We start from the raw sequence: 57,671 nt of genomic DNA, 5'->3' as shown, positions 1-57,671 counted from the left end.
GACGGCGCTGTCCGTTAATTCCAGCACCTCTGAGCTCGTTGCCGCTGCCCGCGAGTTCTCGGTTCCGGCGGTTGCCGTGGCCGATGTCGCTCACGGCGATGACGCCGTGCTGCAGGAGTTGCCCGAGGGAACGAAGCTCGGCGTTGGCGCGCAGGCGGTTTGCGAGCTCGCGCGTCGCGACGATGTCGACTGCGTGCTCGTTGCTATTGTGGGCGCCGCCGGTCTCGAGGCGAGCCATGCGGCCTTGACCTCTAATAAGCGCCTTGCCCTTGCCAACAAGGAGTCCCTCGTCGTCGGCGGCGACTTGCTTATGCCGTTGGCGCAACCGGGCCAGCTTATTCCAGTCGACTCTGAGCACTCCGCCATCTACCAGTGCTATCTGGGGGAGAACCCACGCGAGGCTCATTGTATTTGGCTCACCTGCTCGGGCGGTCCGTTCTTTGGCCGCACCCGCGACGAGCTCGACCGCGTGACGCGTGCCGATGCCCTCGCACATCCCACGTGGGCCATGGGTGCCAAGATCACCATCGACTCCGCCACCCTCATGAACAAGGGCCTGGAGCGCATTGAGGCCATGCATCTGTTTAACTGCGACCTCGATTTCATTAACGTGGTCGTGCAGCGTCAGTCCAAGATTCACTCTATGGTCGAGTTCGCCGACGGCTCCGTGATGGCGCATCTCGGTGCTTCCGACATGCGTATTCCCATCCAGTTCGCGTTCTCGTATCCCGAGCGTTGGGATACCCCGGCGCCTCGTATCGATTTCCGCGAGCTGGGGCAGCTCACGTTTGATGCTGCCGACATGGATACCTTCCGCGCTCTGGCACTGGCCGAACGTGCCGGCAAGACGGGTGGCACCATGCCGTGCGTGCTCAACGCCGCCAACGAGGTCGCCGTCGATGCCTTCCTGAACGATGGCTGCAGCTTTACCGATATCGATCGCATTGTGGAATCCTGCATGGATTCCCACGATATGCAGGCGGTCGATTCGTTTGAGCAGCTTCGCGACATCGATGCATGGGCGCGTGAAAAGGCTGCGCAGGTGCTCGCCGCAACCCGTTCCTAACCCATAAGGATTGCTTTTTCGTTTTATGGATACTGTTCTGAGCGTTTTCTCATCGGTCTTTTGGGGCCTGCTGATGCTTTCCGTCCTTGTGTTTTTGCACGAGGGCGGCCACTTTTTGGCGGCGCGTGCCTGCGGCGTCCGCGTGACCGAGTTCTTTTTGGGCCTGCCGTGTCGCTTTGACATCCATTACACGTCACGTCGCATTGGAACCAAGTTTGGCGTGACCCCGCTGCTGCTGGGTGGCTACGCTGCCATCTGCGGTATGGATCCGACCGACGTCTCGTGCGCCGATCGCGTGCTCGCGGCTATCTATCGTCATGGTCGCGTGACCGTGGCCGACCTTGCCGCCGAGCTCGAGCTATCCGAGGAGGTTGTGCTCGAGGCATGCGCCTTGCTCTTGGGTTGGGGCTCTATCGCGCCTTGGTATGAGGAAGGGGAGAAGCCCTCGCCGAGCTACTATCCCGCCAAGTATCAGACGCTGCCACGAGATGCGGCGGGTTACACCACCTTTGACGGCCGCCGTTTCGATCGAGAGCATGCGACTACCGAGGGCGATGTGTGGGAGCTGCCGTGCGGCGAAGCCGAGTTCCTTGCGCAAGAGCGTTCGCATACCTATCTGGGCCAGGGTTTTCTCAAGCGCGCCTTTATGCTGCTCGCGGGCATTCTCGTCAATATCCTGACGGGCTTTTTGCTGCTTATGAGCATCTACTCTATTGCGGGTGTCACCGTGCCGATGGATACCAACGTGATCGGTCAGGTTGACGAGGGGTCTATTGCCGCCAAGGCGGGTATCGAGGGCGGCGACGCGATCCTTTCGGTTGACGGAGTATCGTGCTCTACCTGGATGGACGTTTACGATGCCATCGGCAAGGCCGCCGGTAAGGACGATATCGCCATTGAGTATGAGCGCGACGGCAAGCAGCATTCGACCTCGGTTGCGCTCAAAGAGGACGAGCGCCTAGGTGTGTATGCCTCTACGCAGGTGGTCCGTTTAGACCCCATCACGTCGGCGCGTCTGTCATTCTCCTATGTTGTGCAGACCGCGGAGGGCGTGATGCGCCTGCTCCAGCCGCAGCATACGATGGAGATTCTCGATCAGTCTTCTTCGATCGTGGGTATTAGCGTTATGTCCTCACAGGCTGCTGCTGCCGGTCCTGCCACGTTCCTTTCGTTTGCCGCCCTCATTTCGTTCTCGCTTGGCTTTATGAACCTGCTGCCCATCCCACCACTCGATGGCGGCAAGCTGGTCATCGAGATCATTCAAAAGATTGTGGGCCGCGAGCTTCCGCTCAAGGTCCAGACGATTGTGAGCTATGTGGGCATCGCGCTCTTTGCGCTGCTGTTTGTCTATATGCTTCGTTCCGACATCCTTCGATTTATTCTGTAGGGGAGTGTTTGGATTGTCTTTATCCCATCCTTTGCCTCGCGATTTGACGCGCCCCGTGCATGTGGGCGGTGTGCAGATCGGTGGCGGTGCGCCGGTGGTGGTCCAATCCATGACCTGCACCGATACCGCTGATGCCCAGGCAACGCTTGCGCAAGTGTGCGCGTTGGCGCAGGCTGGCTGCGATATCGTGCGTGTGAGCGTGCCCACCGAGGCCGCGCTTGAGGGTTTCCGCACCATCTGTGCCGAGTCTCCGGTGCCAATCGTTGCCGATATCCACTTTAACCACAAGCTGGCCATTGGCGCTGTGGAGGCCGGTGCCGCCAAGCTCCGCATCAATCCCGGTAATATCGGCGATTGGGCCAAGGTCGATGCTGTCATCGATGCCGCGGGTGCTGCGGGCTGCGCAATTCGCATCGGTGTCAACGCTGGTTCGCTTGAGCAGGATATCGCCGAGCGCGACGACCTCACGCAGCCCGAAAAGCTCGTGATGTCGAGCGAGCGCTTCGTCAAGCACTTTGAGGACCGCGGCTTTACGAACATTGTGCTTTCGGCCAAGGCCCATAGCGTGCAAACGACGCTCGATACCTATCGAGCCCTGTCGCGTGAGATTCCCCACGTTCCGCTTCACCTGGGCGTGACGGAGGCGGGGACCAAGCTCCAGGGCACCATCAAGAGCTCTGTAGGCTTGGGTATCTTGCTTTCCGAAGGCATTGGCGACACCATGCGTGTGTCGCTCACAGCCGATCCGGTTGAGGAGCCGCCGGTTGCCTGGGGTATTCTGCAGTCGTTGGGCCTGCGTCGCCGTGGCCCCGAGATTGTCTCGTGCCCCACGTGCGCCCGCTGCCAGGTTAACCTTATTCCCATTGCCGAGGAAGTAACCGAGCGGCTTAAGAACTATACCGCGCCGCTTTCGATTGCCGTTATGGGATGTGCCGTTAATGGCCCCGGCGAGGCTTCTGATGCCGACCTGGGCGTTGCTTGCGGACGTGGTCAGGCCTTGCTCTTTTCGCATGGCCAGATCATTGGTAAAGTAGCTGAGGACCAAATTGTCGACGCGCTTATGGCAGAGGTCGACAAGCTTATTGAGGAGAAATAAATGACCCGAGCAATGTATATGTCTAAGCTCTATGCGCCGACGCTTAAAGAGGATCCGGCGGACGCTGAGCTCGCCAGTCACCGCCTGCTGCTCCGTGCCGGCATGATCCGCAAGGAGGCCGCCGGCCTGTATTCCTACCTGCCGCTTGCCTGGCGCTCGATCCGTAAGATCGAGAACATCGTGCGCGACGAGATGGACGCTGCCGGCGCCCAGGAGCTTATGATGCCTATCATGGTCGACGCCGAGTTGTGGCGCGAGTCCGGCCGCATCGACGCCTATGGCAAGGAGCTTGTGCGCTTTGACGACCGTCATGGTCGCGAGTTCGTCCTGGGCCCCACGCACGAGGAGACCGTCACGGCCCTGGTGCGCAACGAGCTACGCTCCTATAAGCAGCTGCCCGTCAACCTGTATCACATTCAGGACAAGTTCCGCGACGAGTTCCGTCCCCGCTTTGGCCTGATGCGCGGCCGCGAGTTCATCATGAAGGACGCCTACAGCTTCTCCGCCACGCAGGAGAGCCTGCAGGAGGAGTACGACAAGATGAAGCAGGCGTACGCCAATATCTGCGAGCGCTGCTACATCAAGGCTCTGCCCGTCGTCGCCGATTCTGGCGAGATCGGTGGCGATACCTCCGTCGAGTACATGGCTTTGGCTGACGCCGGCGAGGCTTCGCTCGTCTACTGCGACGATTGCGGCTTCGCTGCCGATGACGAGGCTGCAAGCACCAAGGTCGTCGTGACCGAGGGTCCTGGTGACGGTACGCTCACCAAGGTTGAGACTCCGGGCATGGGCACCATTGAGGCTGTTGCTAAGTTCTTTGGGTTCCCCGAGAACGGCACGCGCAAGTCGCTGGCATTGATCGACTCCGAGGGCAAGCCGGTCGTGGCCATTGTCCCGGGCGACCACGAGCTCAATGACTGCAAGGCCGAGCATGTCTTTGGTAAGGGCTATCGTATGATGACCGACGAGGAGCTTCAGGCGAACGGTCTGCACAAGGGCTTTATCGGACCGGTCAACCTGCCCGAGGGCATCCGTCTGGTGTGCGACGAGAGCCTTCGCGAGTCCAAGCAGTGGGCCTGCGGTGCCAACGAGGTCGATTATCACTTTACCGGTGCCTGCCCCGAGCGCGACTTTACCGTCGACGAGTGGGCCGACCTGGTCACCGTCGTTGCCGGCGATCCCTGCCCGCACTGCGGCAAGCCGCTCTCTGCTGCTCGCGGCATCGAGGTTTCCCAGGTCTTCCAGCTGGGCACCAAGTACTCCGAGGCCATGGGTGCCACCTTTATGGACGAGGACGGCAAGGAGAAGCCGCTTATCATGGGTTGCTACGGCGTGGGCGTGTCCCGTTCGCTCGCTGCCGTCGTGGAGCAGCACAACGACGAGCACGGTATCGTCTGGCCGGTCTCCGTTGCCCCGTACGAGGTTGCGGTGATTCCGCTCGACCCCAAGAAGGAGGAGTGCGCTACCGTCTGCGAGCAGATCGTTGATGGCCTGTGTGCCGAGGGTATCGAGGTCGTCGTCGACGATCGCGATGAGCGTCCGGGCTTTAAGTTTGCCGATAACGACCTCATGGGCTTCCCGTATCAGGTGGTTCTGGGCAAGCGCGGCCTTAAGAATGGCACCGTTGAGCTCAAGGACCGTGCTACGGGCGAGCGCGAGGACGTGGCGATCGACGAGGTCGTTGCCAAGGTTGCCGAGCTTGTTAAGGCAGCCCGCCGTTAATCGACGATTTCGCTTGTAGTTCGATATGTGGGACGGCCCCGCATTTCTCCAATCGGGGAGATGCGGGGCCGTCCTATTATCTTGTAGCATCCTCGATATCTAAAAGGAAAACCCCACAGCCCATGCGAGCTGCGGGGTTTTCCATTATGCCTCCGATGCGAAATAAATCGCTCAGATATTACTGATAATCGACGACGTCGATCCAGTTCTTCAGGAACTCATCGTTCACGTTGCGCTTACGAGCGAGCTCGGAAGCGGCGACGATGCTCGTCCACTGACGCACGACCTGCATGGGCATGTCGGCACGGTCGCAGTAGAGCTCCAGGTAGGCCTCGGCCTGGTCCTTGCTGTTGAGGGCAAAGAGCAGGTAGGTGGTGGCAACGTCGGCAGCAGGGGAGCCCTGGGTGGCGTGTGCCCAGTCGCACACATAGAGCTGGCCGTCGTCGCCGACGATGACGTTGGAGGGGTTGAAGTCGCCGTGGCAGACCTTGAACTCCTTGGTCATGCCGTCCAGACGCTCCTGAAGGTTGTAGCGCGTGGTGGCATTGAGCTGATCAAGGCTGTCGATCATGCGGGCGAACTTGTCGCGCTGACGGTTGAGCAGCGGGGAGGTGTAGCCGTGGATCTCGATCTGGAGGTCGACGAACATCTCGAGGTACTCACCAAAGCGCTGGGGCTCGGCAGTCATCTTCTCGGCAAGGGTGGTGCCCGGAACCTTCTCGGTCACGAGCGCCCAGCCGTTGGCGTTCTCGAGCTGGGAAACCTCGAGAGCCTTGGGGCTGCGGATGCCGCACTCATTGATGCGGGCAAGATTCAAAGCCTCGTTGAACACGTCGGAGACAGGCTTGGTCTCGTTAAAGACCTTGACGATCTTGTCGCCCAGGTCGTAAACGACCTTGTTGCCACGGCGGACGAGCTCGGTCTTGGAATCGGGTAGCAGCATGGTTGCATCCTTTCAACGATGCGATAGAAGCGACGGCGGGGGTGTGTGAAACACCCGTGCACCCCCGCCGCAAAAAACCGTGCTAAAAACTAGCAGACGGCGTAGTCCTGGGGCTCGCGGCCGTAGTAGGCGTCCAGGTAGAGCTCCTTGATCTCGCTCATGAGCGGGTAGCGCGGGTTAGCGCCGGTGCACTGGTCGTTGAATGCCTGCTCGGTCATCTCGTCGAGGGTGTCGAGGAAGTACTGCTCGTCAACACCGTAGTCGGCGATGGTCTTCTTGACACCGATGAAGTCCTTGAGCTCCTCGAGCTTCGTGATGAAGTTCTCGAAGACCTCCTTGTCGTCCTTGCCCTCGATGCCGCAGTACTTGGCCATCTCGGCGTAGTTGTGCAGCGCGTTGGGGTAAGGATACTGGGAGAAGGTACCCATCTTGACGGGAGCCTCGGCGGCGTTGTAGCGCATGACGCGGGTCAGGATGACGGCGTTGGCGATGCCGTGGGGCAGGTGATGGAAAGCGCCGAGCTTGTGAGCCATGGAGTGGTTGAGGCCCAGGAAGGCGTTGGCGAAGGCCATACCGGCCATGCAGGAGGCGTTGTGCATCTCCTCGCGGGCGTGCGGGTCCTTGGCGCCGTTCGTGAAGCTGGAGGGCAGGTTCTCAAAGACGAGCTTGGCAGCGCGCTCGGAGAGGCCCTTGGTGTAGTCGGAAGCCATGATGGAGACGTAGGACTCGATGGCGTGGGTCATGACGTCGATGCCGGAGGCAGCGGTCAGGCCGCGCGGGGCGGTCATGCAGTTGTCGGCGTCGACGATAGCCATGTTGGGGAGCAGCGCGTAGTCGGCGAGCGGCCACTTGATGCCGGTCTCCTTGTCGGTGATGATGGCGAACGGCGTGCACTCGGAGCCGGTACCCGAGGAGGTCGGGACGGCGACGAAGTAGGCCTTCTTGCCCATCTCGGGGAAGGTGAAGATACGCTTGCGGATGTCCATGAAGTCCATGGCCATGTCCTCAAACTTGCACTCGGGGTGCTCGTACATCATCCACATGATCTTGCCGGCGTCCATAGCGGAGCCACCGCCGACGGCGATGATGACGTCCGGCTCAAAGAGAGCCATCTGCTTGGCGCCGCGACGTGCGCACTGCAGCGACGGATCGGGCTCGACGTCGTAGAAGCAGTCGTGGGCGATGCCCATCTCGTCGAGCTTGGCCTCGATGGCGCGGGTGTTGCCATTCTTGAAGAGGAACTGGTCGGTAACGATGAAGGCGCGCTTCTTGCCCATGACGTTGCCCAGCTCGTCGAGGGCGACGGGCGTGGAACCCTTCTTGAAGTAGACCTTCTCGGGAGCGCGGAACCACAGCATGTTCTCACGGCGCTCGGCCACAGTCTTAACGTTGATCAAGTGCTTCACCCCAACGTTCTCGGAGACGGAGTTGCCGCCCCAGGAGCCGCAGCCCAGGGTCAGAGACGGCTTCATGCCAAAGTTGTACAGGTCACCGATGCCACCGTGCGAGGACGGGGTGTTGATGACGATACGGCAGGCCTTCATGACGTGCTCGAACAGGCTGATCTTCTCGGCCTGGGCGGGGTGCACGTACAGAGAGGCGGTGTGGCCCGGGCCACCGGCGAGCACCAGGTGCTCGGCCTTGTCGACGGCCTCCTGGAAGTCCTTGGCGTGATACATGGCCAGGACCGGGGAGAGCTTCTCGTGGGAGAACTCCTCCTTGGCGGGGTCGGTGGAGGTGACCTCGGCGATCAGGATCTTGGTCTTGGCGGGAACCTCGATGCCGGCGAGCTCGGCGATCTTGGCGGCAGCCATGCCGGGGATGCGGTGATCGAGGGCGCCGTTCTTGAACATGGCGGCACGCAGGGCCTCCATCTCGGCACCCTGCTTGACGAAGTAGCAGCCGCGCTTCTGGAACTCGGCCTTGACCTGGTCATAGATGGTGTCGATGACGGTCACGGACTGCTCGGAAGCGCAGATCATGCCGTTGTCGAAGGTCTTGGAGTGGATGATGGAGTTGACTGCGAGCAGTACGTCGGCGGTGTCGTCGATGACGACCGGGGTGTTACCGGCGCCAACGCCCAGGGCGGGCTTGCCCGAGGAGTAAGCGGCCTTGACCATGCCCGGGCCACCGGTGGCGAGGATGATGTCGACGTCGCGCATGACCATGTTGGTCAGCTCGATGGAGGGGACATCGACCCAGCCGATGATGCCCTCGGGGGCGCCGGCCTTGACGGCGGCGTCAAGCACGAGCTTGGCGGCGGCGATGGTGCACTTGGCGGCAGCCGGGTGCGGGGAGATGATGATGGCGTTGCGGGTCTTCAGGCTGATCAGCGTCTTGAAGATTGCGGTGGAGGTGGGGTTGGTCGTTGGGATGACGGCGCCCACGATGCCGATGGGCTCGGCGATCTTGGTGATGCCGTAAGCCTCGTCGCGCTCCAGGACACCACAGGTCTTGGTGTTCTTGTAAGCGTTGTAGATGTACTCTGCGGCGTAGTGGTTCTTGATGACCTTGTCCTCAAGAACGCCGCGGCCGGTCTCCTCGATGGCCATTTTCGCCAACGGGATACGAGCCTTGTTGGCGGCCATGGCGGCCTCATAGAAGATCTTGTCGACCTGCTCCTGCGTGTACGTAGCAAAAAGCGCCTGGGCCTCTCGCATCTGAGCGAGCTTAGCCTCAAGCGCCTCTACGTTGTCCACAATTGCGGGAGTAGTGTTTTCCGGTGACTTTTTCACCATTTGTGTCTCCTTGCGATCGGAGATTTACCCTACGTCTTGCATGATAGCAAGAAATTATTCGGCGAGCGGTCAGATTCCTGTAAAAGGCACACTAAAACGCTTCAATATACTGAAGCGTTTTAACTAAATTATCTGCCAGTGCATCGCCCTGCCCCCAATGAGCGCAAAAAGGCGCCCTCCGTGGGGGAGGGCGCCTTTGGTAAGTTCTATGTGAACGCGAGGTCTTTGACCCGGAGAGTCCGAGGTACTTGTTGGTAAGACCTTATTTAGGAGCGCGCAACCTTGCCGGACTTGAGGCAGGTGGAGCAAACGTTCATCTTGCGACGGTGACCATCGACGACGACGTAGACGCGCTGGATGTTGGGGCGGAACTTACGGTTGGTGACGCGGTGAGAGTGGCTGATGGAGCGACCGGCAACGGGGTGCTTACCGCAAACTTCGCAAACTTTGGACATAACTGACCCTCCTTGGGCGACAAACGAACATGTCGCGTTAACAAACAAGCCTGAACTATAGCACAGAAGTCGCTCCCTGTGCGCAATCTACACAGAGATATTCCTCTTTTGGCGATAGTGCCCACGCTACGGCCCTGGACGTAGATCCGATTTGCGTGCAGCAGAGGGGATTATGCCAGCTCGTGCGTGCGTTTTCAAGCTCGTCCCACAAATATATATAGGTTTATTGAGCGTTGGGCTCCGTTTACGGATTGCTCTGTATTTATGCTCGCAATTAAGCTCGAGGTTGGCTACACTATCCAGTGACCATTAAAGGGGTACGAGATACCCACATGGAATTACATAGCTGCCAAAGAGCAGCCTTTCCTGTGGGTGTCTGGTCCGCTTTAAGCGGTCGGGCATCTATTTTTTTGACTGTGTCAGCAGTCAAGACATGTGAGGAAGGAGATCGATGGGCACGACTTCCCCCAAGGCGGTCATTATGGACGAGACCGCCGTCAATCGAGCGATGACCCGCATCGCGCACGAGATTCTCGAGCGCAACGAGGGCTGTGAAGACCTCGCTTTGGTCGGCATCGTCACGCGCGGCGACCTTCTGGCAAAGAAGCTCGCCGAGGAGATCAAGGAGATCGAGGGCGTCGAAGTTCCGCTCGGCAGCCTCGACATCAGCTTCTACCGCGATGACTATGCGACCAATTTCGCTCCCGCGATCCACGCTACCAACATTCCCTTCAGCGTCGACGGCAAGCGCGTCGTGCTGGTGGACGACATCCTGTATACGGGGCGTACCATCCGCGCCGCTCTCGACGCCGTCATGGACCTGGGCCGCCCGAGCCGTATTGAGCTGGCGGTCCTCGTTGACCGCGGCCACCGCGAGCTCCCCATCTCGCCGGACTTTGTCGGCAAGAACGTTCCCTCGTCGCATGAGGAGAACGTGCACCTATATATGAAGGAAGTCGACGGCCACACCGCCGTCGAGATTAACGACGTCGCGCCGGGTTCCCACGTGGGCTCCGCGCCGCTGGGAGGTGAGTAGTACCGTGGCGTTCAACCATAAGCACCTGATCGACATTACCGAGTACTCCGAAGAGGACATCAAGCTCATCCTCGAGACCGCCAAGGCGTTCTCCGAGGTCAACGAGCGTGCCATCAAGAAGGTCCCCACGCTCAAGGGCAAGACCATCGTCAACATGTTCAACGAGCCCTCGACGCGCACCCGCAGCTCCTTCGAGCTCGCCGAGAAGCGCCTTTCGGCCGACAGCCTTAACTTTGGTGGCTCCTCGACCTCCACGGTCAAGGGCGAGAGCCTCGTCGACACCGTCGAGACCCTCAACGCTTATAAGATCGACTGCATCGTCGTACGCGACAAGCACGCCGGCGCTCCCTACATCGTCACGCAGAACTCGCCCGCGAGCGTCATCTGCGCCGGCGACGGCAAGCACAACCATCCCACGCAGGCTCTGCTCGACCTGTACACCATCTGGGAGCACAAGGGTGACTTCCACGGTCTGAAGGTCGCCGTCGTCGGCGATATCGCCCACTCACGTGTTTGCGGCTCGCTGATCCCCGCCCTTAAGATCATGGGCTGCGAGACCTACGCCGTCGCCCCCGGCACGCTGCTGCCGCCGGCGCCCGAGGTCCTGGGTTGCGACCACGTGACGAGCGACCTCGATTCCGTCCTGCCCGAGCTGGACGTCGTCTACATGCTGCGCGTGCAGCAGGAGCGCCTCGAGGGTGCCCCGTTCCCGACCATTCGTGAGTACCACAAGCTCTTCGGTCTGACCAAGGACCGCGAGAAGCTCATGAAGCCCGACGCGATTATCTGCCACCCGGGCCCCATCAACCGCGGCGTCGAGTTCGATTCCTATATGGCCGACCACCCGCAACGCTCCGTCATCCTGGAGCAGGTCTACGCCGGTATCTGCGTGCGTATGGCTATCCTGTATCTGCTGCTTGGAGGTGCCGATAATGGCCTTGCTTCTTAAGAATGCCCACGTCGTCGACCCGTCCGTCGAGCTTGACGGTGTCGTTGACGTCCTGATTGACAGCGACAAGATCGCCGAGGTCGGCGAGAATCTCGCCGTCGAGGGAGCCGAGGTCCGCGACCTTTCCGGCAAGTACCTCGTCCCCGGCCTGGTGGATATGCACGTTCACCTTCGCGAGCCCGGCTACGAGGTCAAAGAGGACATCGAGAGCGGTACCCGCGCAGCTGCCAAGGGCGGCTTTACCGGCGTGTGCTCCATGCCCAACACCGATCCCGTCACCGATAACGGTACCGTCGTGGAGTTCGTAAAGTCCCGTGCTGCCGAGGTCGGTCACTGCCGCGTCTATCCGTCGGGCGCCATGACCCGCGGTCTTAAGGGCGAGGCCATGTCCGAGATGGGCGATATGGTCGCCCACGGCGCCGTCGCCTTCACCGACGACGGTCGCGGCGTGCAGGGCGCGGGCATGCTCCGTCGCTGCATGGACTACGGCAAGATGTTCGGCAAGGTCTTCATGAGCCACTGCCAGGACGAGGACTTGGTCGGCCACGGCCAGATCAACGAGGGCAAGGTCTCGACCCGTCTGGCCCTCGAGGGCTGGCCGGCTGCCGGCGAGGAGCTCCAGATCGCCCGCGACATCGAGATCGCCAAGCTGACCGGTGCCAAGCTGCACATCCAGCACATCTCCACCGCCCATGGTCTGGAGATCGTGCGTGCCGGCAAGGCCGCTGGCGTTCAGGTTACCTGCGAGGCCACCCCGCACCACATGTTCCTGACCGAGAACGATCTGGACGAGACCTACAACACCTCGCTCAAGGTCAACCCGCCGCTGCGTACCGAGGAGGATGCCGAGGCCATCCGTCAGGGCGTCATCGACGGCACCGTCGACGTTATCGTCACCGATCACGCTCCCCACACCCCGTGGGAGAAGGCCCGCGAGTTCGAGCTTGCGCCCTTTGGCATGATCGGTCTCGAGACCTCGCTGTCGCTCGTGCTCACCGAGCTGGTCAACACGGGTAAGATGAGCATGGGCCGCATGGTCGAGCTCATGGCCATCAAGCCGCGTGAGATCCTGGGCCTCGACCAGGTTCAGGTCAAGGCGGGCTCCGTTGCCGACCTGACCGTGTTCGACGCGTCCGCCACCTGGACGGTTGGCGAGGACGGCTACGAGTCGCGCGCCGAAAACTCCGGTTTCGCCGGCCGCACGCTTACCGGCCGTGCCACCGATGTGTTTGTCGGCGGTAAGCAGACGCTTGCCGACGGCTGCATCTGCTAGCATAGCCTTATCGCTTTTGTGCGCGGCGCCCTTGCGGTGCCGCGCTTTCTATTCGTTTGGACCATGCAACCGCATGGGGGATTGGAGCGTCTATGCCCACACCTTCCACTGCACGCATGCACGACTTCGAGGTCGTCTCGAACCGGGAGATCGCCGACGGCATCTTCTCGCTCGTCATCTCGGCCCCCAAGCTTGCAAGTGCGCTCAAGCCCGGCCAGTTTGTGAACATTGCCGTGCCCGGCGATGCTTCCTCGCTGCTTCGCGTGCCCCTGAGCTTCTATCGCGCCGACGCCGAGGCCGGCACTGTCGAGCTGTGGTACGCCGTCGTGGGCGACGACACCCGTCGCCTGTCGCAGATGGCCCCCGGCTCCAAGTCCAACCTGTTGGGCCCTGGCGGCCGCGGCTGGCTTGTTCCCGAGGGCACCAGGAAGGCGCTGCTCGTGGCGGGCGGCATCGGTGTTCCGCCCGTGCTGTGCCTTGCCGGCAAGCTTGCCGAGCAGGGTGTGGCCTTCGACGTGTGCCTGGGTTTTGGCACCGCTTCCAAGGCCGTGGGCATCGATGAGTTCCGCGCGCTGGGCGCCACGGTCAACGTTTGCACCGACGACGGCTCGCTCGGCACGCACGGTTTTTGCACCGATCCTGCCGCCGAGCTGCTCGGCGAGGGCGGCTACGACTACGTCGCCAGCTGCGGTCCCGCCGTCATGATGAAGAAGGTCGCCGCTGCTACCGCCGAGGCCGGTGCGTACTGCGAGGTGTCCCTCGAGCGCATGATGAGCTGTGGCTTTGGCGCCTGCAACACCTGCAATGTCGAGACGGTCGACGGTATGAAGGGTGCTTGCATGTGCGGCCCCGTGTTCGATGCTTCCAAGGTGGTGGTCTTCTAGTGGGTACCGTGAACATGGCCGTCGATTTCGGCGGCGTCAAGATGCAGAACCCCATCAACACCGCAGCCGGTACCTTTGGTTACGGTTGGCAGTTCCAGAACTTCTTTGATGTTTCCCAGCTGGGCGCCATCACCACCAAGGGTTGCGCAGCCGAGCCCTGGCCCGGCAACCCCGCGCCCCGCATGGCCGAGATCCCCGGCGGTATGATCAACTCCGTGGGCCTTCAGAACCCCGGCGTGGCCGCCTTTGCCCGCGAGTCCGGCCCGTGGCTCGAGCAACTGTCCAAGGACGGTTGCCAGGTCATCTGTCAGGTTGCCGGCCACTCCGTTGACGAGTTTGTGCGCGCGCTCGAGATGTATGTCGAGCTATGCCCCTGGGCTGCCGGCTACGAGATCAACGTGAGCTGCCCCAACATCGCCGCCGGCGGTGCCGCCATGGGCTCTACGCCCGAGGGCGCCTCTTCCGTTATGGCTGCCTGCCGCAAGGTGACCGATAAGCCGCTGTTCGTGAAGATGGCGCCGGTCAACGTCGCCGAGATCGCCAAGGCCCTCGAAGCCGCCGGCGCCGACGGCCTTTCGGTCATTAACTCCATCCAGGGCATGGCCATCGACGTCCATACCCGCAAGTCCCGCGTGGCAAAGCCCAAGGGCGGCCTTTCGGGCCCGCTGTGCCACCACATCGCCGTGCGCATGGTCTGGGAGGTCGCCCAGGCCGTCGATATCCCCATCAACGGCGTCGGCGGTGTCATGACCGGCGAGGATGCGGCCGAGTTTATCCTGGCCGGTGCCACCTGCGTGTCGGTTGGCATGGCCAACTTCGTCGATCCGTGCGCTTCGCTCAAGATCGCGCACGAGCTCGAGGCCTGGGCCGAGTCCCAGGGCGTAAAGGACATCAACGAGCTGGTAGGTGCTTTCGAATGCTAGAGACCGATGCCCGCGACCGCGTAATCGTCGCCCTCGACTGCGATCGTGAGCGTGCGCTCGAGCTCGCCCACGAGCTTTCGGGCCATGCCGCTTGGCTCAAGGTTGGTATGACGCTCTATTACGCCGAGGGTCCCCAGATCGTCAAGACCTTTAAGGACCTAGGCTTTAAGGTCTTTCTTGACCTTAAGTTCCATGATATTCCGCATCAGGTTCGCGGTGCCGCCCGCTCGGCCTCGCTTGCCGGTGCCGACCTGCTCTCGGTTCACGGCTTGGGTTCGGGCGCCATGCTCGCTGCCTGCCGCGAGGGTGCCGAGGAGGCGCGCGACGACCGCGCCAAGCTCGTCGCCATCACCGTGCTCACGAGCATGAATCAGGATGCCTTGAGCGAGATCGGCGTCGAGTCGCCCGTGGCCGAGGAGGCCGCCCGCCTGGCAAAGCTCGCTCAGGCCAACGGCATCGACGGCATCGTGTGCTCGCCGATGGAGGCTCACGACATGCGTGAGCTGTTGGGTCCCGATGCCCTGATCGTGACTCCGGGTGTGCGTCCGGTTGGTGCCGCCCTTGGTGACCAGTCCCGCGTGGCGACGCCTTCCCAGGCTATCGAGCGTGGCGCAAGCCACATTGTGGTGGGCCGTCCCATCACCGGTGCCGACGATCCGGTTGCCGCCTTTGACGCCATCGTCGCCGAGCTTGTCGAAAACGTCGCGTAAAAGATTCCCCTAAGTCACCACTTTTGGGTCTCATTAGCACAAAATAGCCCCTGTGCCTGCGTAAACTTTCCCATCCTTTGTGTGGAATCGCAGGCCAGGGGCTTAACTTTGGGCGCAGTATATTGCACTTTTTGCGGGTATCGTCTAACCTATGGAGCCGCGATTGGGCATTTTGTACGTTCTACGTGCTAAAATGCCAATTATTGAATCAGATATAACCCAACTATTTGGAGGTACGAATGGCACTCCCTCAGCTTACCGATGAGCAGCGCAAGCAGGCTCTTGAGAAGGCTGCTGCCGCACGTCACGCCCGCGCTGAGCTTCGCGAGCAGATCAAGAAGGGCGAGAAGTCCCTCGAGTCCGTGCTCAACTCCGATGACCCCATCGCTTCCCGCATGAAGGTTTCCACCCTCATCGAGTCTCTCCCTGGTTATGGCAAGGCCAAGGCCGCCAAGATCATGGAGGAGCTCGGTATCTCCGCTACCCGTCGCGTCCAGGGCCTCGGCGTCCGTCAGCGCGAGCAGCTCCTCGAGCAGCTGACCAAATAAGTGAGCGCTCAGGATTCCAAGCTCTTTGTGATTTCTGGACCGTCAGGCGCAGGCAAGGGTACGCTCGTCACTCGTGTGCGCGAGCGCCGCTCGAACCTGGGCCTGACGGTTTCGGCTACCACGCGAGCACCACGCAAAGGTGAGGTCGACGGCGTCAACTACTTTTTTCTGACGCGCGAGGAGTTCGACCGCCGCGTGGCAAACGGTGAGTTTGTTGAGTGGGCCGAGGTCCACGGTAACTGCTACGGCACGTTGGTGAGCGAGGTCCAGTCCAAGCTCGCCTCTGGTTCGTCTCTCATCTTGGAGATCGATGTCCAGGGTGCCCTGCAGGTGAAGGAGCGTTTCCCCGAGGCCGTGCTGATCTTTATCAAGCCGCCTTCGCTTGAGGTGCTCCGCGAGCGTCTAGTCGGTCGCGGTACCGAGACGCCCGAGACGATTGAGCTGCGTATGGCAAACGCCGCCGATGAGCTTGCCCTTGCCGACCGCTACGACGACGTCGTGGTTAATGACGATCTCGACCGCGCGACCGATGAACTCGTTCGCGTTCTCGATATGCATGAAAGGATCTGAGGTCCGTGTCCGTTGTAAAGCCTTGCATTGACGATCTTTTGGAGAAGACCGATCACAACCGCTTCCTGCTCGCTTCGCTTGCCTCCAAGCGCGCCTGCGACATCAATAGCATGCTGCGTGGCCAGCACAACCGCGTGCTTGCCGTCCAGGATGTCGATGACATCACCATCGGGCTTTCCGGTGCCGATACCATCTCGATGGCTATGGACGAGATTGTCGACGGCGACATCTCTTACGACGAGGCCCGTTACGAGAAGGCGCTCGGCCACAAGGTTGCTGAAGCCTAAATGGCGGCTCGCGTCTGCCTGGTCCACTATCACGAGGTTGGACTGAAGGGTAAGAACCGCGCACATTTTGAGCATATCCTCATGGATAACATCAAGGCGGCCTTGGCCGCCTTTTCCGTGAATGCCGTGTCTCGAATTTCCGGTTATATCCTCGTGACCTTTAACGAGCATCAGGCCGATGAGGCGGCGCGTGTCATTCGCACCGTTCCCGGCGTTGCTCGTGTGTCTTTGGCGTATCACACTAACCGCGACCCGCAGGAGTACTGTGCCGCCGCCGTCAAGGCGCTGCGCGAGTTTGGTCCTTTCGATTCGTTTAAGGTGCACGCCAAGCGCTCCAATACCGACTATGAGCTCACCTCGATTGATATCAATCGTCAGGTGGGCGAGGTACTGTGCGAGGCCTTCCCCGATAAAAAGGTTCAAATGCATGACCCCGATGCGATGGTGCACGTACTGGTGGTCCAGGGTAGCGTCTACGTGTATGCGCGCTCCGAGCGTGGCGTGGGCGGTCTGCCGGTGGGTTCTGCCGGCAAGGTCGTGACGCTGTTGTCGTCGGGTATCGATTCTCCGGTGGCGACCTGGATGCTCGCGCGTCGCGGCGCGGTGTGCGTGCCGGTACATTTCTCCGGTCGTCCGCAGACGCCCGATACGAGCGAGTATTTGGTGCAGGACATCATCCGTGCGCTTGAGCCGGGTGTCCAGATCGGCCGCCTGTACGTGGTGCCGTTTGGCGACTGCCAGCGTGAGATTTCGGTCACCTGTCCCAGCAACCTGCGCGTGATTATGTATCGCCGCATTATGTATTCGGTTGCCGAGCGCATTGCACACATCGAGGGTGCCAAGGCTATCGTTACGGGCGAATCACTTGGGCAGGTTGCCTCCCAAACGCTTGAGAACATCATGGCCGTCAACGAGGCCGTGAAGATCCCCGTGTTCCGTCCTCTCATCGGTTCGGACAAGCAGGAGATCATCGCGCGCGCCGAGGAGATCGGCACGTTCGATATCTCGACTGAGGCCGCTCCCGACTGCTGCACGCTGTTTATGCCGCGCCGTCCCGAGACGCACGCTAAACTCGATGCCGTGCATGAGGCGTGGGAGCTGTTCGATCACGAGGAGATGATTGAGCGTTTGCTCAAACAGACCGAGTATATCGACTTCGAGAGCAACACGTATAAGACCCCTAAGACCTTAAAACGCAAACATTCCGAGCTCGCTCCACGTGAGATTTACCAAGATCACGAATAATATTGTGTATAGACCGGCGGTGATTTTGCATCGTCGGTCTTTTTCTATCTGGGCATTAGGCGACAAACGGTTCATCTGTCGACGTCTGCCTGAATAAATGGACACTTTTCAGCAAGGTTTTGGTCAGCTTTTGGTTTGACCGTGGAAACTGGTGTGGGCGTGCGGAGTCTGCGGCGCTCGTTTCCTGACACGATGGTGTTGGGAGGTGTTTGCTATGGCGCAGCGCGAGCAACACGAACGGGTTAAACGGATGGACCGCTGGGCAGAAAAGCTGCTCGGCCATAAGGCGGTGGTCGTGGCGATTCTGGTTGCCATTGCCGCTGCGAGTGGCCTGGCGATGGCAAATTTTGGTGGCCATTCCAGCAACGTGTCGTTTGAGCGTAGTGACGAGGCAGGCGCCTCGGATGTGCGAGGGGACGGGGATGTGTCACCTGATGATGCCGATGAGTCGTCTGCCAAGAGTTCTTCTGCCGCCGAGGTGTACGTCGATGTGGATGGCGCCGTTGTGAGGCCTGGCGTGTACCGGCTCAAAGGCGGAGCGCGGGTATCCCAGGCAATCGATGCTGCCGGAGGGCTTACGGCCGAGGCGGATGTGACAGGGCTTAATCGTGCGTCCAAGATCACAGATGGTCAAAAGATCTATGTGCCGACGGTGGGGGAGCAACAAGCGGCTGTGGCGGTCGGCGGGGCCGAAAGCGGTGCTGCCACGACTCCTGGTGCGGGGTCTTCGTCGGGGCTCGTGAACATCAATACGGCAAGTGCGGCGGAGCTGCAGACGCTTTCGGGCATCGGGCCTTCTATGGCCCAGTCAATTATCGACGAACGGACGCAAAACGGGGCCTTTGCCTCGGTTGATGACCTTATGCGCGTATCGGGGATCGGTGAGAAGAAGCTCGCCAAAATCAAAGATTGCATCTGCGTATGAGTGCGACCGAGCGCGAGCATGTGATGCCACCGCGGCCCTTGATGCCGTGGACGATGGTCCTTTGTGCCGGTTTGTGTGCGAGCTGTGGCTTGGTGCTTAACGTGGCAGCCGATGTGCTGCTGGGAGAGCGGGCAGCGCCCGTTATATTGCTTATGGCCATTCCCGTTGCGGCTGCGGCGTGCATCGTATTGGCTCGGTCCTGCATGCGTCTTGTGCGATGGAAGCGATGGCTGTATGCCGCGGCTCTCGGCCTCGTGGCGGGGGCGGTCGTGTCCGCTGGTTGGGCGATAGGGGCGCTGCGCGCTTCGAGGGCATTGGATAATCGGGCTGCGAGCAGTCTCGAATTTTATGTGCAGGGCGATCCGTCCATCAATGACGGTTCGTACTCCTATACCTGCGATGCGTATGCGGGCGAAAAGCGCTTGGGTCAGGTACGGCTGTCGTGTGATCATGAACTCGACGCCGGTTCGCATGTACGTGCTATCGGTCGAATTTCGCGGTTTGAGAATGATGCGTATGGGCGCTCACGCGTGCTTCGGGGCGAGCTTCGAAAGGTTAAAGTCGTCCGGTTGGTATCGGTCGACGAGGGTTCTCCGGGGCCGTTGCTTTGGCTTCGAAACGAGCTCCTTGCCCTTATCGCGCCCGCGACCGATCCAGCGCGCTCGCTTATTGCCGGCGTTGTCTGCGGACGCTCGGCCGAGCTGCGTGCCCTGCCGGCGGGCGATTGGTTTTCGGTAACGGGCACCGCACATCTTATCGCCGTTTCGGGCAGTCATCTTGCCATCGTGGGGTTTGTGATTGAGAGCGCCCTGCAAAAGACGCGTCTCTCTCGTGGGCTGCAGCGGGGGCTGTTGGTGCTGGCCCTCGCTGCCTATACCGTCTTTACGGGCGCCTCGCCCTCGGCCGTGCGCGCGTGCTGTATGGTGGCGGTGACGCTTGTCGCCAACGGCGCCGGACGTCGTCGGCATGGCCTCTCGGCTCTTTTTTTGACCATGGCAATTTTTGTGTTGCTGCGGCCGACGGTATTGTTCGAAATGGGTTTTCAGCTATCGTGCGCCAGTGTTTTTGCCATCCTTTGTTTTTGCCCCTACGCCACCTACGCCTTGGGCGAGTTGGGTGTGCCATCGGGCGTCGCCAGTATTTTGTCTGTCACGCTGTGCTCGCAGCTGGCGACACTTCCCGTTACGATTCCCGCATTTGAGACGTTTTCGCTCATTGCCCCGCTCGCAAATGCCGTGATCGGTCCGGTGATAAGCGTGCTGCTCGCTATATCGATTGTGCTGGTGCCCTGCTCGCTTGTGCCGCTGTTGCGTCACGGGGCGCTCGTGGTGCCCATGATTGTCGCTCGCTGCGCCCTGTTCTTTGAGCAGCTCTTTGCTGCCGTTCCGGGCGCATCCGTAAGCGTGCCGCCCGGTACACCCTTGGTATACGTGGTGCCGTTTGCGCTGGCCGTCCTCTTGGTCTGGTGGCCACGCCCCTGCGCACGGCCCATGGCAGTGGGGCTGTTGTGCTTGATGCTTGCAGCGGGTGTTCCGTATGTCTATTGGGATCGATGCGCACCGCCTTCGGTAACGGTCCTCGATGTTGGCCAGGCCGATGCGATTCTGGTTCGTCAGGGTGGCACCGTGGCGCTCGTCGACTGTGGGCTCGATGAGCGCGTGGTGTCGGCGTTGGTTCGCAACAATGTCCACCATATCGACGCCGTCTTCGTGACGCATTGGGACGAAGACCATTGGGGTGGTCTTCCCGATGTGCTCGATCAGTTTTCGGTTGGAACCATTGCGGTCGCGGCCGATGCGCTAGAAGGCGCGCCTGCTGAGGTTCTGAATCGCCCCGGCGTTACGTATCGGCAGGTGGCCCGCGGAGACACGTTCGATATCGGCGCATTTCGGGCTCGTGTGATGTGGCCGTTTGACACGGTGGATGGCGAGGGCAATGAGGACTCGCTTGTCTTGCTGCTTTCCTATGCTAGGGAAGGCAAGAGCCTGCGCGTGCTCCTCACCGGTGATGCCGAGCTCGATCAGGAGTGCGAGTTTGTGCAGGCGGTGGGCGATATCGATGTGCTCAAGCTGGGGCATCACGGCTCAAAAGTTTCCGTCGACACTGACCTACTGGAAACGCTTAAGCCCGAGCTCTCTATCGCGAGTGCGGGCGAGGGCAACCGCTACGGTCATCCATCCGATGCCTGCATCGATGCCGTTCGCGATGCGGGTGGCGTGTTCGCATGCACCATCGAACAGGGAGATATCACTGTCTCGCCGACTGCAACCGGTTTTGCCATGCGATGTCAGCGACCTTGATGCTGCCGTTGGCGTGGGACCAACCCATGGGATAGAATGACACGGTACGAGCACGAGAGCCTGCGGGAGGGGAGCGCGATGTCCGAAACCGGTCTTTTGCCGGCGTATCTGATCGTCGGTACCGACGGAGTCAAACGCGACCACGCCGTCTCGCGTATGAAGGCTCGTCTGGAAAAGACGGGCATGGTCGAGTTCAACCTCGACGAGCGCGATATGACCAAAGACCCCGATATCGAGTCGATTATCGGGTCGCTTAACACCTTTCCCATGGGCAGCGAGTTTCGCCTGGTAATCCTTGACGGCTGCTCAAAACTCGTCAAAGCGATCTCCGAGCCGCTTGTCGAGTATCTGGCGAGTCCCAGCCCCACGACGGTTTGCCTCATCATCGCCGATTCGCTTGCCAAGAGCACGCGCCTGTACAAGGCAATCGCCAAGATTGACAAGAAGGCCGTGATCGACTGTTCGGGCACCAAGCGCTGGGAGCTCCCGCGCCGCGTGCAGCAGATGGCGACGCAGCACGGAAAGTCCATCTCGACGGCGGCCGCCGAGGAGCTCGTTTCGCGCTCGGGTGAGAACACTCGCATGCTCGATAACGACTTGGCCAAGCTTGCCCAGATGGTCGAGGCGCCGCAAATTGAGCTTGCCGATGTGGAACGCTGGATCGTGCGCACGGCCGAAGTCCAGCCCTGGGATTTTCTCAACGCGGTCTCGGCTCGTGATATGCGCCGCTCGCTTGAGCTCTTTGGGCTGTTACCAACCAAGAGCTATGTGTGGACCTACACGCTGCTGTGCGGACGCATTCGCGAGCTTATCGTCGCCAAGGCACTCGATGCGCGTGGACAGGGCCGCGAGCTTGCCGCGACGCTCAAGCTCCAGTCTTGGCAGGTCAAGAATCACCTGACCTGGGCGCGTCGTTTTTCGATGACCGAGCTCGTTGCCGCGCTCGAGGGCGCGGTCGATGTGGAGCTCGCATTGAAGGGTTCGGCTGATTCCCAGACCGCGCTTTTGCTCTGGATTACGAACATCTTGAGAAAATCGTGATGATACCTGCCTATTTGACAAATTCGTTCTATCCCTTTGAGGGGGAGCGTGCTATAGTAGGCGCTTGCATGACCTCACCGTGTCTCAGAGGTGTCATACATTTTTTGCAAGGAACTCGAAAGGAACTCCAGAAGTGGCAAACATCAAGTCTCAGAAGAAGCGTATCCGCACCAATGAGGCAGCTCGCATGCGTAACAAGGCTGTCAAGTCCGAGCTCAAGACGCTGACCAAGCACGTCCAGTCCGCCGTCGCCGAGGGCGACGCCGAGAAGGCCCAGGCTGCCCTCAAGACCGTCACCAAGCGTCTCGACATGGCTGCCGCCAAGCATGTTATCCACAAGAACCAGGCTTCCAACCGCAAGTCCGGTCTTGCCAAGCTCGTGAACAGCATCAACGCCTAAGTTGTAAATTTCACACCACACAGATTACGCGCATAAATGGAGCCTGTTTTATGGAACAGGCTCCATTTTTTGTACCGCTCGGGTAAGATAGTCCGCATGGATACTTCAATTGACATTTCCCACATCCGCAACTTCTCGATTGTTGCGCACATCGACCATGGCAAGTCCACGATCAGTGACCGCATTCTCGAGCTCACCCATACCGTCGACGAGCGCGACATGGAGTCGCAGCTGCTCGACACCATGGATATCGAGCGCGAGCGCGGCATCACGATCAAGTCCAATGCCGTTCGCGTGTCCTATGACGCCGACGATGGCGAGACGTATCAGTTCAATCTGATCGATACGCCGGGCCACGTGGACTTTACCTATGAGGTTTCGCGCTCGCTGGCAGCCTGTGAGGGCGCGGTGCTCGTTGTCGACGCCACGCAGGGCGTTGAGGCGCAGACCGTCTCTAACGCGACGCTCGCCATGAACGCCAATCTGGACATTGTGCCGGCCATCAACAAGATCGACCTGCCCTCGGCCCATCCCGACGAGGTCAAGACCGAGATCGAGGATGACCTGGCGATTCCCGCCGATGATGCCGTGTGCGTGTCGGGCAAGACCGGCGAGGGTATTCACGATCTGCTAGAGTCCATCGTCTTTTTGATCTCTCCGCCTAAGGGCGATGCAAATGCTCCGCTCAAAGCGCTCATTCTGGATTCGTACTTTGACGAGTATCGCGGCGTGGTGGCCACGGTGCGCGTCTTTGACGGCTCCATCAAAAAGGGCGATACCCTGCGCATGATGCAGGCAGAGGGCGACTTTTTGGTCGACGGCGTGGGTGTCAAGCGTCCTGCCGAGACCCCGGTTGACGCGCTGACGGTTGGCGAGGTTGGCTATGTGGTCACGGGTCTGAAGGACCCCGAGGCCGTGCGCGTGGGCGATACCCTTACGTGGGCTTCGAACCCCTGCCCCGAGCCGCTACCGGGCTACCGCGAGGCCAAGCCCATGGTCTACACGGGTCTGTTCCCCATCGACAACAAGGACTACGAGAACCTGCGCGACGCGCTCGATAAGCTGCACGTCAACGATCCGTCGTTGGTGTGGGAGCCTGAGACGTCGGTGGCGCTGGGCTTTGGCTTTCGCGTGGGCTTCCTGGGCCTGCTGCACATGGAGGTCGTCAAGGAGCGCCTGGAGCGCGAGTTCAATCTGGACCTGATCGCCACGAGCCCCTCGGTCGACTACCACGTGTACAAGACCGATGGTGAGATGATCGATGTCCGCAGCCCGCAGGATCTGCCCGAGGCCACGCGCATCGAACGTATCGAAGAGCCCTACCTCAAGGCAAAGATCATCTGCCCGCCCGAGTATACGGGTGCCGTCATGCAGCTCGCTATCGAGCACCGTGGCGTCACGACCGATATGATCCACCTGACGAGCAAATCGGTCGAGATGCGTTTTGATATGCCGCTCGCCGAGCTCATCTTGGACTTCTTCGATCAGCTCAAGAGCCGCACCAAGGGTTACGCCTCGCTCGACTACGAGTTCAACGAATATCGCCCCTCCGAGCTCGTCAAGCTCGACATCCTGCTTTCGGGCGACGAGGTGGACGCGCTGTCGTTTATCGTGCACAAGGATAAGGCTTATGGCCTGGCCCGCGGCCTTTGCGACAAGCTCAAGGAGATCATCCCGCGTCAGCTGTTCGAGGTGCCCATCCAGGGTGCTATCGGCAACAAGATCATCGCCCGCTCCACCGTCAAGGCGCGTCGCAAGGACGTGCTTGCTAAGTGCTACGGCGGCGATATCTCGCGTAAGCGCAAGCTGCTCGAGAAGCAGAAAGAGGGCAAGAAGCGCATGAAGGCCATCGGATCGGTCGAGGTCCCGCAGGAGGCCTTTATGGCGATCCTCAAGGTGGACGAGTAGGTCTATGGCGCTTTCTGAATACAGCAAGCGGCTGCTAGGCGCCTATGCCGAGCAGCCGTTCCTTATGGCTCCCATGGCGGGCGTAACCGACCCCGCCTATCGCATCATGTGTCGCCGCCGCGGTGCCAACCTTGCCTATAGCGAGATGGTGAGCGTTGCGGGCCTTGCCTATGCCAGCAACAAGACCTGGCGCCTGGTGTTGCCGGCCGACGAGGAGCAGCAGATTTGCGTGCAGCTCTTTGGTTCCAAGCCCGATCAGTTTGCGCGTGCCGTCGCCGCCGTCGAGGAACGCGTTGGCGATCGTTTGTCATTGATTGATATCAACATGGCTTGTCCGGCTCGCAAGGTCGTTACCAAGGACGAGGGCTCGGCGCTCATGCGCACGCCCGACCTGGCCGAGAAGATTGTCGAGGCGACGGTGGGCGCGGCTCATGTTCCCGTGACCGTGAAGATCCGCAAGGGTTTTTATGCCGAGGATCGCAACGCCGCAACGTTTGCCCAGATGCTCGAAGGGGCGGGCGCCTCCGCAGTTGCCGTGCACGGTCGTTGTGCCACGCAACTTTATACGGGCCAGGCCGATTGGTCTGTCGTCGATGAGGTTGCCGACGCCGTCGAGATTCCCGTGATTGGCTCGGGCGATGTGTTCTCGGCCGAGGACGCTGCTGAGCATCTGCACGGCTCGGGTGCCAGCGCGGTGTTTATCGCGCGCGGAATCTACGGCAATCCGTGGGTGTTCGGCGATGCCCGAGCCCTTGCACTCGATGGCACGCCGGTTCCTTCTCGCTCCTCGGTCGAGCGCCTGGAGGCTTTGCGTGAGCACCTGACGTTGACGCACGAGCTTCTGCCGCTTATGTCGCGCGCCCGTACGTATGCAAGCTGGTACTTAAAGGGCATGCCTCATGCTGCCGCTTGGCGCGCTCGGGTGGTGCGCTGCTCCACGTACGAGGAGTTTATGGCGCTGGTCGATGATATCGAGTGCGACGTGGTGGCCTGCGAGGCCGCGCTTGCCGCCGGTGAGTCGGTGCCCGCTCATCCGCTGGAGGCTTAAGGGTGGCCGTTACCGCGCTGTATGTGCACGTGCCGTTTTGCGCTCAAAAATGCCGCTATTGCGACTTTGACTCGCGCAGTTTCGCTCCGTGCGACCTGAGCGCTGCGCTCGATGCCTATTTTGAGCAGCTGTATGCACGCCTCGATGCCTTTGGAGACGCCGGGGCGCTTGCGCAGGTCCGCACCGTCTATGTTGGCGGCGGCACGCCGTCGCTGGCGGGGGAGCGTCTGGTAGAACTCGCCCGGCGTATCTCTGCGTGGTGTAAGCCCGTTGAGTTTACCTGCGAGGCTAATCCTGAGTCGTTGACTTCGCAGCTCACCGCGGCGCTTGCCGGGGTGGGCGTCACGCGCATTTCTCTGGGAGTCCAAACCCTCGACAACGACGAGCTTGCTGCGATTGGCCGTATTCACGATGCCGATCGGGCGCTCGCTGCCATCGCGACGGTCAAGAACGCTGGGCTTGACGTGTCGTGCGATCTTATGTGTGGACTTCCCGGACAGACCACAGCGAGTTGGAAGAGCACGCTCGATGGCGTGCTGACGGCGGCTCCGCATCATGTGTCGGTTTACCCGCTCACGCTCGAGGAGGGGACGCCCCTCTATCGCATGGCGTGCCGCGATGAGTCGCTCGAGCCCGATGAGGATTTCCAAGCCGCATGCATGGACGTTGCGCGCGAGCGGCTGAGTTCGGCGGGCTACCATCCGTATGAGGTGGCGAGCTACGCGCTCGATGGGCATGAATGCGCCCACAACATTGCCTATTGGACCGGACAGGGCTATTTGGGTTTGGGTCGTTCTGCCGCCGGTATGCTCGACGCCGAGGATTTCGATCGTTTGGCCGGGCTGTATCCCGACGTGCCTGCTCGCGGCGAAGCGCATCGCGTGCGTCTGGTACAACGCGACGATGCCGCGACGACCTTTGATGCCGAGTATCTGTCGCAGCGCGAGGCGGTGGCCGAGGATTTGATGCTCGCCTGCCGCATGACACGTGGCATTGGGTCCGAACTGTTGGTTCACTCGGCAAGCGTGATTGCTGCAGACGAGCTGGCGGCGGCCTGCGACCGTGCGCTCGAGTTGGGCCTTGCCACCTGGGCGCCCGATCATGTTGAAGGACAGGCGGGGCGCGTCACCTCAAAAGACGTTATCGCAGGTCGCGCCCGCGCCCGTTTAGCGCCGACCCACTTGGGCTGGCTCGATGGAAATATGCTGTTCGAGCTGTTTTGGGGTCTAGCTTAGGCCGCTCGGGTAGAATTACCGCAATATATACGCTGCTGTGAGCAGGAGGTTGCCGCGCATGGCGACGATGAACGAAAAAGATTACTACGAGATTTTGGGCGTCTCCAAGGACGCCACCTCGCGTGATATTCAAAAGGCCTTCCAACAAAAGGCCCGCAAGCTCCATCCGGACGTCAATAAAGAGCCAGATGCCGAGGAAAAGTTCAAAGAGGTTTCCGAAGCCTACGCCGTGCTTTCGGACGAGCAGAAGCGTGCTCGCTATGACGCCATGCGCTCGGGCAATCCCTTTGCCGGTGCGCCGACGGCTTCGCCCTATGGCGGCGGCTATGCCGGCAGCGCGGGCTATGGCAATCCCTTTGAGGGCGGTTTCCCCTTTGGGGGCGCCTGGGGCCAGCCCCGTCGCGGCCAGGCTGCCTATAATCCCGAGAACGGCGCCAACGTGGTCGTCGATATCAAGCTCGACGCCAAAGAGGCCAAGGAGGGCGCCCGCAAGACCGTGCGCTACACGCGCTTCGATACCTGTGGTCACTGCGGCGGCTCGGGTTCTGTATCATCCGATCACGCCCATACCTGCCCGAGCTGCGGTGGTCGCGGCCATATCGATGTCGACCTGTCCTTCCTGTTTGGTGCGGGCACGTTCCAGACGGTTTGTCCTGAGTGCGGCGGTTCCGGCAAGGTCGTTGCCGACCCCTGCCCCGATTGCAGTGGCAGCGGCCGTGTCCGTGTGACCTCCGAACAGACGATTGAGTTTCCCGCCGGCACGCATGATGGCGACGAGGTGCGCATCCCCAACATGGGTCACGCCGGCACGAACGGCGCTTCGGGCGGCGATCTGGTCGGTCGTGCGCACGTCGAGGCCGAGCGCCTGGAGGGTAAGGCTCGCACCGGCTTCTACCTCATGGGCATTATCGCTCCGTTTTTGGTGCTGTCGGCCATCTCGGGCGTGTTCTCCGCCTTCGCCATGATGTGCTTCATTCCGTTTGCCATGGGCTTGTTCATGGTGCTGTCGGACGGCGTGCTTCATCGCAGTCTGCTGTGGTGGAAACGCGGCGCGATGCAGTTTGCCAATGGATTTGCCAACGGTTTTATGTTCGCGCTCGTGTCGGTTTGGTTCGCGAGCTGCTCGCAGCGGGCCGTGCTTTCGCCGTACGGAATGCAATAACATCAAACCCTCTGTTTGCGCCCGGCCCAGCTTGGGTATAGGACGCACTGTGACAATAATGAAAGTTGGAAGGATTCGGTCGTGTCGGAAAATAGGGATTACTACGAGGTACTTGGCGTTGACAAGGATGCCGACGCGCGGACGATTAAGCGCGCGTTTCTAAAGAAAGCCCGTACGGTACACCCGGATGTTTCGGACGACCCCGAGGCCGAGGCCAAGTTCAAAGATCTCAACGAGGCCTATTCCGTTCTTTCCGACGAGCAGAAGCGTGCTAACTACGACCGTTACGGCACCGCTGACGGCCCCGGTGGCTCTGGCTATGTCGACATCAACGATATCTTTGGCGGCATGGGCATGGACGACCTGTTCTCGTCGTTCTTTGGCGGTGGCTCCGGTGGTGGCGCCCGTAGCCGTCGCGAGCGCCGTCGCGGTCGCGATATGGCCATCTCCCTTTCGGTGACGCTCGAGGAGGCGGCGCTCGGCTGCAAAAAGACGATCAGCTACGACCGCCTTGCCCCTTGCGATGACTGTAATGGTACCGGCAAGGCCGAGGGCGCGACCGAAAAGCAGTGCAGCCGCTGTCACGGCACAGGCTATGTGACGACGGTCCAGCGTTCTTTCCTGGGCCAGGTTCAGTCCTCTTCGCCCTGTCCCGACTGCCACGGGGAAGGCACGGTCATCGATCATCCCTGCGAGACCTGTGATGGCCAGGGCCGCACGCCTTCTCACGAAAAGATTGACATCGATATTCCCGCTGGTGTTTCGACCGGTCGTCAGCTGCGCGTGAGTGGTTTTGGCGAGGCCGGCCTTCGTGGCGAGCCGTCGGGCGACCTGATCGTCAACGTGCGTGTCGCCGACCACGAGCGTTTTAAGCGTAATGGCGATGACCTCTATCTGGTGAGCGATATCTCGATTGCGCAGGCCGCGCTCGGTTGCGAGATTGAGGTAGAGGGCATTATGCCTGACGAGGTCGTCAAGGTGTGTGTCCCCGCCGGCACACAGTACGGTGACACCGTGAGCGTCAATAACTACGGCATGCCGCGTATCGGCGGTGGCGGCTCGCGCGGTCGTCTGTTTGTGCAGCTGCGCGTGGTCGTTCCCACCAATCTCTCCAACAAGCAGCGCGAGCTGCTTCGCGCCTTTGCCGACGAGATGGGCGATGACGTCGCATCCGGTAAGAAGTCGGTGACCGACCGTATCAAGAGTGCCCTCGACGACATCCTCGATTAAGGAGCCCGTGTGCTCGCACCCCATATTTCCGTCGTCAACCTCGGTTGTCGTGTCAACCGGGTTGAGTCCGACCGTATCACTGCCGATCTTATGCGCCTGGGCTTTGCGATGGTGGAGCCCCGGGACGCCGAACTGATCGTTATCAATACCTGTGCCGTGACGGGGGAGGCCGAGGCCAAGACCCGCAAGGCCGTCCGTCACGCCCTGGCCTATCCCGGCGAGCCTTACGTGGTCGTAACCGGCTGCGTCGTCAACCTGCATCCCGAGGAGCTGCTGGAGCTCTCCGATCGCGTGATCGCCGAACCGTCCAAGATAGACGTCGCCGAGCGCGTCTGCGAGGTGCTAGGTGTCGAATCCGATAGCGTGCCCGCCTGCAGCGATGGCGACGTGGTTGATGCGCTCGGTCGTTCGCGGCTGGGCGTAAAGATTCAGGACGGCTGCAACCACCGCTGCACCTATTGCATCGTGTGGAAGGCCCGCGGCCCCGAGCGTTCCGTGCCCGTCGAGTCCGTGCTCGAACAGGTGCGTGAAGCCCAGGAGGCCGGCGTGCCCGAGGTCGTGCTGACCGGCGTGAACCTGGGTGCCTATGACGGCAAGAGCGCGACCGACGAACATGTCGAGATCGATGAGCTGCTCCAGGCCATCATGGAGCGCACCGAGATCGCCCACGTGCGCATCTCCTCGGTGGAACCCATGGATATTTCTGAGCGCTTGCTCAAGGTGATGGCTCGCTATCCGAAGCGTATCGCGCCGTTTTTGCACCTGCCCGTGCAGTCTGGCTGCACGGCGACGCTGCATCGCATGGGTCGTCCCTATAGCGCTGAGGCCTTTGAGGATACGGTGCGCATGATTCGCGCTAACCTGCCACAGGCCGCACTTTCGTGCGACGTTATCGTCGGTTTTCCTGGCGAGACGGACGAGCAGTTCGAGCAGTCGCTGGCGCTGTGCCGTCGCGTGGGCTTTTCGCGCATGCACGTGTTCCGCTACAGCAAGCGCCCCGGCACCCTCGCCGCCGACATGCCCGACCAGGTACCCCCTGAGGTCATGGCCGAGCGCAGCCGTCGCATGCGCGCCGCCGCACAGGAGCTTGCGATCGCCGATGCCCGCCGCCGCGTGGGCACGGTCGAGCGTGCGGTGCTCGAGTATGGCGACAACCTGACGCTCGGCTCGTTCCATCATGCCCGTCTTGATGATACCTGTGGACTCACAGCCCCTTGCCTGCTCGATGTTGCTATCATCGGAGTCGATGATTCCGGCTTGGTCCATGCACGCAGGGAGGTTCATGGAAGCCTCGAAGATTAGACTTACCGTTCCCGAGGGTATCGACCCCTCGCGCGTTTTGGGCGCCGGCGATGGCGCCCTTCGTGCACTCGAGAACTTGGTGCGCGCCCATGTGGTTGCCCGCGGTGACAGCGTTGCCGTGAGCGGCGATCCGGACGAGGTTGAGCTGGTCGCGCGTTTTTTCGAGCATGCCTTTCGTGAGGCTGCTGCCGGGCGCACGCTTTCTGCCGAAGACGTCTCGCGTTGTCTGGCCGTTCTGCGCGACGGCGAGCATAATGCCTCGTCGCTGCGCGATGACGTGCTGCTGTCGTATCGCGGTCGCGTCATCCGCCCCAAGACGCTCGGCCAAAAGCGCTACGTGGATGCCATTCGCTCGCATACCATCACGTTTGGCCTCGGTCCCGCCGGTACCGGTAAAACCTATCTGGCTATGGCACTCGCCGTCGCCGCGCTCAAGCGCCATGAGGTGGGCCGCCTGATCCTGACGCGCCCGGTTGTCGAGGCGGGGGAGAACTTGGGCTTTTTGCCCGGCACCCTCGAGGAAAAGATCGACCCGTATATGCGTCCGCTCTATGATGCCCTCTTTGACATGATGGATCGCGAACGCACCGATGAGCTTATGGAGCGTGGCGTGATCGAGATCGCCCCGCTCGCCTACATGCGCGGTCGAACGCTGAGTGATGCCTTTGTGCTGCTCGATGAGGCACAAAACACGACGCCCGAGCAGATGAAGATGTTCCTGACGCGCCTGGGTTTTAATTCCAAGTTCGTGATTACCGGCGACCTGAGCCAGCGTGACCTGGTGGGTCGTCGCGGCGGTCTTGCCGATATCGAAAGGATTTTGGGTCGCGTCGACGATGTGGCGTTTTCTCACCTGGAGCGCGCCGACGTGGTGCGCCATGCCTTGGTGGGGCGCATCGTCGAGGCCTACGATGCTTATGATGACGTGCGTGAGCAGCGCTCGCGCGACCGAAAGGAGTCCCGTTGAGTGTATTGATCAGCAACGATGCCGAGCTCGATACGCTGCTCGATGCCCAGGAGGTGGAGCACATCTGCGGAGTTGTGCTTGCCGCCGAGGGTGTTGAGCGTGAGGTCGAGATTTCCCTTTCGTATGTCGATGAGGACGAGATGCACGAGCTCAATCTTGAGTGGCGTGGCATCGATCGCACGACCGACGTGCTCTCGTTTGAATGCGACTCGGCCTTTGACGATGACATTCCCGCCGACGAGACGCTCGAGCTCGGCGATATTATCCTGGCCCCGCAGGTCATTGCCCGCCAGGCCCCCGGCTTTGGCAACAGCCCCGCCGATGAGTGCCGCCTGATGCTCGTGCACGGAATGTTGCACCTGCTGGGTTACGACCATATCGAGGACGATGAAGCCGAGGTCATGGAGGCACGCGAGGATGCCATCCTGCGCGACCTGGCGCTTGAGCGCGGCGAGGACCCCAAACTCGTCCACGTCGGCCCCATAACCAATCATTCCCACGACTAGGAGCCGTCTATGATTCCCGGATCGAACAAGGACCATCCGTCCTTTTTAAAGTCGTTCTCATACGCGATGGAGGGCTTCGTCACTGCCGTCAAGACCGAGCGCAATATCAAGGTCATGCTCGCGGCGGGCGCGTGCACCGTCATTGCCGGCTGCATCGTGGGGCTCGATATTGCCGAGTGGGCTACGGTCATCATCTGCTGCGGCCTGGTGATTCACGGCGAGCTGTGCAATACCGCCATGGAGGCGATTGTGGACCTGGCGACCCAGGAGCTGCATCCGCTGGCCAAGCGCGCGAAGGATATCGCCGCCGCCTCTGTATACGTTCTTTCAATTACCGCCGCGATCGTTGGCTTGCTTGTCTTTGCCCACGCGCTCGACTTTATTTAGAAAGGGTTTCCCATGTCCGACAATATGCAGCCTACCGATGAAGTTTTGGATGACGAGGTCCTGGACGAGGCTGAAGGCGCCGATTCGTTTGACGAGGTCGAGGAGTTTGACCCGTTTGAGGGTATGAGCGACGAGGAACTCGATGCCTTGTGCGACGAGGATGAGGGCCTCGCAGGTTTTGGAGACGTGGAACCCGGTTTCCGCAGCGGCTTTGTGGCCCTGGTCGGTCGCCCCAACGCCGGCAAGTCCACGCTGCTCAACGCCTGTTACGGCAAGAAGGTTGCTATCACCTCTCCGGTGGCCCAGACGACCCGCCGCCGTATGCGCGCCGTGGTCAACCGCCCCGGTTACCAGCTGGTCTTCGTTGACACACCGGGTATCCACAAGCCCAAGGACGGCCTGGGCTCCGAGCTTAATAAGAGTGCCCTGTTTGAGCTCAATGACGTAGACGTCATTGCGTTTTTGATTGATGCCACCAAACCGATTGGCAGGGGAGACGCCTGGGTTGCCGAGCGCGTCAAGAACGCTCGTTCCAAAAAGGTCCTGGTGCTTACCAAGGCCGATGAGGCCGATCCCGCCCAGGTTATGGAGCAGCTCAAGGCCGCTCACGGGCTTATGGAATACGACGACGAGATCGTGACGTCGTCGGTTAAGAACTTCAACGTCGATGCGTTTATCGAGACCGTCGCTCACTTTTTGCCCGAGGGCCCGCGCTGGTTCCCCGAGGACATGGGCACCGACGCGTCCGACGAGACCCTCGTGGCCGAGTTTGTGCGCGAGAAGGTCCTGCGTCGCACCCGCGACGAGATCCCTCACTCCGTGGGCGTCATCTGTGACGCGCTCGAGCAGACTAAGAAGGTCCTGCGCGTGCACGCCACGATTTACGTCGAGCGCGAGGGGCAGAAGGGCATCATCATCGGCAAGGGCGGCGAGATGATTAAGCATATCGGCATCGATGCCCGTCGCGATCTTGAGCGTATCTTTGGCACTCAGGTCTTTTTGGAGCTCGACGTGAAGGTTAAGGCCGGCTGGCGCGATGACGAGGCGCAAATCCGCCGCTTTGGCTATAACGCCGAAGATTGAGCCTCGGCGTTCATGGCAGGCTCTCGCACATATCGCACAAAGGTGCTCGTCCTCGACAAGACGAAGCTCAAGGAAACCGACCTGATTTTGACGATGCTCGACGAACGGGGGCGGCAGGTGCGTGCCGTGGCCAAGGGCGCACGTAAGCCTGGCGGTCGCCTTGCGGCCCGTTGCGAGCTCTTCTGCACCGTTGATATGCTGCTCGCGCATGGTCGCTCGCTCGACGTGGTTTCTCAGGCGGAGCTTATGGAGGCGCCGCTCGGTGCCGCTCCTGACTACGAGACGACCTGTGCCGCCAGCGCGATTGCTGAGGTTGCGCGCGCGTGCTCGTTCGAGGATGCCGAGGATCCATTTACCTTTGCCATCACGCAGCGAGCGCTCACGCTTGTCGGCAGCGGTCTCGACTCGGCACATATGGACCTGCTCGTGGCGGCCTTTGTCTTTAAACTGCTGTCGCACGTTGGCTACCGACCCGATTTTTCGGCATGCGTGCTGTGCGGAGACCCCATGCTGTCGTATTTTTCGCCCCAGGCGGGCGGGCTTCTGTGCGGGTCGTGCGCCTCGAGCGTGCCTGGCGCCGAGTTGGTATCAGTCGGCGAGGTCGCATGGCTGCGCGCTCTGATGTCCATGACGTTCGATGCCCTTATGGACGAGCGGATCGATCCGCATACGGCTGCTTTTTTGCTGGGGCTTTCGCATGTTTGGGCCGCCACGCACACCGACCAGCGGCTCCGTGCGATGGAATTCATGTTGGGTCGGTGATGATGCGCAGGCGCGCGCCGCTTGTGGTAGCATACCGACTTGTTGGTACCTCGACCTTGGATGCCCGCTCCACCGGCGGCTTCCCAGTCCGAGGCGAATAGAGTCGCCCGCGGGCGACGCGAAACGAAAGGTGAAACAATGACTGTTTCCAAAGAGCGCAAGGCGGAGCTGACCGCCCAGTTCGGTAACTCCCCGGTCGATACCGGTAACCCCAAGGTTCAGGTCGCCATCCTGTCCGAGCGCATCAAGGAGCTGACCGAGCACATGAAGTCCCACCAGAAGGACTTCCACACCCGTCGTGGCCTGCTCATGCTCGTTGGCCGTCGTCGTCGTCTTCTCTCCTACATCAAGAAGAACGATATCGTCGAGTACCGTGAGCTCATCAAGGCTCTGGGCATCCGCGACAACATCCAGTAAGGATTTGTACATGCTAAGAGCGTCCTGCGCAGCGGGGCGCTCTTTTTGTGTAAGGGCGTGAACAATCACGCTCTACAGCGTGGCGGGGGCAGGGGGCCCGCGTCACATGAGAAGCCCGCAGGCAAGGGGCCTGTGGGGTAAAGGAGAACAATGACACTCGTATCCAAGACCTTTGAGCTGTACGGCAAGACCTACACCTTTGAGTCCGGCGAGCTTGCCAAGCAGGCCACCGGCGCTTGTCTGGTCAAGCAGGGTGACACCACGATGCTCGATACCGTGGTCGTCTCCAAGGAGCGCAAGAATTACGATTTCTTCCCGCTGACTGTCGACTTCAACGAGAAGATGTACGCTGCCGGCCGTATCCCGGGTGGTTACCTCAAGCGTGAGGGCCGTCCCAGCGAGAAGGCCACGCTCACGGCTCGTATGATCGACCGCCCGATCCGCCCGAGCTTCCCGGACGGCTTCCGCAACGAGGTGCATATCGTCGCCACCTCGCTCGTCGCCGACCAGGTCAACCCCTTCGACGTCATCAATGTCATGGGTGCCTCTTTGGCTATGACGCTCGGCGGCGTGCCCTTCGAGGGCCCGCTTGCCTGCGTGCGCATCGGCCGCAACGTGGAGACCGGCGAGTTTATCGTCAACCCCACCTATGAGGAGCGCGAGAGCTCCGACCTGGACCTGGAGCTGGGCGGCTCTGCCGACTTCATCTCGATGGTCGAGGCCGGCGCCGAGGAGATCTCCGAGGACGACATGCTCGCCGCTATGAAGTTTGGTCAGGAGGCCCTCGCTGCCTTCTGCCAGGCCCAAGACGAGTTTGTCGCCGAGTGGGAGCAGGTCAACGGCGCTATCGTCAAGAAGGAGTACCCGCTCGACCAGCCCGTCGAGGAGGTCCAGGAGCGCATCTTCGCCCACTACGACGAGATGGCCGCTGCCCTGCGCGACGCCGACAAGCTTTCCCGCATCGGCAAGGTCGAGGCTCTGAAGGAGTCCATCCGCGCCGAGTTCTCCGACGAGGAGCAGGCCGCATGGGAGCGCGAGATCCCCGTGGCGCTCAAGAAGCTCGAGAAGAAGGCCATGCGCACCATGGTCGTCGAGACCGGCGAGCGCGTCGACGGTCGTGCCGCCGACGAGATCCGTCCCATCATGGTGAAGGACAACTACCTGCCGCTCGTTCACGGCTCCGGCCTGTTCCAGCGTGGTCAGACCCAGGTGCTCTCCGTGCTTTCGCTTGGCATGCTCAACGAGGGCCAGCGTCTGGATACCATCGAGCCCACCGAGGGCAAGCGCTATATGCACCACTACAACTTCCCGCCGTTCTGCACCGGCGAGACCGGCCGCATGGGCAGTCCCAAGCGCCGCGAGATTGGTCACGGCAACCTGGCCGAGCGCGCTCTGCTCCCGGTGCTCCCCGACGAGAACGAGTTCCCCTACGCCATCCGCGTGGTCTCCGAGGTCATGGAGTCCAACGGCTCCTCTTCGATGGCTTCGACCTGCGGCTCCACGCTCGCCCTTATGGACGGCGGCGTGCCCATTAAGCGCCCGGTCTCCGGCATCGCCATGGGCCTGATCCAGGAGGAGGGCAAGACCGTGGTCCTGTCCGACATTCAGGGTCTCGAGGACTTCCTGGGCGACATGGACTTTAAGGTCACCGGCACCACCGAGGGCATCACCGCCCTGCAGATGGACAACAAGGCCACCGGCCTCACCTTCGACATCCTGGCCCGCGCCCTGCAGCAGGCCAAGGAGGGCCGCGCCTTCATCCTGCAGAAGATGCTCGATGTGATCCCTGAGCCGCGCCACACCACGCGCAGCACCGCCCCGCGCATCGTCTCCATCCAGGTTCCGACCGATAAGATCCGCGACGTCATCGGTTCCGGCGGCAAGGTCATCCGCGGCATCCAGGACGAGACCGGCGCTTCGGTTGACATCCAGGAGGACGGCACCGTCTTTGTCGGCGGTACCGGCGAGTCCGTCGATCAGGCCGTCGAGCGCATCAAGCTCATCATCAAGGTTCCCGAGCCGGGCGAGGAGTACACCGGTCGCGTGGTCTCCATCCAGCCCTTCGGCGCCTTCGTGAACCTGCTGCCCGGTAAGGACGGCCTGCTGCACATCTCCCGCGTCGCCAAGGGTCGCGTGGAGAAGGTTGAGGACGTCCTCAACGTGGGCGACGAGGTCAAGGTCGTCGTCATCGAGGTCGACGATCGCGGCAAGATCTCGCTCGATCGTCTTGATAAGCCCGAGGCCCCGGCTCGTGCCGAGGGTGCCTCCGAGGGCGACGGCGAGCACTTCCAGCGCCGTGAGCGTCCGCGTCGCGAGCGCTCCGAGCGCAGCGACCGTCCGCGTCGCGAGCGCTCCGAGCGCAGCGACCGTCCGCGCCGTCCCGGCGACAACGGAGGCCGCAAGCCCCGCCGTCACCACGACGCCGAGTAATAGCTACACATAAGCAGCTCAACAAGGGCGACTCCGTACAGGGGTCGCCCTTTTGCTTGCGCCCGGGAGGGCCGCATATGAAGTTTCCTGCTCTACAGTCCTGCGCAAGACGGAAAGCACATTAAGTGCTTTCCTTTGCGTGCGGAACTCGCGATAAACTTCATATACGGCCCTCCCGGGTGTAAGCAAAAGGGCTGGTTAATGCCGCTCGCTATTTAGTTAGACGGTCTATTCAGTAGTCAGATTTCAGATCTGTAGATAGCCGCAGCAGCATCTTCCAGATAAAACCGACCAAAATAAACCTGTCTTGTTTTGGCAGGTTTCCCGTGGGGCGGGCACTGATGAAGTTTATCGCGAGTTCCGCACGAACAGGAGGCCACTTAATGTGGCCTCCGTCGTGAGCAGGACTGTAGAGCAGGAAACTTCATCAGTGCCCGCCCCACGGGAAACCGACGGGATAGACGGGTTCAGATGGGGCTTTGATGCATGGGTGGTCTGTTGTTGTGCAAATGGGTATCATACTATGGTTACTGCGTCGAATCTGTGATGCATGTTTGTACGTTCCCGGCGGTCGGTTTGCCAGAAGCGCCCCGTCGGTTGTTCCAGACCCGTTTCGAAGAAAGGAAACCACACGAACCTATGGCAGCTAAAAAATCATCTCCTTTGAAGATCATTCCGCTCGGCGGCCTTGACGGCATCGGCAAGAACATGACGGTCTTCGAGTGCGGCGACGACATGGTGCTCGTCGACGCCGGTCTCATGTTCCCGGATGACTCCCAGCCCGGTATCGACCTGGTGCTTCCCGACTACACCTATGTTTTGGAGAACGAGGAAAAGCTCCGCGGTATCGTCGTCACCCACGGCCACGAGGACCACACCGGTTCGCTTCCGTATCTGCTGCAGGACCTCAACAATAAGGTGCCCATCTTCTCGAGCAAGCTGACGCTTGGCTTTATCGAGGGCAAGCTTTCTGAGTTCCGCATCCGCGCACCCAAGTTCCGCGAGGTCAAGGGCGGCAGCCATGTCAACTTCGGCGGCATCTCGCTCGACTTCTTCTCGATGACGCACTCCATCCCCGGCGCTCTGGGCGTGTTCATCCGCACAAATCAGGGCACCGTTATGCACACCGGCGACTTTAAGCTCGACCAGACGCCCATCGATGGCGTCACGCCCGACTATGCCGCTATCAGCCGCTTTGCCAAGCAGGGTATCGACCTGCTGCTTTCCGACTCCACCAATGCCACGGTTCCCGGCTTTACCAAGTCCGAGGCCGAGGTTGGTCCCAATCTGCTGCACGCCATCAAGAACGCCCCGGGTCGCGTGTTCGTCGCGTCGTTCTCGAGCCACATTCATCGCCTGCAGCAGATCTGCGATGCCGCCCGTAAGTGCGGCCGTAAGGTCGTTGTGACCGGTCGCTCCATGCTCACCAACACCCGCGTCGCGCGCGAGCTGGGCTACCTCAACATCGACGATGCCGATATCATCGATGCCTTCGATATCGATAACCTGCCCGACGACAAGATCGTCGTCATGTGCACCGGTTCGCAGGGCGAGCCGCTGTCGGCCCTGTCCCGCATGGCCAATGGCGAGCACAAGACGCTCTCCATCCACGAGGGCGATACCGTCATCCTCTCAGCAACTCCCGTTCCCGGCAACGAGAAGGCCGTCCAGCAGGTCGTCAACAGCCTGGCCAAGCTCGGCTGCGACGTGTGGGATAAGAACCGCGCTCTCGTCCACGTCTCCGGTCACGGTAGCCAGGAGGAGCTCAAGCTCCTGATGGCCATGGCCAAGCCCACGTACTTTATGCCGGTTCACGGCGAGGCCGTGCATCTGCGCGCCCATGCCCAGCTGGCCCGCAAGATGGGCATCAAGGACGATCATATCTTTATCCTCGATAACGGCGACACGCTCGAGATGCGCGGCGGTATCGTCAAACGCGGTACGCCCGTCGAGTCCGGCGTCGTCTACGTCGACGGCCTGCGTATCGGCGATACCGACCCCATTGTCTTGCGCGATCGCCAAAAGCTCGCCAACGACGGTATGGTCACGGCCGTTGCCATCGTCTCGCTCAAGCACAAGAAGATCGAGGCCATCGAGTTCTCGGGCCGCGGTGTCTCGTTTGCCATCGACGACCAGTTCTCCGAGGATGCCTCCGCATCCATTATGAAGACGATCGAGAAGGGCAAGTTTAGCTTTACGAGCAGCGGCTCCGATGCCATTCGCAAGGCCGTGCGCGATTCGCTCTCCAACTTTATTTGGAGCCGTACGCGCACCCGTCCGATGATCATCCCGGTCGTCATGGAGGTTTAGTTTGGCGCGCGGATCTGCACAAAACGCCAAAGGCAATAAGGCCAATAACCAACCGGCATCTGCTAAGGGTGCCGGTTCCCATCTGCGTGCCAATAAGGGCCACGAGGCCGACTTCGACGATTTTGAGCCCTTGGTCGAGCCCTCGGCCAACCGCGATATCGCCGGCGTGGTCATCGCCGTTTTGGCGATTGCGTCCTTCATTGCCGTGATTTCGCCGGCGACCGCACCCGTTACGGCTGCGGTTGCCGGTTTCTACCACCTGGGCTTTGGTCTGGGCGCCTACGTGCTGCCGATCGTCATTTTGCTGTTTGCCGCCACACTCTTTTTAGGCGAGGACTCGCCGCTCAACGTGCGCTCTGTTGCGGGCGGCGCCGTGGTCTTTATCGCCGTCGTTTCCATTCTTTCGCTGATGGTGCCGGGTACGAGTGTCTCGTGTGACCTTATGTTCACGCCGCAAAATTTGTCCGCCTCGGGTGGCTACATCGGTGCGTTTATTGCGAGTGCGCTGCAGAATGCCCTGGGTAAGCCTATCGCGATGGTAGTCCTGTTGGGCCTTGTCGTCGTGGGCCTGGTCATCATCGGCTTTTCGGTTGGCGGCGTGCTGCGCTCTGCTCGCGACCGTGCGGCCGATTTTGCCGAGCGCCGTCGTGCCGATGTTAACGCGAGTCCGTGGGGTGACGACGAAGCCCTGTCGGTGCCCGGCGTTGCCCGTCCGCACCTGAGCATTCTTCGTCAAAAGGGCTCCGATGCTGCAGTGACCACGGTCATGGGCAACGATGTGGACCCGGTTTTGGACAATGACGACGAGGACGAGGATCCGTTTGTCGACGTATCCGATGCCGTGGAGGCCGAGCGCGCTAAGACGACGCTGCTGCCGCGCCGCCATGCCAAGAAGGGCAAGGCTGCGCCTAAGCTCAATACGAGTGAGCCCGACCCGTCTTGGTCCGATAGCGAGATTGAGCTCACTGAGGGCGATGACGAGGACGACGAGGCGCCGATTGAGACCGCAAAGACAACTTTGCTGCCGAGTCGCCATGCCAAGCGCGAACAGGTAACCGGCCAGCTTTCGATGGAAGACGACCCCGATAAGATTGACGAGTCCGAGCCGCCGTTTGCCGTGAATCCTGTCTCGGCAGCACCTCAGATTCCCGACTTCTTGAAGCATCCCAAGGTTGCCGATGCGCCTGCCTCGAGTGCTGTCGGATCGGCTGCGGCTAGGGATGGGGGAGCGGACGGCGGCGCCGCAGATAACGAGGGCGAAGAAGAGGATGGCCTTAAGCTTCCGCCACTCGAAATCCTGCATGCCAACCCGCAGTCGGCGTCCTCCGCGTCTTCTGACAAGGAGCTGGAACAGACTGCCGAGTTGCTTCAGTCCACGTTGCTTGAGTTTGGCCGCAGTGCCCGCGTGGTCGGCTGGATCGCCGGCCCCACGGTGACGACCTTTAAGCTGCAACCTGGCGAGGGCGAGCGCGTGAGCAAGATCTCGAGCCTCGAGGACGATATCGCGCTTTCGCTCGCTGCCCAGTCGGTGCGTATCTTTGCCCCGATCCCCGGCACCTCGCTCGTGGGCATCGAGATCCCCAATCGCAAGCGCCAGAACGTCAACCTGGGCGACGTGCTGCCCTATGTGAAGGGCGGTCCGCTCGAGCTCGCAATCGGGCGCGATGCCGAGGGCACGCCGGTCGTCGCCGACCTTGCCAAGATGCCCCACCTGCTGATCGCCGGTACCACTGGTTCCGGTAAGTCGGTGATGATCAACTCCATCATCACGACCCTGCTCATGCGCGCGCTTCCCGAGGACGTTCGCTTGATCATGGTCGACCCCAAGCGCGTCGAGCTTGCGGGCTATAACGGCCTGCCGCATCTTTATGTACCGGTCGTTACCGAACCCAAGCAGGCCGCGAGCGCTCTGCAATGGGCCGTGTCCGAGATGGAGCGTCGCCTGAAGGTCTTCGAGCGCCTTAACGTGCGTAAGATCTCGACCTACAACGAAAAGCAGGCCGCCGGCGAGTTTGAGCATTACGACAACCCGCCGCAAAAGATGCCCTACCTGGTCATCATTATTGACGAGCTTTCGGACCTGATGATGGTTGCCGGCAAGGACGTCGAGGCGTCGATTGTGCGTATCGCCCAGCTGGGCCGTGCCGCCGGTATTCATCTTATCGTGGCCACGCAGCGCCCCAGCTCCAACGTGGTGACGGGCCTTATCAAGGCCAACATCACCAACCGCATCGCCTTTAACGTCGCCACGGGTATCGACTCGCGCGTCATCATCGACCAGATGGGTGCCGAAAAGCTTACCGGTTTGGGCGACATGCTGTTCTCCAAGGTCGACTGGGGCAAGCCTCGCCGTATTCAGGGATGCTTTGTTTCGGATGATGAGATCAACGAGATTGTCGAGTTCGTCAAGTCGCAGAGCGAGCCCGACTACCACGAGGAGATTCTGTCTGCCGTGGCGCCCGCTTCCATGTCCATGGCGGGTGGCGGCGGTATTGTCCGCACCGGAGTAGCCGAGCCGCAAGACGATGATCCGCTCATTTGGGAAGCCGCCCATATTGTGGTGGAATCGCAGCTTGGCTCCACATCTGGCCTGCAACGTCGTCTGAAGGTTGGCTATGCGCGTGCCGGGCGTATTATGGACATGCTGGAAGAAAAGGGTGTCGTCGGCCCGCCCGACGGTTCCAAGCCGCGCGAGGTCCTGTTGGACGAGGAGGGGCTTGCCGCGCTGGAATCTGTCGACGCCGAGATGGCACGTGAAGATCGTGAGTTTGGAGGATTCTGATGGCTGCACGCTTTGGTGACATGCTGCTCGAGCAGCGTCGCCGAATGGGCCTTTCCATTCAGCAGGTCGCCAACACCATCAAAATCAGGCCGCAGATCATCGAGTTTTTCGAGACCGGTAACTTTGCCTCGATGCCGCCGCGCGGCTATGCGCAGGGCATGATTTCGAGCTATGCTCGCTTTTTGGGCCTCAATCCGCGCGAGGTCGTCAATGCCTACTTTGACGACCTGATGGCATACGAACGCGAGACGTCCCAGCAGGGCGGTCGTTTTCAGGACGCCGCCGGCTACGTCAATTCGCGTTCCTCGGTCGATAACGGGCGCTTCCTGATGGTTCAGGGCGGTCGTTCGACCCGCTATGGACAGCGTCCTCAGCAGGCCGGTTATATTACCGAGACGGGTTCGGGCGAGGAGATTCGCTCACAGCGTGACCGGTTCCGCAGTACGCCGATGCCCGAGGACCGTGCACTTCCCGCTGCCCGCGGCGTGGCGCGTGACCCTCGTGCCGGCTACGGCGACGGCGGCTATTCCGATCGCGGTTACCGTGGTGCCTCTATGGGACGCTCTCGCGGTGGCTATGCGGATGCCGATACCACGCAGGTGACGCCGCGTCTTCGCTCTCAATCACAGCCGTATGGCCAGCGCTCTTCGGCTTCGCGTTCGGGCCAGCGTGGCTATCAAGGCCGCGGTGAGCTTGCGCCCCGCTCGGGTCAGCGCAGCCTTCAGGGCCAGGGCGGCTATCGCGGCCGTTCCGATAGCAATCGCGGTCGTATGCCTCAGGGAGGCGGCCGCAGCAGTTCCGGTCGTGGACGCGGCGGATCACGTACTCCTCAAAACAACGGGCTCGATCCGCGTATCGTCTACGCCGGCATCGGTGCCGTTGTGCTGCTGTTGATTGTGCTCATCGTGGTGCTTCTGCGTGGCTGCGCATCTTCGGCGCCCGAGAACACGCCCGAGACGCCCACTGCTACCAAGATGACGACCAAGAAGTCTTCTAAGAAGACCGAAACGGTCGACGAGGACGATGACACCGATGAGGCGACGGATGAGTCGACTGATTCGGACGCTACCAAGACGACGGCCAAGAAGGAAGAGAACGAGGTCACGAAGGTCAAAGTCTCCGTTGCCAAGGGAAAGACCGCGTGGATTGAGGTCAAGGTTGACGGCAAGTCGGTCTATGGCGCCCAGGCGACTGGCCCCTTTGAGCAGGAGTACACGCCCGAGTCTTCGATCGAGATCACCACGTCCAAGCCTTCCGATGTCACCGTTACCAAGAACGGTGAAAAGGTTCGTTACGATACCAAGACCTCGGGCGTGGCGCGTGTGACGATCACCGTTCCCAAGAAGGAGACGTCTGATTCCGAGAATGGTGAAAGTTCTGATGGTACCGACACCGCCGATGGTACCGATACCACCGACGGTACCGATGCCCAGTCCACGGATGGCGCCGATACCGCAACTGACGGTCAGACACCCACCGATTCTACCGACAATTCGTACGATAGCTACTAGGCCGCTCGTACGCGAAAGGAAACATCATGGCTAAAGATTCCAGCTTCGACGTCGTGTCCGAGGTCAACATGCAAGAGGTCGATAACGCCTTTCAGCAGACCACGCGCGAGATTTCCCAGCGCTATGACCTTAAGGATTCCGGCGCCACGATCGAGCTTTCGAAGGGCGACAAGCTCTTTACGATCAACGCCCCGGCCGACTTTGTCTCCAAGCAGATTGTCGACGTGCTGAGCTCCAAGCTCATCAAGCGCGGCATCGACCTCAAGGCCGTCTCGTGGGATGCTCCGCAGGCGGCATCGGGCGGCACCGTGCGCGTGCTCGGCCATATCGTCGAGGGTATCGACCAAGCGACCGCCAAGAAGATCAACAAGGACATCAAGGACCAAAAGCTCAAGGTCAAGGTGACCATCGAGGCCGACAAACTGCGTGTTTCCTCTGCTTCGAAGGACGCGTTGCAGTCCGTGATCCAGTTCCTGCGCGACCAGGACTACGGCCAGCCGCTGCAGTTCACCAACTACCGCTAATATCAATCGAAAGGACCGCTCTCCAACATGGATACACCGTTGGGCTCCGTGCTCTACATCACCCTCGGGTGCGCTAAGAACGAGGTTGACACCGACCGCATGCGTTCTCTTTTGACCGCCGCGGGCTACGAGGAGGCATTCGACCCGCAGGATGCCGATATTGCCATCGTCAATACTTGCTCGTTCCTCGCCTCCGCAACGTCCGAGAGCATCGAGACCACGCTCGAACTCGCCAACGAGGTTCAGGACGGCGTTCGTTCTTGCCCCATCGTCATGTGCGGCTGCGTGCCGTCGCGCTATGGCGATGACCTACCTGACGAGCTGCCCGAGGTCGCTGCCTTTGTGAAGGCCGACGAGGAGGACGGCATCGTGGCGGTCATCGATGGCGTGCTGGGTGTCGAGCGCGAGATTGCAGCCTATATCCCGCAGGTCAAACGTACCGTCGAGGGTGCTGTCGCCTACGTCAAGATTTCCGATGGCTGCAACCGCTTCTGCAGCTTCTGCATGATTCCCTACATCCGCGGCCGCTATCATTCGCGCAATGCCGAGAGCATCATCTCCGAGGTGCGCGACCTGGTTGCCGGCGGTGTGCGCGAGATCGTGCTGATCGGCCAGGACACGGGCATCTGGGGTACCGACTTTGCCGACGAGGACGTCGCCGATGGCTCGCCGCGCAATCTGGCGCAGCTGCTGCGTGCCGTCGCCGAGGCCGTGCGCCCGCACAACGTCTGGGTCCGCGTGCTCTATCTGCAGCCCGAGGGCATGACTGACGAACTCATCGAGACGATTCGCGATACGCCCGAGGTGCTGCCCTATATCGATATCCCCGTGCAGCACTGCGACGCGCGCATTCTCAAGGCCATGCGCCGTTCTGGTTCGCGCCAGGAGCTCGAGGACCTGTTCCGCGATCTGCGTGAGCGTATCCCCGGCATCGTGATCCGTTCCACGGCCATGGTCGGCTTCCCGACCGAGACCGACGACGAGTTCCGCGACCTTATCGACTTTATGGACACCGTCGGCTTTGACTACACGAGCGTCTTTGCCTACTCGCAGGAGGAGGGCAGCCTGGCCGCTAAGATGGAGGGTCAGGTCGACGAAGAGGTCAAGCTCGAGCGCGCCCAGGAGGCCATGGACCTGGCCGAGTCGCTCGGTTTTGCCGCCACTGCCGCACATGTGGGCGAGCGCGCCCAGGTGATCGTCGACGGTATCGAAGAGACCGAGGATGGCGCCGAGCTGATCGGCCATGCCTGGTTCCAGGCGCCCGATTCCGATGGCGCGGTGCATCTGGACGCCAGCGAGGCGTCCGTGGGCGATATTCTGACCGTCGAGTTTACCGATAGCTTCTGCTATGAGCTTATCGGTCATGTTGTGGAGTAGGAGAGCGTCGTGGCTAACGAGAGCAATAAGGAACTGACGAGTGTCTGGACGCCCGCCAACATCGTAACGTGCGTTCGCATCGTCTTTATCCCGGTGTTCATGATCGTGTCGGCGCTTTCTCACACGAGTGTTGCCGGTACGGATTGGAGCACCTTCGACGGCCCGCTCGCCGCCGCTGCCTTCATTCTGTATGTGATCCTGTCGTGCACCGATAAGGTCGACGGTTATCTGGCGCGTTCGCGCAACGAGATCACCGACTTCGGTAAATTCTTGGACCCCATCGCCGATAAGCTGCTCGTGTTCTCGGCCCTGCTGCTGTTCTTGGATTTTGGCGCGGTGACCGTGTGGTCCGTGTTCATTATCCTGTTCCGCGAGCTGCTGGTGAGCGCCCTTCGCATGGTCGCGAGTGCGGCCGGTGTGGTCGTTGCGGCCGATAAGCTCGGCAAGTACAAGACGGCAACCACGATGGTCTCCATTTGCGGTTACCTGTGCGTTTTTGCTATGGCCGGCTTGCACCTTGGCCCAGTGGCGCTGACGCTCGGCATCTACTCGGTGTCGCGCTTCCTGTACGCCGTTGCCGTTGTCCTGACCGTTATCTCGGGCGCCCAGTACTTCTGGAACTGCCGCAAGATCGTCTTTTCGGTCTAGGTCCTGGTGGGTATGACGGACTCTTTTGAGCAGATTTCCGCACATAACGAGGAGCTGGCGCGTGATATTGTCGAGCGCGCGAGCGCTCGGGGCGTGACGGTTTCGACGGCTGAGTCGCTGACGGCGGGTATGATCGCCTCGACGATTGCCGATATCCCGGGCGCCTCGGCGGTGCTGCGTGGCGGTGCGGTGACCTATTGCGATGAGATTAAGCATCGTGTTCTTGGTGTTGAGCAGGAGACGCTCGACCGCTATACCGCGGTGTCGCATCAGACCGCGCGCGAGATGGCGGTGGGTTCGCTGGAGCTGTACCAGAGCGATATTGCAGTGAGCGCAACGGGTTATGCCGGCCCCGGCGGTGGCGCTGAGGACGATCCGGCGGGCACTTTCTATATTGGCTGGGCGCATCGTTCCGCCGATGGGGGCGTGCCGGTCGTGGACTCTGTGCGCTGCCACTATGAGGGCGACCGTTCGTGTGTTCGTGCCCATGCGGTCGCGGAGGCATTGGGGCGCATTGCCCTTGTGCTCAACTCTATGGAATAGACGTGTTTTAAGGGGCCTCCGAGCCCCTTAATTGTGGAGATAGGGACCTTAGGCTCATTTGGCGTTTGTGCTGGTTGTAGATGTATTTTTGCCTGTCTTGTTCATATTTGGTCATTTGTGGTCAAGCATTTGGTCAGTGTTTGGTCGGCGTTTGGTTGGGTTTTGGAAAGACCGCCTGCATATGATTGGCCTGAACGGTTGACCACGAACAGCCGTTCGTTTATTATCGATGCAGGTTGTTAAGAGGAGGGCTATTCATGGCCAAGAATTCAGGTCCCGTACGTACCGTTCATGCTCGCACGACGGGTAAAGAGCGCGATGAGATGATCGCCACCACCAAGGCCGAGATCGAGAAGAAATTCGGCCAGGGTTCCATCATGAGGTACGGCGACGGTGGCCCCGAGCTCGAGGTCGAGGCCATCCCTACGGGCGCTCTGGCACTCGATGTCGCTCTGGGTATCGGCGGTGTGCCGCGCGGCCGAATCGTCGAGATCTACGGTCCCGAGTCCTCCGGTAAGACGACGCTTTCGCTCGAGATCCTGGCCGAGGCCCAGGCAATGGGTGGCGTTGTGGCATTTATCGATGCCGAGCACGCGCTCGATCCCACGTATGCCGCGCGCATCGGCGTGGATATCGACGAGGTGCTCATTTCCCAGCCCGATACGGGTGAGCAGGCGCTTGAGATCGTTGACATGCTTGTGCGTTCCGGAGCCATCGATGCCATCGTTGTCGACTCCGTCGCCGCGCTGACCCCGCGTGCCGAGATCGAGGGAGAAATCGGCGACACTACGGTCGGTCTTCAGGCTCGCCTGATGAGCCAGGCGCTCCGCAAGCTCGCCGGCTCGCTGTCCAAGTCCAACACGACGTGCATCTTCATTAACCAGCTGCGTGAGAAGATCGGCGTCATGTTCGGCAATCCCGAGACCACGACGGGCGGCCGCGCCCTTAAGTTCTTCTCTTCGGTGCGTATCGACATTCGCCGCATCGACAGCATTAAGCTTAAGGACGAGGTTATCGGTAACCGCGTGCGCGCCAAGGTCGTTAAGAACAAGGTGGCAGCTCCGTTCCGTTCTGCTGAGTTCGACATCATGTATGGTACGGGCATCTCTAAGGAGGGCTCGATCTTGGACATGGCTGTCGAGTGCGGCATCTGCAAGAAGATGGGCTCCTGGTTTGCCTATGGCGAGGACAAGCTCGGCAACGGTCGCGAGGCCGCCAAGGCGTTCCTGCGCGAACACCCCGATTGCGCTGACGAGATTGAGCATAAGGTCCGCCTTGCCTGCGGGCTTGAGTTTGATGACGATGCTCCGTCCGAGGTCGAGCTGACCGATCAGCCTGCGCCTGAGGAGTTTGACGAGCTTTACGCCATCGATGGTTCCGCCATGCTCGATGATGACGACGAGTAGCGGTTACGCTCATGTCGTATACGGTGACCGAGGCTACGGTCGTCTTTCCCGATAAGAAGGCGGCTTCCTCGTTCTCGAGCGGGTATGCGTCCAAAAAGCCTTGCGCGCATATCGATTGTGAGCTTGAGGGCGGTTTTGAACGGTCCATTTGGATTCCCGTGCGGGTTGCGCGGCTGTATCTCAAAAACCGCCCCGATTTTCCCTGTGATTGGGATAACTTTCGTGAGGCTGTGCAGCTCATCGAGCGTAAATGTGCACTTACCGTGGTGACCGAGATGTTATCACGCCGTGACCATGCGACGGGTGAGGTCCGTGACAAGCTGGCTTGCTACGGCTTCCGCCAGCCCGCGATCGATTTCGCCGTCGAGCGCGCCACCGAGTATCACTTTTTAGACGAGAACCGCTTTTGCTCGTACTTTATCGAGGAACGCAAGCGGCGCGGTTGGGGTCAGCGCAAAATCGAGACCGAACTTAAGCGCCGTCATGTCGTGCTCGATGACATTCCCGGTTATCCCGAGGATTATTTTGCCGTCGAAGACGATTTGGCGCGTGCGTCAGCCCTGCTCGCCAAGCGGCGTGTTCCAGAGACGTGCGGATTCGAAAAACTGGTTCGGTTTTTGATGGGCAAGGGCTTCTCGTATCACATCGCCGCCGATGCCGTTAAGGCACGTCTCGATGCCGAATGCGAGGGATGTGCGCTTTAGGCGTATGCGTTTTGTGGCCCCGCCGTTCACCGCGTTTTAGCCGCCGTACTGGGGCCATTTATTTGACAGTTGTTGTGGTTCAACGTACGATAAACACTGTCATTTGCTTTGTGATATGTGCTCATCTGTGATGAGTTTGTTTATATGTTTATCTGTATCCGACCCGCATAAGCTGCGCCCATATTACTCAAATGTCGCGAGCCGTTCATAAGGACGGTTCGCTTTGTTGTGTAACGAATCCATAAAAAGGAGTGAGCATGCCTATCATTGCAGCGCTCGTTGGCATCGTTTTGGGTGCCATCGCCGCCATTGCCTACATGCGCACCGCCAAGCAGGGTAGTCTTCACGAGGCCGACGAAAAGATCCAGTCGGCACACGCACAGGCTGAGTCCCTGATCGGTGATGCAAAGCGTCAGGCCGAGACCCTCAAAAAAGAGGCTCTGCTCGAGGCTAAAGAGGAGATCATCAAGAACAAGCAGGCCGCCGAGGCCGAGGACAAGCAGCGTAAGAGCGAGATTCGTACGCTCGAGAACCGCGTGATGCAGCGCGAGGAATCCCTCGATCGCCGCAACGACGCTCTCGACAAGCGCGAGCATCAGCTGTCCAGTCAGGCCGGTCAGGTCGAGAAGCGCTCCCGTGAGCTCGAGGAACTCTGCGCAAAGCAGACCTCCGAGCTCGAGCGTATCGCCGACCTTACCCGTGAGGATGCCCACAAGGAGCTCCTCGATAAGGTTCGCGGCGAGGTCACCCACGAGGCCGCCACGATTATTCGCGAGTCCGAGCAGCAGGTTCGCGCCGAGTGCCACAAGACCGCCCAGGAGATTCTTTCCCTGGCGATTCAGCGCTGCGCTGCCGACCACACTGCCGAGGTCACCGTTACCTCCGTGCACATTCCCTCTGATGACCTCAAGGGCCGTATCATCGGTCGCGAGGGTCGCAACATCCGGACCTTCGAGCAGGTTTCCGGCGTCAACCTCGTGATCGACGACACGCCCGAGACCGTCGTTCTTTCGAGCTTCGATCCGGTCCGTCGTGAGACCGCCCGTGTCGCCCTCGAGAACCTCATCGCCGACGGCCGCATTCACCCCGCCCGCATCGAGGAGATGTATCACAAGGCTGCCGACCTGGTTCAGCAGCGCGTGCGCGAGGCTGGCGAGCAAGCTGCATTCGATACCGGCATTCACGACCTGCACCCCGAGATCGTCAAGACCCTTGGTGCCCTGCGCTACCGTACCTCGTTTGGTCAGAACGTGCTTCAGCACTCCCTCGAAGTCTCTGACCTGTGCGGCGTGATGGCTTCCGAGCTTGGCCTGGACGTTGTGACCGCCAAGCGCGCCGGCCTGCTGCACGACCTGGGCAAGGCAATCGACCATGACGTCGAGGGGCCGCATGCCGTCATCGGCGCTGAGCTTGCCCGCCGTTATGGCGAGAAGCCCGTTATCGTCCACGCTATCGAGGCTCACCATGCCGATGTCGACCCCAACACGGTGCTCGATGTCCTGGTGCAGGCCGCCGATGCTGTCTCTGCCTCTCGCCCCGGTGCCCGTCGCGAGTCTGCCGAGAACTACATCAAGCGTCTTGAGAAGCTCGAGGAGATCGCCAACTCTCATGACGGCGTCGAGCGTACCTATGCCATGCAGGCCGGTCGCGAGGTCCACGTCATGGTTCAGCCGGACAAGATCTCCGATGCCCAGTCCACGGTTCTGGCTCACGATATCGCCCATCAGATCGAGGAAGAGATGGAGTATCCTGGTCAGGTGCGCGTCGTCGTGATTCGCGAGAGCCGCGCTGTCGATATCGCTAAATAATATGAGCGACGCGAACGAGCTCATCTCATTTATCGCGTCGATGTCGGGGGAGGGCAACCTTCGCGTCGAGGAGAACCTTGGCGAGGGGTATGTCCGCCTCCGCGTTTCGGAGGCCGAGCGGCGCCAGGCAAAGCACGACATTCAGCATGTCGAGGATATCGTCATCGAAATGCTCCGTAATGCTCGCGATGCCGGCGCCGACAAGGTCTATCTCGCCACGACCAAGGAAGATGGCGTCCGCACGCTTGTCTTTCTGGATAACGGCTCGGGTGTTCCGCAGGATATGCAAGAGCGAATCTTCGATGCTCGCGTTACCTCAAAGCTCGAGAGCATGAAGATGGACCGTTGGGGCGTTCACGGTCGTGGCATGGCATTGTTTTCGATCAAGCAGAACACCGACGAGGCCCGCGTGGTCACGTCTGGTGTCGATCTTGGCTCAGCCTTTAAGGTGAGCGTTGCGGCCGACCGCCTCAGCGAGCGTGCCGATCAGTCCAGCTGGCCCCAGGCCGTCAAGGATGAGGACGGACGTTATGTCTGTGCTCGCGGTCCGCATAATATTATTCGCGCTGCCTGTGAGTTTGCGCTCGAGGAGTTGCGTGGTTGCGATGTCTATCTTGGTTCTCCGTCTGAGATTGCCGCGACCCTTTATGCTCAGGCGTCAAGTCGGCTCGATACGTCGCGTCTCCTGTTCATTGATGACGAGAGCGAGCTTCCGGTTGTCGACCGTTTAGGCCTTGCCTCTGATGCCGAGGACTTTATCCGTATCTGTTCGGGTTTGGGTCTTGAGATGTCCGAGCGCACGGCCCATCGCATTTTGGCAGGGCAGATTAAGCCCGTTCGCGGTGTGACCGCGCGTCTGCTGCGCGAGCGTGATTCGTCCTCGCATGCGCCGGCTCCTATCGATCTCGCGAAGGATCGTCGCGGGCTACGTATTGCCAAGGATGACATGGCACAGTTTTCGCGTGCTGTGGAGCGCGACTTTAATGACCTTGCCGCCCGGTACTATCTCAACCTTTGCGGCGACCCAAAGATTCGTGTTTCGCGTGATCGAATCACTGTGACCTTCGATCTTGCCAAAGAGGAATAGTGCCTTTACCGAGTCCACTCGGTACGATACAGTTATTGCAGTTAAAACGTACTTTTAAACGCAGGAGTTTCTTCATGGATTGCCTGAAGGTATCAAGCAAATCATCGCCCGCGTCCGTTGCCGGCGCCATCGCCGGCATGGTCAAGGATGGTGTACCCGTCAACATCCAGTGTGTCGGTGCCGGTGCTGTCAACCAGGCCATTAAGGCTGTTGCTATCGCGCGCGGTTTTTTGATTCCAACCGGTTTTGATATTTCCTGCGCGCCTGTGTTCTCCGACATCCTCATTAACGGGGAGTCGCGCACGGCCATCCGCCTTTCTATCTACGTTCACCAGATCAATCGAGCTGCTATGGATAACGTCGTCATGGATGACGTTAAGCCTGTGGCATAGCTTCTGCTTGCCACGTTTCGCTCCCCATCGTTAGGACTTATGCACATGGACCAGCGTTCCGTACGCGATATTCTTGCCGGTAAAACCTATTTTATCCGCACATTTGGCTGCCAGATGAATCAGCACGACTCCGAGCGTGTGAGTGGCCTGCTTGATTCGTATGGCTGCCTCATGGCGCTCGATCCCGAGCATGCCGATATCGTTGTGTTCATGACGTGCTGTGTGCGCGAGGCTGCCGATACGCGCCTGTACGGTCAGTGCAATTCCTGCAAAAGCCTGCCGCCTTCGCCTTCGGGCAAGCGCGTGGTTGCCGTTGGTGGTTGCATCGCACAGCGCGATGGCGAGGGTCTGCTCACCAACGTCGATAACGTCAATGTCATCTTTGGCACGCATTCCATCGCACATGTGGCCGAGCTCATTGCCGAGGCGTTCCTTGATGGCAAGCGTCATATCCGCACCAATGAGCATGAGGATACGGATGCTATGAGCATGCCGTGGCATCGCGAGACCCAGTATCACGCCTGGGTGCCCATCATGACGGGCTGCAATAATTTCTGCACCTATTGCATTGTGCCGTACGTGCGCGGTCGCGAAAAGAGCCGCCCCTTCGAGGAAATTGTCGACGAAGTGACCGGTTTGGTGCGCCAGGGCGTGCGTGAGATTACACTGCTGGGCCAAAACGTTAACTCATATGGTCGCGATCTGTTTGGCAAGCCGCGTTTTGCCGATCTGCTACGTGCCGTGGGCGATACGGGTGTGGAGCGCATCTTCTTCACGTCTTCGCATCCCAAGGATCTGTTGCCCGAGACCATCGACGCCATGGCCGAGACGCCTGCCGTTATGCCGCAGCTGCACTTGGCCGTCCAGTCAGGTTCGACACGGATCCTCAAAGAGATGAATCGCCGTTATACACGCGAGGACTATCTGGGCCTGGTCGATCGCATTCGCAACCACATGCCCGATATCGCGCTCTCGACCGACATTATCGTTGGCTTCCCGGGCGAGACTGAAGAAGACTTTGAGCAGACGCTCTCACTTGCCGAGACGGTCCGTTATGCTCAGGCCTATACCTTCATCTATTCCAAGCGCGCCGGTACCCCTGCCGCCGAGATTGACGATCCTACGCCGCATGAGGTTATTCTCGAGCGTTTCAACCGCCTGGTTAAGGTTATCGAGACTACGGCACACGAGTATAACCAGGGTGAGCTTCATACTGTGGTGCCGGCGCTCATTGAGGGAACGAGTAAAAAGAACGACGCGGTCCTGCTGGGCAAGAGTCCCAAGAATCAGACCGTGCATGCGCCTATCCCCGAGGGTTACAGCATCGATCAGCTTGTTGGCAAGATCGTTGATGTTGACGTTGACGTTGCCAAGACCTGGTATTTGTCCGGCTCCGTTGTGGGCGAGCCGCGCTAATGGTTTCTCCCAGGGCAGGACTTTCCGCCGTTGCGATCGTCGGTCCGACGGCGGTTGGTAAGAGTGATGTTGCCGACCGTTTGGCAGCTCGTCTTTCGTCCGAAGTGCTGTCGTGCGATGCGATGCAAATCTATCGCGGCATGGACATCGGTACCGCAAAGATGGCGCCCGATGAGTGTACGGCGCCGCTGCGTCTCGTCGACATTGTAGAGCCGGGTGTGGCGTACTCTGCGGCGCTTTATCAGGCTGACGCTCGCGCGCATGTTGAACGTCTCCTTGGTTCGGGTTGCCTGCCTGTTTTTTGCGGAGGTACGGGGCTGTATCTCAAGGCTGCCCTTGATGAGATGGACTTTCCCTCGGGTGAACTTGAGGACGATCGCCGTGCGGGCTATCAGGAGCTTGCCGAGCGCATAGGCGAGGAAGCGCTGCACGCGCTGCTTGCCGAGCGTGACCCCGAGTCCGCTGCGGTCATCCACCCCCATAATGTTCGTCGCGTGATTCGCGCGCTCGAAATGCACGATGATGGCGTCTCCTATGCGCAGCAAAAGTCGCAGTTTAGTGTTCCGCGCGAGCATTATCACGCTCTGTGGTTTGGTCTGACGCGTAATCGCGAGGTGCTCTACGAGCGCATTAACCTGCGCGTCGATCTTATGTTTGAGCAGGGTCTTGTTGATGAGGTTCGCGGTCTTATGGACCAGGGGCTGGGAGATGCCCTGACTTCGATGCAGGCAATTGGCTATAAAGAGATCATCGATGCTTTCAATGGCGTGATTTCTATGGATGAGGCTCGCGAACTCATCAAGATGCGTTCGCGTCGCTATGCCAAACGTCAGCTTTCGTGGTTTAAACGCGATGATCGCATCGTGTGGTTTGATATGGATGAATTTACGATCGATGAGGTCGTTGAGGATATCCTGCATCGTATTGAGGCTGTCTAATGGCCCGTTTTCCCCTTGTTCCCACGGCACCCGAGCCCGAGCGTGCCATTTTGGTTGGTGTTGAATGGCGCGACAATGCATGGCCGCTCGATCGCTCGCTCGATGAGCTGGAGCGTCTTGCCCACACGGCTGGTGCCCAGTGCGTGGCGCGTTTGTCACAGCGTTTGGTAAAGCCATATCCTAAATCGTTTATCGGTTCCGGTAAGGTTGAAGAGTTGTGCGGCCTGGTGCATCGCATGGATGCCGATGTCGTTATTTTTGACGATGACCTTACGCCTTCGCAACAATCTTATTTGGAGAAGGCCGTGGGCGAGCCGGTAAAAATTATCGATCGTACAGCACTGATCCTGGATATCTTTGGCCTGCATGCTCAGACGCGTGAGGGACGCCTGCAGGTACAGCTGGCACAGCTTCAATATCTGTTACCTCGCCTGCGCGGCATGTGGAGCCATCTTGCCAAGGAGCAGACGCGCGGTGGCATCGGCTCACGCTTTGGACAGGGTGAAAGTCAGCTCGAGGTCGACCGTCGCTTGATTCGCAACAAGATTGCCGCGCTTCGTCGTGAGCTTAAGCAGGTTGAACAGCGTCGCGATGTCCAGTCCAAGAGCCGCATTGAGTCACCGGCGTTTCGCGTCGCGTTAGCCGGTTATACCAATGCCGGTAAATCGACGTTGCTCAATCGCCTGACCGGCTCTACGGTACTTTCGCAGGACAAGCTGTTTGCTACGCTCGACCCGACGACGCGTTCGTATCGCCTGCCCGGCGGTCGCGGCATGACGATTACCGATACCGTCGGCTTTATTCAAAAGCTACCGCATGGTTTGGTCGATGCCTTTAGATCGACGCTGTCCGAGGTGTTGGGTGCCGATTTAATTCTCAAAGTCGTAGATGCGTCTGACGAGGACTATGAACGGCAGCTGGAGGCTGTTGACCGCGTGCTTGATGAGATCGGCGCCGGAGAGCGTTTAACGCTTACCGTATTCAATAAAATCGATCTTCTCGATAGCGTTGATCGATTGAGCTTCCGTCGTCGCTATCCAGAGGCCGTGCTGTTCTCGGCCCAGACGGGCGAGGGACTCGACGATCTCGTCGACCGTATTGCTCGTGAGGCGGCTGCTACCGATGTGTTGCTTTCTGCTGATATCCCGTATCGCGAGGGCGCCCTCATCACGCTGGTGCATGAGCAGGGAACCCTTTTGCACGAGGAATATCTTGAGGACGGCGTTCGTATTGTGGCGAAGCTGCCGGCCCGTATCGCGCCGCGGCTCGAGCGTTATCGCACCGAGTAGACGAGCTCCAAAATGCCCAGAATGATGGGCTGATGCAGCAGATAAAAGGGGAGTGCATGACGTCCAAGGCTGGCGAGCGCCGGGATGGGATTCGCGTAGGCCCAGCTAGGGACGGTCTTATCGATTCCCTTCGCTATGTGTGCGGCGAAGTATCCTGCAAGATACATAAAGATAAACGGGATGATGGGGTAGTAATCACCTGAGATAAATCCAGGGCTCGGAAATCCTAGCCACGCCAGGTATGGGACAGGGTAGGTCGTTTTGGGGATGCTCCAGGTGAGGGCGAACAACACAAGGCATAGGGACACGCCCCATCTCGCCGAAATCTTCTTAAGGACGGGATTGGTCAACGCTACGATGCCGGTACATGCGGCCATACAGTAGATGATGCCAAAATTAACCGAATCGTCGACTGAGACAAGTGTTGTTGCCAACCAGACGACGAGTGCTGCTAAGGCGTATTTGGCGGCACGTTTGATATTGTTGCGCGAAAGAGTGCACATCCAACCCGCGATAAACAAGAATACCCAGCTGATGCTGGCGCGCCAGATGTCTTGAAAGACGGTCTGGGTAAACCAGGGCATATCCCAACCGTACAGGTAGGCGAGATCGTAGCAAGCGTGAAAACCTGCCATTGAAATCATCGTAAACCCGCGGACGGTATCAAAGATAGTGATGCGTTTTTGCATTACGAGAACCGGCGCATCAAGCCGACGACTTTGCCCAAGATAACGGGATTCGTTGCATAGATAGGCTCCATGGTGTCATTCTCGGGCTGCAGGCGTACGCGTCCCTGCTCCTTGTAGAACGTCTTGACGGTCGCTGAACCATCAATCATGGCCACGACAATTTCGCCGTTCATGGCACTCTTTTGTTCACGGACGATGATGTAATCGCCATTGAAGATGCCGACATTGATCATTGAGCTCCCATGCACCTCAAGGATAAAGGAACCCTGATCAGTGGCGATTTCGGTCGGGATAGTAAAAGTGTCTTCGATATTCTGCTCGGCCAGAATGGGAATCCCAGCCGCGACGCGACCAACGAGCGGTAGCGAGACCGTTCCGCGAGGTGCGGTGGGCTCGTCAGATTTAGAAATTGAGACAGAGGAACCGTCCTCGTTAAAGAGTTCCAGGGCGCGCGGTTTGGTGGCATCGCGCTTGAGTAGCCCGCGCGCCTCCAGAGCAGATAGATGGGCGTGCACGGTGCTGGGGGAGGAAAGGCCCACGGCAGAAGCCATCTCGCGCACGCTGGGCGGATAACCCTTCTCCTGCTGATATTCCTTGATGAAGTCGTAAATTTGCTGCTGACGCTTGGTAATTTTGCGAGCCATCAGGGCATCCTCTCTACCCGTGTCAAACAAATGTTCGAATTTTGCTTGACAGGAACAACTGTTCGAAGATAATAATAACCGAACATTCGTTCTCGCGCCAGATATTTTTGTCCGCGCGGCTTGATAAAACTGTTCTCAGCAAAACACGCGAGAGGAGAACATGATGAACGCAACGAATATGGTCCAGGGAAACCTCGCCCTTAAGCTCGTGACGCCTGCTGAACCCACTTTTACGGTTGTTCAGGGTGGCCGCTCCGGCTTTCAGCCTTTGACCGTAAAGCCTGCTCGCAATCAGCAGGCTGCAGTTGTGCCGGCCCGCGTTGCCCTGAAGGTTCCGACGATTGTCGCCGTTGCCGTTGCGCTTACGCTCTTCTTTGTCCTCGCTACGTCGGTCTTTAGCGCTCGTCACGCCGCGTATGCCGAGTCCGTTTCCAACGTTACCTACGAGACCATTCGCGTTCAGCCTGGTGATTCTCTTTGGTCGCTTGCCGAGGAATATCCAATCGAAGGCCTTTCCACGCAAGAGACTTCCGACATGATCCGTAACGTCAATCATCTGGAGCATGGTTCGCTCGCCGCCGGTGCGCATCTTAAGGTTCCTGCTCGTTCGTAATGGTTGATTTCCGATCTCAGCCGAACACATTGAGCAAATAGGCCATTCCCGCAGT

52 protein-coding genes (1 of these 52 running past the window's edge) are annotated in these 57,671 nt (G+C 60.2%); 47 read left to right on the top strand and 5 right to left on the bottom strand.

The features are described 5' to 3' along the window. The 4 genes in view from dxr to LK493_RS05855 are tightly spaced (at most 25 nt apart) and all read left to right on the top strand, a layout consistent with a single transcriptional unit that may run on beyond the window. Positions 1-1,066, top strand: partial view of a 1-deoxy-D-xylulose-5-phosphate reductoisomerase gene (gene dxr, locus LK493_RS05870; RefSeq protein WP_227790437.1) — the 3' portion only. Its footprint begins 122 nt before the window's first position; the window shows 1,066 of its 1,188 coding nt (coding positions 123-1,188); the start codon falls outside the window, past its left edge; the stop codon is at positions 1,064-1,066. 25 nt (positions 1,067-1,091) lie between these two features. Next, a complete protein-coding gene (locus LK493_RS05865; protein ID WP_227790436.1) occupies positions 1,092-2,453 on the top strand; it encodes a M50 family metallopeptidase in 1,362 nt (453 codons plus the stop codon). Positions 2,454-2,466: 13 nt separating this feature from the next. After that, positions 2,467-3,549 carry a flavodoxin-dependent (E)-4-hydroxy-3-methylbut-2-enyl-diphosphate synthase gene (gene ispG, locus LK493_RS05860; protein WP_227790435.1) on the top strand — a complete coding sequence of 361 codons (1,083 nt, stop codon included), beginning with the start codon at positions 2,467-2,469 and terminating at the stop codon, positions 3,547-3,549. After that, positions 3,550-5,271 carry a proline--tRNA ligase gene (locus LK493_RS05855; RefSeq protein ID WP_227790434.1) on the top strand — a complete coding sequence of 574 codons (1,722 nt, stop codon included), beginning with the start codon at positions 3,550-3,552 and terminating at the stop codon, positions 5,269-5,271. It begins immediately after the preceding gene. Between the two features lie 178 nt (positions 5,272-5,449). On the opposite strand, the gene LK493_RS05850 is transcribed toward LK493_RS05855, so the two are convergent. From LK493_RS05850 to rpmB, 3 genes are all read right to left on the bottom strand, one after another. After that, positions 5,450-6,214 (bottom strand): aminoglycoside phosphotransferase family protein, encoded by a 765-nt coding sequence (locus LK493_RS05850; protein ID WP_006236119.1) that lies wholly within the window; start codon positions 6,212-6,214, stop codon positions 5,450-5,452. 89 nt (positions 6,215-6,303) lie between these two features. After that, on the bottom strand, positions 6,304-8,952 hold the full coding sequence (adhE, locus tag LK493_RS05845; RefSeq protein WP_117716641.1) for a bifunctional acetaldehyde-CoA/alcohol dehydrogenase: 2,649 nt from the start codon (positions 8,950-8,952) through the stop codon (positions 6,304-6,306). A 266-nt stretch (positions 8,953-9,218) separates the two neighbouring features. Then, positions 9,219-9,407 (bottom strand): 50S ribosomal protein L28, encoded by a 189-nt coding sequence (gene rpmB / locus LK493_RS05840; protein WP_022094725.1) that lies wholly within the window; start codon positions 9,405-9,407, stop codon positions 9,219-9,221. Between the two features lie 451 nt (positions 9,408-9,858). Here rpmB and pyrR point away from each other — a divergent pair, with 451 nt between their 5' ends. From pyrR to hflX, 42 genes are all read left to right on the top strand, one after another. After that, positions 9,859-10,443 (top strand): bifunctional pyr operon transcriptional regulator/uracil phosphoribosyltransferase PyrR, encoded by a 585-nt coding sequence (gene pyrR / locus LK493_RS05835; protein WP_117770320.1) that lies wholly within the window; start codon positions 9,859-9,861, stop codon positions 10,441-10,443. Between the two features lie 4 nt (positions 10,444-10,447). Next, positions 10,448-11,392 (top strand): aspartate carbamoyltransferase catalytic subunit, encoded by a 945-nt coding sequence (locus tag LK493_RS05830; protein ID WP_035138537.1) that lies wholly within the window; start codon positions 10,448-10,450, stop codon positions 11,390-11,392. Then, positions 11,376-12,665, top strand: coding sequence for a dihydroorotase (locus tag LK493_RS05825; RefSeq protein WP_227790433.1), 1,290 nt, complete (start codon positions 11,376-11,378; stop codon positions 12,663-12,665). The genes LK493_RS05830 and LK493_RS05825 overlap by 17 nt, the downstream gene beginning before the upstream one ends. A 116-nt stretch (positions 12,666-12,781) precedes the next feature. After that, positions 12,782-13,549: a dihydroorotate dehydrogenase electron transfer subunit gene (locus tag LK493_RS05820; protein ID WP_227790456.1), complete on the top strand. Its 768-nt coding sequence runs from the start codon at positions 12,782-12,784 to the stop codon at positions 13,547-13,549. Between the two features lie 14 nt (positions 13,550-13,563). Beyond that, positions 13,564-14,472: a dihydroorotate dehydrogenase gene (locus LK493_RS05815; protein WP_006236128.1), complete on the top strand. Its 909-nt coding sequence runs from the start codon at positions 13,564-13,566 to the stop codon at positions 14,470-14,472. Beyond that, entirely contained in the window at positions 14,466-15,182 is a 717-nt protein-coding gene (gene pyrF, locus LK493_RS05810; RefSeq protein ID WP_227790432.1) for an orotidine-5'-phosphate decarboxylase, read from the top strand. Before LK493_RS05815 ends, pyrF begins: the two co-directional genes overlap by 7 nt. 239 nt (positions 15,183-15,421) lie before the next feature. Then, on the top strand, positions 15,422-15,730 hold the full coding sequence (gene mihF / locus LK493_RS05805; protein ID WP_006236130.1) for an integration host factor, actinobacterial type: 309 nt from the start codon (positions 15,422-15,424) through the stop codon (positions 15,728-15,730). Further along, positions 15,731-16,300: a guanylate kinase gene (gmk, locus tag LK493_RS05800; RefSeq protein ID WP_138374178.1), complete on the top strand. Its 570-nt coding sequence runs from the start codon at positions 15,731-15,733 to the stop codon at positions 16,298-16,300. It abuts the gene before it with no gap. Between the two features lie 5 nt (positions 16,301-16,305). Next, entirely contained in the window at positions 16,306-16,587 is a 282-nt protein-coding gene (locus LK493_RS05795) for a DNA-directed RNA polymerase subunit omega (RefSeq protein ID WP_035138532.1), read from the top strand. After that, positions 16,588-17,832 (top strand): tRNA uracil 4-sulfurtransferase ThiI, encoded by a 1,245-nt coding sequence (gene thiI / locus LK493_RS05790; protein ID WP_227790431.1) that lies wholly within the window; start codon positions 16,588-16,590, stop codon positions 17,830-17,832. Positions 17,833-18,046: 214 nt separating this feature from the next. After that, the gene (locus LK493_RS05785) at positions 18,047-18,757 is read left to right on the top strand and encodes a ComEA family DNA-binding protein (protein WP_117745970.1); all 711 of its coding nucleotides are present in this window, start codon (positions 18,047-18,049) and stop codon (positions 18,755-18,757) included. Continuing rightward, complete coding sequence (locus tag LK493_RS05780) at positions 18,754-21,057, top strand: DNA internalization-related competence protein ComEC/Rec2 (RefSeq protein WP_227790430.1); 2,304 nt, start codon at positions 18,754-18,756, stop codon at positions 21,055-21,057. Before LK493_RS05785 ends, LK493_RS05780 begins: the two co-directional genes overlap by 4 nt. 78 nt (positions 21,058-21,135) lie before the next feature. After that, complete coding sequence (gene holA / locus LK493_RS05775) at positions 21,136-22,098, top strand: DNA polymerase III subunit delta (RefSeq protein ID WP_227790429.1); 963 nt, start codon at positions 21,136-21,138, stop codon at positions 22,096-22,098. Between the two features lie 133 nt (positions 22,099-22,231). Further along, positions 22,232-22,498 carry a 30S ribosomal protein S20 gene (gene rpsT, locus LK493_RS05770; protein WP_022094714.1) on the top strand — a complete coding sequence of 89 codons (267 nt, stop codon included), beginning with the start codon at positions 22,232-22,234 and terminating at the stop codon, positions 22,496-22,498. Positions 22,499-22,594: 96 nt separating this feature from the next. Then, on the top strand, positions 22,595-24,406 hold the full coding sequence (gene lepA, locus LK493_RS05765; RefSeq protein WP_227790428.1) for a translation elongation factor 4: 1,812 nt from the start codon (positions 22,595-22,597) through the stop codon (positions 24,404-24,406). 4 nt (positions 24,407-24,410) lie between these two features. Next, positions 24,411-25,454: a tRNA dihydrouridine synthase DusB gene (dusB, locus tag LK493_RS05760; protein ID WP_227790427.1), complete on the top strand. Its 1,044-nt coding sequence runs from the start codon at positions 24,411-24,413 to the stop codon at positions 25,452-25,454. A gap of 2 nt (positions 25,455-25,456) precedes the next feature. After that, positions 25,457-26,689 carry a radical SAM family heme chaperone HemW gene (hemW, locus tag LK493_RS05755; protein WP_227790426.1) on the top strand — a complete coding sequence of 411 codons (1,233 nt, stop codon included), beginning with the start codon at positions 25,457-25,459 and terminating at the stop codon, positions 26,687-26,689. Between the two features lie 58 nt (positions 26,690-26,747). Continuing rightward, positions 26,748-27,851, top strand: a complete 1,104-nt coding sequence (locus LK493_RS05750; RefSeq protein WP_227790425.1) for a DnaJ domain-containing protein — start codon at positions 26,748-26,750, stop codon at positions 27,849-27,851. A gap of 81 nt (positions 27,852-27,932) precedes the next feature. Further along, positions 27,933-29,081: a molecular chaperone DnaJ gene (gene dnaJ, locus LK493_RS05745; protein WP_227790424.1), complete on the top strand. Its 1,149-nt coding sequence runs from the start codon at positions 27,933-27,935 to the stop codon at positions 29,079-29,081. Between the two features lie 9 nt (positions 29,082-29,090). Beyond that, entirely contained in the window at positions 29,091-30,383 is a 1,293-nt protein-coding gene (locus LK493_RS05740) for a MiaB/RimO family radical SAM methylthiotransferase (protein WP_227790423.1), read from the top strand. Continuing rightward, the gene (locus tag LK493_RS05735) at positions 30,364-31,350 is read left to right on the top strand and encodes a PhoH family protein (RefSeq protein WP_227790422.1); all 987 of its coding nucleotides are present in this window, start codon (positions 30,364-30,366) and stop codon (positions 31,348-31,350) included. Before LK493_RS05740 ends, LK493_RS05735 begins: the two co-directional genes overlap by 20 nt. Further along, the gene (gene ybeY / locus LK493_RS05730) at positions 31,347-31,856 is read left to right on the top strand and encodes an rRNA maturation RNase YbeY (protein WP_227790421.1); all 510 of its coding nucleotides are present in this window, start codon (positions 31,347-31,349) and stop codon (positions 31,854-31,856) included. Before LK493_RS05735 ends, ybeY begins: the two co-directional genes overlap by 4 nt. 9 nt (positions 31,857-31,865) lie before the next feature. Next, positions 31,866-32,243: a diacylglycerol kinase family protein gene (locus LK493_RS05725; RefSeq protein ID WP_227790420.1), complete on the top strand. Its 378-nt coding sequence runs from the start codon at positions 31,866-31,868 to the stop codon at positions 32,241-32,243. Positions 32,244-32,255: 12 nt separating this feature from the next. Then, entirely contained in the window at positions 32,256-33,326 is a 1,071-nt protein-coding gene (gene era, locus LK493_RS05720) for a GTPase Era (protein WP_227790419.1), read from the top strand. A gap of 12 nt (positions 33,327-33,338) precedes the next feature. Then, positions 33,339-34,088, top strand: coding sequence for a DNA repair protein RecO (gene recO / locus LK493_RS05715; protein ID WP_227790418.1), 750 nt, complete (start codon positions 33,339-33,341; stop codon positions 34,086-34,088). Positions 34,089-34,226: 138 nt separating this feature from the next. After that, entirely contained in the window at positions 34,227-34,505 is a 279-nt protein-coding gene (gene rpsO / locus LK493_RS05710; protein ID WP_006235963.1) for a 30S ribosomal protein S15, read from the top strand. A 150-nt stretch (positions 34,506-34,655) separates the two neighbouring features. Continuing rightward, positions 34,656-36,935, top strand: a complete 2,280-nt coding sequence (locus LK493_RS05705) for a polyribonucleotide nucleotidyltransferase (RefSeq protein ID WP_227790417.1) — start codon at positions 34,656-34,658, stop codon at positions 36,933-36,935. 639 nt (positions 36,936-37,574) lie between these two features. Beyond that, entirely contained in the window at positions 37,575-39,245 is a 1,671-nt protein-coding gene (locus LK493_RS05700) for a ribonuclease J (protein WP_227790416.1), read from the top strand. Position 39,246: 1 nt separating this feature from the next. After that, positions 39,247-42,027 carry an FtsK/SpoIIIE family DNA translocase gene (locus LK493_RS05695; protein WP_227790415.1) on the top strand — a complete coding sequence of 927 codons (2,781 nt, stop codon included), beginning with the start codon at positions 39,247-39,249 and terminating at the stop codon, positions 42,025-42,027. Then, on the top strand, positions 42,027-43,538 hold the full coding sequence (locus LK493_RS05690; protein WP_227790414.1) for a helix-turn-helix domain-containing protein: 1,512 nt from the start codon (positions 42,027-42,029) through the stop codon (positions 43,536-43,538). The genes LK493_RS05695 and LK493_RS05690 overlap by 1 nt, the downstream gene beginning before the upstream one ends. A gap of 26 nt (positions 43,539-43,564) precedes the next feature. Next, positions 43,565-44,062 (top strand): YajQ family cyclic di-GMP-binding protein, encoded by a 498-nt coding sequence (locus LK493_RS05685; RefSeq protein WP_161160281.1) that lies wholly within the window; start codon positions 43,565-43,567, stop codon positions 44,060-44,062. 27 nt (positions 44,063-44,089) lie between these two features. Further along, complete coding sequence (gene rimO / locus LK493_RS05680) at positions 44,090-45,439, top strand: 30S ribosomal protein S12 methylthiotransferase RimO (RefSeq protein ID WP_022094698.1); 1,350 nt, start codon at positions 44,090-44,092, stop codon at positions 45,437-45,439. A 99-nt stretch (positions 45,440-45,538) separates the two neighbouring features. Continuing rightward, entirely contained in the window at positions 45,539-46,087 is a 549-nt protein-coding gene (pgsA, locus tag LK493_RS05675; RefSeq protein WP_006235973.1) for a CDP-diacylglycerol--glycerol-3-phosphate 3-phosphatidyltransferase, read from the top strand. Positions 46,088-46,099: 12 nt separating this feature from the next. Beyond that, on the top strand, positions 46,100-46,630 hold the full coding sequence (locus LK493_RS05670; protein WP_227790413.1) for a CinA family protein: 531 nt from the start codon (positions 46,100-46,102) through the stop codon (positions 46,628-46,630). 257 nt (positions 46,631-46,887) lie between these two features. Beyond that, positions 46,888-48,036 carry a recombinase RecA gene (recA, locus tag LK493_RS05665; protein ID WP_321573274.1) on the top strand — a complete coding sequence of 383 codons (1,149 nt, stop codon included), beginning with the start codon at positions 46,888-46,890 and terminating at the stop codon, positions 48,034-48,036. 11 nt (positions 48,037-48,047) lie between these two features. After that, positions 48,048-48,740: a regulatory protein RecX gene (locus LK493_RS05660; RefSeq protein WP_227790412.1), complete on the top strand. Its 693-nt coding sequence runs from the start codon at positions 48,048-48,050 to the stop codon at positions 48,738-48,740. A gap of 257 nt (positions 48,741-48,997) precedes the next feature. Beyond that, positions 48,998-50,548, top strand: coding sequence for a ribonuclease Y (gene rny, locus LK493_RS05655; RefSeq protein WP_115596193.1), 1,551 nt, complete (start codon positions 48,998-49,000; stop codon positions 50,546-50,548). 1 nt (position 50,549) lies between these two features. Then, positions 50,550-51,635 carry an ATP-binding protein gene (locus tag LK493_RS05650; RefSeq protein WP_227790411.1) on the top strand — a complete coding sequence of 362 codons (1,086 nt, stop codon included), beginning with the start codon at positions 50,550-50,552 and terminating at the stop codon, positions 51,633-51,635. A gap of 74 nt (positions 51,636-51,709) precedes the next feature. Further along, positions 51,710-52,027: a stage V sporulation protein S gene (locus LK493_RS05645; RefSeq protein ID WP_006235982.1), complete on the top strand. Its 318-nt coding sequence runs from the start codon at positions 51,710-51,712 to the stop codon at positions 52,025-52,027. Positions 52,028-52,072: 45 nt separating this feature from the next. Further along, a complete protein-coding gene (miaB, locus tag LK493_RS05640; RefSeq protein WP_227790410.1) occupies positions 52,073-53,443 on the top strand; it encodes a tRNA (N6-isopentenyl adenosine(37)-C2)-methylthiotransferase MiaB in 1,371 nt (456 codons plus the stop codon). Beyond that, positions 53,443-54,381, top strand: a complete 939-nt coding sequence (miaA, locus tag LK493_RS05635; RefSeq protein ID WP_227790409.1) for a tRNA (adenosine(37)-N6)-dimethylallyltransferase MiaA — start codon at positions 53,443-53,445, stop codon at positions 54,379-54,381. The genes miaB and miaA overlap by 1 nt, the downstream gene beginning before the upstream one ends. Continuing rightward, on the top strand, positions 54,381-55,670 hold the full coding sequence (hflX, locus tag LK493_RS05630) for a GTPase HflX (RefSeq protein ID WP_227790408.1): 1,290 nt from the start codon (positions 54,381-54,383) through the stop codon (positions 55,668-55,670). The genes miaA and hflX overlap by 1 nt, the downstream gene beginning before the upstream one ends. On the opposite strand, the gene LK493_RS05625 is transcribed toward hflX, so the two are convergent. Next, a complete protein-coding gene (locus LK493_RS05625) occupies positions 55,655-56,359 on the bottom strand; it encodes a heparan-alpha-glucosaminide N-acetyltransferase (RefSeq protein ID WP_227790407.1) in 705 nt (234 codons plus the stop codon). The genes hflX and LK493_RS05625 overlap by 16 nt on opposite strands. Next, positions 56,359-57,003 carry a transcriptional repressor LexA gene (gene lexA / locus LK493_RS05620; protein WP_040359862.1) on the bottom strand — a complete coding sequence of 215 codons (645 nt, stop codon included), beginning with the start codon at positions 57,001-57,003 and terminating at the stop codon, positions 56,359-56,361. The genes LK493_RS05625 and lexA overlap by 1 nt, the downstream gene beginning before the upstream one ends. 163 nt (positions 57,004-57,166) lie before the next feature. Between lexA and LK493_RS05615 the strand changes: the two genes are divergently transcribed. Next, positions 57,167-57,616 carry a LysM peptidoglycan-binding domain-containing protein gene (locus tag LK493_RS05615; protein WP_227790406.1) on the top strand — a complete coding sequence of 150 codons (450 nt, stop codon included), beginning with the start codon at positions 57,167-57,169 and terminating at the stop codon, positions 57,614-57,616. Positions 57,617-57,671 lie beyond the last annotated feature (55 nt).

Origin of the sequence: Collinsella aerofaciens, assembly GCF_020709435.1 — a bacterium.
Taxonomy (GTDB): domain Bacteria; phylum Actinomycetota; class Coriobacteriia; order Coriobacteriales; family Coriobacteriaceae; genus Collinsella; species Collinsella aerofaciens_AU.
This window is presented reverse-complemented; position numbering and strand designations above follow the sequence as displayed.

Excerpts from the sequence above, each read along its gene's own strand:
- LK493_RS05705 (WP_227790417.1), top strand. The coding sequence starts at position 34,656 with ATGACACTCGTATCCAAGACCTTTGAGCTGTACGGCAAGACCTACACC.
- LK493_RS05650 (WP_227790411.1), top strand. The coding sequence starts at position 50,550 with ATGAGCGACGCGAACGAGCTCATCTCATTTATCGCGTCGATGTCGGGG.
- thiI (WP_227790431.1), top strand. The coding sequence starts at position 16,588 with ATGGCGGCTCGCGTCTGCCTGGTCCACTATCACGAGGTTGGACTGAAG.
- LK493_RS05670 (WP_227790413.1), top strand. The coding sequence starts at position 46,100 with ATGACGGACTCTTTTGAGCAGATTTCCGCACATAACGAGGAGCTGGCG.
- pgsA (WP_006235973.1), top strand. The coding sequence starts at position 45,539 with ATGATCGTGTCGGCGCTTTCTCACACGAGTGTTGCCGGTACGGATTGG.
- LK493_RS05865 (WP_227790436.1), top strand. The coding sequence starts at position 1,092 with ATGGATACTGTTCTGAGCGTTTTCTCATCGGTCTTTTGGGGCCTGCTG.
- LK493_RS05825 (WP_227790433.1), top strand. The coding sequence starts at position 11,376 with ATGGCCTTGCTTCTTAAGAATGCCCACGTCGTCGACCCGTCCGTCGAG.
- miaB (WP_227790410.1), top strand. The coding sequence starts at position 52,073 with ATGGACCAGCGTTCCGTACGCGATATTCTTGCCGGTAAAACCTATTTT.
- LK493_RS05625 (WP_227790407.1), bottom strand. The coding sequence starts at position 56,359 with ATGCAAAAACGCATCACTATCTTTGATACCGTCCGCGGGTTTACGATG.
- rpmB (WP_022094725.1), bottom strand. The coding sequence starts at position 9,407 with ATGTCCAAAGTTTGCGAAGTTTGCGGTAAGCACCCCGTTGCCGGTCGC.
- LK493_RS05725 (WP_227790420.1), top strand. The coding sequence starts at position 31,866 with ATGATTCCCGGATCGAACAAGGACCATCCGTCCTTTTTAAAGTCGTTC.
- LK493_RS05690 (WP_227790414.1), top strand. The coding sequence starts at position 42,027 with ATGGCTGCACGCTTTGGTGACATGCTGCTCGAGCAGCGTCGCCGAATG.
- LK493_RS05820 (WP_227790456.1), top strand. The coding sequence starts at position 12,782 with ATGCACGACTTCGAGGTCGTCTCGAACCGGGAGATCGCCGACGGCATC.
- LK493_RS05700 (WP_227790416.1), top strand. The coding sequence starts at position 37,575 with ATGGCAGCTAAAAAATCATCTCCTTTGAAGATCATTCCGCTCGGCGGC.
- LK493_RS05615 (WP_227790406.1), top strand. The coding sequence starts at position 57,167 with ATGAACGCAACGAATATGGTCCAGGGAAACCTCGCCCTTAAGCTCGTG.
- LK493_RS05685 (WP_161160281.1), top strand. The coding sequence starts at position 43,565 with ATGGCTAAAGATTCCAGCTTCGACGTCGTGTCCGAGGTCAACATGCAA.
- LK493_RS05785 (WP_117745970.1), top strand. The coding sequence starts at position 18,047 with ATGGCGCAGCGCGAGCAACACGAACGGGTTAAACGGATGGACCGCTGG.
- LK493_RS05645 (WP_006235982.1), top strand. The coding sequence starts at position 51,710 with ATGGATTGCCTGAAGGTATCAAGCAAATCATCGCCCGCGTCCGTTGCC.
- rpsO (WP_006235963.1), top strand. The coding sequence starts at position 34,227 with ATGACTGTTTCCAAAGAGCGCAAGGCGGAGCTGACCGCCCAGTTCGGT.
- rny (WP_115596193.1), top strand. The coding sequence starts at position 48,998 with ATGCCTATCATTGCAGCGCTCGTTGGCATCGTTTTGGGTGCCATCGCC.
- recA (WP_321573274.1), top strand. The coding sequence starts at position 46,888 with ATGGCCAAGAATTCAGGTCCCGTACGTACCGTTCATGCTCGCACGACG.
- miaA (WP_227790409.1), top strand. The coding sequence starts at position 53,443 with ATGGTTTCTCCCAGGGCAGGACTTTCCGCCGTTGCGATCGTCGGTCCG.
- dusB (WP_227790427.1), top strand. The coding sequence starts at position 24,411 with ATGGCGCTTTCTGAATACAGCAAGCGGCTGCTAGGCGCCTATGCCGAG.
- lepA (WP_227790428.1), top strand. The coding sequence starts at position 22,595 with ATGGATACTTCAATTGACATTTCCCACATCCGCAACTTCTCGATTGTT.
- recO (WP_227790418.1), top strand. The coding sequence starts at position 33,339 with ATGGCAGGCTCTCGCACATATCGCACAAAGGTGCTCGTCCTCGACAAG.
- pyrR (WP_117770320.1), top strand. The coding sequence starts at position 9,859 with ATGGGCACGACTTCCCCCAAGGCGGTCATTATGGACGAGACCGCCGTC.
- mihF (WP_006236130.1), top strand. The coding sequence starts at position 15,422 with ATGGCACTCCCTCAGCTTACCGATGAGCAGCGCAAGCAGGCTCTTGAG.
- LK493_RS05855 (WP_227790434.1), top strand. The coding sequence starts at position 3,550 with ATGACCCGAGCAATGTATATGTCTAAGCTCTATGCGCCGACGCTTAAA.
- LK493_RS05780 (WP_227790430.1), top strand. The coding sequence starts at position 18,754 with ATGAGTGCGACCGAGCGCGAGCATGTGATGCCACCGCGGCCCTTGATG.
- hflX (WP_227790408.1), top strand. The coding sequence starts at position 54,381 with ATGGCCCGTTTTCCCCTTGTTCCCACGGCACCCGAGCCCGAGCGTGCC.
- LK493_RS05850 (WP_006236119.1), bottom strand. The coding sequence starts at position 6,214 with ATGCTGCTACCCGATTCCAAGACCGAGCTCGTCCGCCGTGGCAACAAG.
- LK493_RS05750 (WP_227790425.1), top strand. The coding sequence starts at position 26,748 with ATGGCGACGATGAACGAAAAAGATTACTACGAGATTTTGGGCGTCTCC.
- rimO (WP_022094698.1), top strand. The coding sequence starts at position 44,090 with ATGGATACACCGTTGGGCTCCGTGCTCTACATCACCCTCGGGTGCGCT.
- LK493_RS05815 (WP_006236128.1), top strand. The coding sequence starts at position 13,564 with ATGGCCGTCGATTTCGGCGGCGTCAAGATGCAGAACCCCATCAACACC.
- era (WP_227790419.1), top strand. The coding sequence starts at position 32,256 with ATGTCCGACAATATGCAGCCTACCGATGAAGTTTTGGATGACGAGGTC.
- lexA (WP_040359862.1), bottom strand. The coding sequence starts at position 57,003 with ATGGCTCGCAAAATTACCAAGCGTCAGCAGCAAATTTACGACTTCATC.
- pyrF (WP_227790432.1), top strand. The coding sequence starts at position 14,466 with ATGCTAGAGACCGATGCCCGCGACCGCGTAATCGTCGCCCTCGACTGC.
- adhE (WP_117716641.1), bottom strand. The coding sequence starts at position 8,952 with ATGGTGAAAAAGTCACCGGAAAACACTACTCCCGCAATTGTGGACAAC.
- LK493_RS05735 (WP_227790422.1), top strand. The coding sequence starts at position 30,364 with ATGGAAGCCTCGAAGATTAGACTTACCGTTCCCGAGGGTATCGACCCC.
- holA (WP_227790429.1), top strand. The coding sequence starts at position 21,136 with ATGTCCGAAACCGGTCTTTTGCCGGCGTATCTGATCGTCGGTACCGAC.
- LK493_RS05660 (WP_227790412.1), top strand. The coding sequence starts at position 48,048 with ATGTCGTATACGGTGACCGAGGCTACGGTCGTCTTTCCCGATAAGAAG.